The organism is Lentzea chajnantorensis (genome assembly GCF_054300775.1).
In genome coordinates, this window is sequence record NZ_JBSDZT010000002.1 from 3,894,172 (window position 1) to 3,951,591 (window position 57,420).

General features: G+C 71.6%; 53 protein-coding genes and 1 pseudogene (2 of these 54 cut by a window edge). 27 read left to right on the forward strand and 27 right to left on the reverse strand.

Going from position 1 to position 57,420, the window contains the following annotated elements; all coding sequences use genetic code 11:
• The 5 genes and pseudogenes from ACVDFE_RS19835 to ACVDFE_RS19855 all read left to right on the forward strand — a co-directional run.
• Nucleotides 1-34 carry the 3' portion of a cellulose binding domain-containing protein gene (locus tag ACVDFE_RS19835; RefSeq protein ID WP_360396446.1) on the forward strand. The gene continues 1,316 nt to the left of window position 1, outside the view, so 34 of the gene's 1,350 nt are visible here — the last part of the coding sequence; its start codon lies off the left edge, out of view; its stop codon occupies nt 32-34.
• Between the two features lie 174 nt (nt 35-208).
• Nucleotides 209-1,225 (forward strand): MFS transporter, encoded by a 1,017-nt coding sequence (locus ACVDFE_RS19840; protein WP_360396448.1) that lies wholly within the window; start codon nt 209-211, stop codon nt 1,223-1,225.
• 160 nt (nt 1,226-1,385) lie between these two features.
• The gene (locus ACVDFE_RS19845) at nt 1,386-2,243 is read left to right on the forward strand and encodes a bile acid:sodium symporter family protein (RefSeq protein WP_360396449.1); all 858 of its coding nucleotides are present in this window, start codon (nt 1,386-1,388) and stop codon (nt 2,241-2,243) included.
• 256 nt (nt 2,244-2,499) lie between these two features.
• Nucleotides 2,500-2,814, forward strand: a pseudogene (locus ACVDFE_RS19850) (carboxylesterase family protein); the annotation flags it as partial.
• Between the two features lie 9 nt (nt 2,815-2,823).
• Nucleotides 2,824-3,174, forward strand: a complete 351-nt coding sequence (locus tag ACVDFE_RS19855; protein WP_458434365.1) for a carboxylesterase family protein — start codon at nt 2,824-2,826, stop codon at nt 3,172-3,174.
• A 119-nt stretch (nt 3,175-3,293) separates the two neighbouring features.
• Here the strand turns inward: ACVDFE_RS19855 and ACVDFE_RS19860 are convergent, their stop codons facing one another.
• A complete protein-coding gene (locus ACVDFE_RS19860; RefSeq protein WP_458431362.1) occupies nt 3,294-4,082 on the reverse strand; it encodes an ABC transporter permease in 789 nt (262 codons plus the stop codon).
• Entirely contained in the window at nt 4,079-5,017 is a 939-nt protein-coding gene (locus ACVDFE_RS19865) for an ATP-binding cassette domain-containing protein (RefSeq protein WP_458431363.1), read from the reverse strand. Before ACVDFE_RS19865 ends, ACVDFE_RS19860 begins: the two co-directional genes overlap by 4 nt.
• A 101-nt stretch (nt 5,018-5,118) precedes the next feature.
• Between ACVDFE_RS19865 and ACVDFE_RS19870 the strand changes: the two genes are divergently transcribed.
• Nucleotides 5,119-5,871 (forward strand): TetR/AcrR family transcriptional regulator, encoded by a 753-nt coding sequence (locus ACVDFE_RS19870; protein WP_360396455.1) that lies wholly within the window; start codon nt 5,119-5,121, stop codon nt 5,869-5,871.
• 216 nt (nt 5,872-6,087) lie between these two features.
• Complete coding sequence (locus ACVDFE_RS19875) at nt 6,088-6,843, forward strand: anti-sigma factor family protein (RefSeq protein ID WP_458431364.1); 756 nt, start codon at nt 6,088-6,090, stop codon at nt 6,841-6,843.
• A gap of 62 nt (nt 6,844-6,905) precedes the next feature.
• Here ACVDFE_RS19875 and ACVDFE_RS19880 read toward each other — a convergent pair whose 3' ends face one another.
• From ACVDFE_RS19880 to ACVDFE_RS19890, 3 genes are read right to left on the reverse strand one after another with little or no spacing between them, the layout of a single operon-like run.
• On the reverse strand, nt 6,906-9,518 hold the full coding sequence (locus ACVDFE_RS19880; RefSeq protein ID WP_458431365.1) for a tetratricopeptide repeat protein: 2,613 nt from the start codon (nt 9,516-9,518) through the stop codon (nt 6,906-6,908).
• A gap of 26 nt (nt 9,519-9,544) precedes the next feature.
• Nucleotides 9,545-11,143: a DUF4331 domain-containing protein gene (locus ACVDFE_RS19885; protein WP_458431366.1), complete on the reverse strand. Its 1,599-nt coding sequence runs from the start codon at nt 11,141-11,143 to the stop codon at nt 9,545-9,547.
• A gap of 23 nt (nt 11,144-11,166) precedes the next feature.
• Complete coding sequence (locus ACVDFE_RS19890) at nt 11,167-11,532, reverse strand: hypothetical protein (protein ID WP_458431367.1); 366 nt, start codon at nt 11,530-11,532, stop codon at nt 11,167-11,169.
• A 451-nt stretch (nt 11,533-11,983) separates the two neighbouring features.
• Between ACVDFE_RS19890 and ACVDFE_RS19895 the strand changes: the two genes are divergently transcribed.
• From ACVDFE_RS19895 to ACVDFE_RS19905, 3 genes are read left to right on the forward strand one after another with little or no spacing between them, the layout of a single operon-like run.
• Complete coding sequence (locus tag ACVDFE_RS19895) at nt 11,984-15,490, forward strand: ATP-binding protein (protein ID WP_458431368.1); 3,507 nt, start codon at nt 11,984-11,986, stop codon at nt 15,488-15,490.
• A gap of 34 nt (nt 15,491-15,524) precedes the next feature.
• Complete coding sequence (locus tag ACVDFE_RS19900; protein ID WP_360396469.1) at nt 15,525-18,005, forward strand: DNA gyrase/topoisomerase IV subunit A; 2,481 nt, start codon at nt 15,525-15,527, stop codon at nt 18,003-18,005.
• Nucleotides 18,006-18,530 (forward strand): GNAT family N-acetyltransferase, encoded by a 525-nt coding sequence (locus ACVDFE_RS19905; protein WP_360396470.1) that lies wholly within the window; start codon nt 18,006-18,008, stop codon nt 18,528-18,530.
• Nucleotides 18,531-18,557: 27 nt separating this feature from the next.
• On the opposite strand, the gene ACVDFE_RS19910 is transcribed toward ACVDFE_RS19905, so the two are convergent.
• On the reverse strand, nt 18,558-19,118 hold the full coding sequence (locus tag ACVDFE_RS19910; RefSeq protein WP_360396472.1) for a DivIVA domain-containing protein: 561 nt from the start codon (nt 19,116-19,118) through the stop codon (nt 18,558-18,560).
• Nucleotides 19,119-19,214: 96 nt separating this feature from the next.
• Here ACVDFE_RS19910 and ACVDFE_RS19915 point away from each other — a divergent pair, with 96 nt between their 5' ends.
• The 4 genes from ACVDFE_RS19915 to ACVDFE_RS19930 all read left to right on the forward strand — a co-directional run bounded on the left by ACVDFE_RS19915 (nt 19,215) and on the right by ACVDFE_RS19930 (nt 23,474).
• Complete coding sequence (locus ACVDFE_RS19915; protein WP_360396473.1) at nt 19,215-19,586, forward strand: YchJ family protein; 372 nt, start codon at nt 19,215-19,217, stop codon at nt 19,584-19,586.
• The gene (locus ACVDFE_RS19920) at nt 19,583-20,260 is read left to right on the forward strand and encodes a hypothetical protein (RefSeq protein WP_360396475.1); all 678 of its coding nucleotides are present in this window, start codon (nt 19,583-19,585) and stop codon (nt 20,258-20,260) included. The genes ACVDFE_RS19915 and ACVDFE_RS19920 overlap by 4 nt, the downstream gene beginning before the upstream one ends.
• Nucleotides 20,261-20,433: 173 nt before the next feature.
• A complete protein-coding gene (locus tag ACVDFE_RS19925; RefSeq protein WP_458431369.1) occupies nt 20,434-23,208 on the forward strand; it encodes a hypothetical protein in 2,775 nt (924 codons plus the stop codon).
• Between the two features lie 62 nt (nt 23,209-23,270).
• Nucleotides 23,271-23,474: a hypothetical protein gene (locus ACVDFE_RS19930; protein WP_458431370.1), complete on the forward strand. Its 204-nt coding sequence runs from the start codon at nt 23,271-23,273 to the stop codon at nt 23,472-23,474.
• Here the strand turns inward: ACVDFE_RS19930 and ACVDFE_RS19935 are convergent.
• A complete protein-coding gene (locus ACVDFE_RS19935; protein ID WP_458431371.1) occupies nt 23,458-24,462 on the reverse strand; it encodes a GDSL-type esterase/lipase family protein in 1,005 nt (334 codons plus the stop codon). The genes ACVDFE_RS19930 and ACVDFE_RS19935 overlap by 17 nt on opposite strands.
• Before the next feature lie 260 nt (nt 24,463-24,722).
• Between ACVDFE_RS19935 and ACVDFE_RS19940 the strand changes: the two genes are divergently transcribed.
• Complete coding sequence (locus ACVDFE_RS19940) at nt 24,723-25,661, forward strand: GlxA family transcriptional regulator (protein WP_458431372.1); 939 nt, start codon at nt 24,723-24,725, stop codon at nt 25,659-25,661.
• Entirely contained in the window at nt 25,661-26,281 is a 621-nt protein-coding gene (locus ACVDFE_RS19945; protein WP_458431373.1) for a DJ-1/PfpI family protein, read from the forward strand. Before ACVDFE_RS19940 ends, ACVDFE_RS19945 begins: the two co-directional genes overlap by 1 nt.
• Here ACVDFE_RS19945 and ACVDFE_RS19950 read toward each other — a convergent pair.
• From ACVDFE_RS19950 to ACVDFE_RS19995, 10 genes are all read right to left on the reverse strand, one after another.
• On the reverse strand, nt 26,250-26,870 hold the full coding sequence (locus ACVDFE_RS19950; RefSeq protein WP_458431374.1) for an ABC transporter ATP-binding protein: 621 nt from the start codon (nt 26,868-26,870) through the stop codon (nt 26,250-26,252). The two genes, ACVDFE_RS19945 and ACVDFE_RS19950, sit on opposite strands and share 32 nt — an antisense overlap.
• The gene (locus ACVDFE_RS19955) at nt 26,867-27,466 is read right to left on the reverse strand and encodes an ABC transporter ATP-binding protein (RefSeq protein WP_458431375.1); all 600 of its coding nucleotides are present in this window, start codon (nt 27,464-27,466) and stop codon (nt 26,867-26,869) included. Before ACVDFE_RS19955 ends, ACVDFE_RS19950 begins: the two co-directional genes overlap by 4 nt.
• Entirely contained in the window at nt 27,463-29,847 is a 2,385-nt protein-coding gene (locus tag ACVDFE_RS19960; protein ID WP_458431376.1) for an ABC transporter permease, read from the reverse strand. The genes ACVDFE_RS19955 and ACVDFE_RS19960 overlap by 4 nt, the downstream gene beginning before the upstream one ends.
• Nucleotides 29,848-29,968: 121 nt before the next feature.
• The gene (locus tag ACVDFE_RS19965; RefSeq protein WP_458431377.1) at nt 29,969-30,820 is read right to left on the reverse strand and encodes a hypothetical protein; all 852 of its coding nucleotides are present in this window, start codon (nt 30,818-30,820) and stop codon (nt 29,969-29,971) included.
• 35 nt (nt 30,821-30,855) lie between these two features.
• Entirely contained in the window at nt 30,856-31,848 is a 993-nt protein-coding gene (locus tag ACVDFE_RS19970; protein ID WP_458431378.1) for a proline racemase family protein, read from the reverse strand.
• Nucleotides 31,845-32,738, reverse strand: coding sequence for a dihydrodipicolinate synthase family protein (locus ACVDFE_RS19975; protein ID WP_458431379.1), 894 nt, complete (start codon nt 32,736-32,738; stop codon nt 31,845-31,847). The genes ACVDFE_RS19970 and ACVDFE_RS19975 overlap by 4 nt, the downstream gene beginning before the upstream one ends.
• Nucleotides 32,735-33,931, reverse strand: a complete 1,197-nt coding sequence (locus tag ACVDFE_RS19980) for an FAD-dependent oxidoreductase (protein WP_458431380.1) — start codon at nt 33,929-33,931, stop codon at nt 32,735-32,737. Before ACVDFE_RS19980 ends, ACVDFE_RS19975 begins: the two co-directional genes overlap by 4 nt.
• Complete coding sequence (locus tag ACVDFE_RS19985; protein WP_458431381.1) at nt 33,928-34,110, reverse strand: 2Fe-2S iron-sulfur cluster-binding protein; 183 nt, start codon at nt 34,108-34,110, stop codon at nt 33,928-33,930. Before ACVDFE_RS19985 ends, ACVDFE_RS19980 begins: the two co-directional genes overlap by 4 nt.
• The gene (locus ACVDFE_RS19990; protein WP_458431382.1) at nt 34,107-35,186 is read right to left on the reverse strand and encodes an NAD(P)/FAD-dependent oxidoreductase; all 1,080 of its coding nucleotides are present in this window, start codon (nt 35,184-35,186) and stop codon (nt 34,107-34,109) included. The genes ACVDFE_RS19985 and ACVDFE_RS19990 overlap by 4 nt, the downstream gene beginning before the upstream one ends.
• Nucleotides 35,187-35,215: 29 nt before the next feature.
• Nucleotides 35,216-35,761, reverse strand: a complete 546-nt coding sequence (locus ACVDFE_RS19995) for a helix-turn-helix domain-containing protein (RefSeq protein WP_360392744.1) — start codon at nt 35,759-35,761, stop codon at nt 35,216-35,218.
• Nucleotides 35,762-35,790: 29 nt separating this feature from the next.
• On the opposite strand from ACVDFE_RS19995, the gene ACVDFE_RS20000 reads away from it, so the two are divergent.
• Entirely contained in the window at nt 35,791-36,180 is a 390-nt protein-coding gene (locus ACVDFE_RS20000) for a hypothetical protein (RefSeq protein WP_458431384.1), read from the forward strand.
• Between the two features lie 161 nt (nt 36,181-36,341).
• On the opposite strand, the gene ACVDFE_RS20005 is transcribed toward ACVDFE_RS20000, so the two are convergent.
• Nucleotides 36,342-37,202 (reverse strand): DUF4231 domain-containing protein, encoded by an 861-nt coding sequence (locus tag ACVDFE_RS20005; RefSeq protein WP_360392750.1) that lies wholly within the window; start codon nt 37,200-37,202, stop codon nt 36,342-36,344.
• A 208-nt stretch (nt 37,203-37,410) separates the two neighbouring features.
• Here ACVDFE_RS20005 and ACVDFE_RS20010 point away from each other — a divergent pair, with 208 nt between their 5' ends.
• Entirely contained in the window at nt 37,411-38,241 is an 831-nt protein-coding gene (locus ACVDFE_RS20010) for an oxygenase MpaB family protein (RefSeq protein ID WP_458431385.1), read from the forward strand.
• On the opposite strand, the gene ACVDFE_RS20015 is transcribed toward ACVDFE_RS20010, so the two are convergent.
• Nucleotides 38,160-38,993: an alpha/beta fold hydrolase gene (locus ACVDFE_RS20015; protein WP_458431386.1), complete on the reverse strand. Its 834-nt coding sequence runs from the start codon at nt 38,991-38,993 to the stop codon at nt 38,160-38,162. The genes ACVDFE_RS20010 and ACVDFE_RS20015 overlap by 82 nt on opposite strands.
• A gap of 97 nt (nt 38,994-39,090) precedes the next feature.
• On the opposite strand from ACVDFE_RS20015, the gene ACVDFE_RS20020 reads away from it, so the two are divergent.
• Nucleotides 39,091-40,587 carry a chitinase gene (locus tag ACVDFE_RS20020; protein ID WP_458431387.1) on the forward strand — a complete coding sequence of 499 codons (1,497 nt, stop codon included), beginning with the start codon at nt 39,091-39,093 and terminating at the stop codon, nt 40,585-40,587.
• A gap of 46 nt (nt 40,588-40,633) precedes the next feature.
• Here ACVDFE_RS20020 and ACVDFE_RS20025 read toward each other — a convergent pair whose 3' ends face one another.
• Nucleotides 40,634-42,058: a 5'-methylthioadenosine/S-adenosylhomocysteine nucleosidase family protein gene (locus ACVDFE_RS20025; protein WP_458431388.1), complete on the reverse strand. Its 1,425-nt coding sequence runs from the start codon at nt 42,056-42,058 to the stop codon at nt 40,634-40,636.
• A 205-nt stretch (nt 42,059-42,263) separates the two neighbouring features.
• On the opposite strand from ACVDFE_RS20025, the gene ACVDFE_RS20030 reads away from it, so the two are divergent.
• Entirely contained in the window at nt 42,264-42,749 is a 486-nt protein-coding gene (locus ACVDFE_RS20030; protein ID WP_458431389.1) for an N-acetyltransferase family protein, read from the forward strand.
• Between the two features lie 105 nt (nt 42,750-42,854).
• On the opposite strand, the gene ACVDFE_RS20035 is transcribed toward ACVDFE_RS20030, so the two are convergent.
• Both ACVDFE_RS20035 and ACVDFE_RS20040 read right to left on the reverse strand, forming a co-directional pair.
• A complete protein-coding gene (locus ACVDFE_RS20035; protein ID WP_458431390.1) occupies nt 42,855-43,988 on the reverse strand; it encodes a hypothetical protein in 1,134 nt (377 codons plus the stop codon).
• A 4-nt stretch (nt 43,989-43,992) separates the two neighbouring features.
• A complete protein-coding gene (locus tag ACVDFE_RS20040; protein WP_458431391.1) occupies nt 43,993-45,063 on the reverse strand; it encodes a helix-turn-helix domain-containing protein in 1,071 nt (356 codons plus the stop codon).
• Nucleotides 45,064-45,387: 324 nt separating this feature from the next.
• On the opposite strand from ACVDFE_RS20040, the gene ACVDFE_RS20045 reads away from it, so the two are divergent.
• Nucleotides 45,388-45,915 carry a hypothetical protein gene (locus ACVDFE_RS20045; protein ID WP_360392774.1) on the forward strand — a complete coding sequence of 176 codons (528 nt, stop codon included), beginning with the start codon at nt 45,388-45,390 and terminating at the stop codon, nt 45,913-45,915.
• A 49-nt stretch (nt 45,916-45,964) separates the two neighbouring features.
• Here the strand turns inward: ACVDFE_RS20045 and ACVDFE_RS20050 are convergent, their stop codons facing one another.
• Nucleotides 45,965-46,606: a thiaminase II/PqqC family protein gene (locus ACVDFE_RS20050; RefSeq protein WP_360392777.1), complete on the reverse strand. Its 642-nt coding sequence runs from the start codon at nt 46,604-46,606 to the stop codon at nt 45,965-45,967.
• A gap of 70 nt (nt 46,607-46,676) precedes the next feature.
• Between ACVDFE_RS20050 and ACVDFE_RS20055 the strand changes: the two genes are divergently transcribed.
• Complete coding sequence (locus ACVDFE_RS20055; RefSeq protein ID WP_360392780.1) at nt 46,677-47,003, forward strand: DUF6204 family protein; 327 nt, start codon at nt 46,677-46,679, stop codon at nt 47,001-47,003.
• A 67-nt stretch (nt 47,004-47,070) separates the two neighbouring features.
• Here the strand turns inward: ACVDFE_RS20055 and ACVDFE_RS20060 are convergent, their stop codons facing one another.
• A complete protein-coding gene (locus ACVDFE_RS20060) occupies nt 47,071-49,200 on the reverse strand; it encodes an RICIN domain-containing protein (protein ID WP_458431392.1) in 2,130 nt (709 codons plus the stop codon).
• A 121-nt stretch (nt 49,201-49,321) separates the two neighbouring features.
• Here ACVDFE_RS20060 and ACVDFE_RS20065 point away from each other — a divergent pair, with 121 nt between their 5' ends.
• Nucleotides 49,322-49,807, forward strand: a complete 486-nt coding sequence (locus tag ACVDFE_RS20065) for a helix-turn-helix domain-containing protein (RefSeq protein WP_458431393.1) — start codon at nt 49,322-49,324, stop codon at nt 49,805-49,807.
• Nucleotides 49,797-50,372: an SRPBCC family protein gene (locus ACVDFE_RS20070; protein ID WP_360392787.1), complete on the forward strand. Its 576-nt coding sequence runs from the start codon at nt 49,797-49,799 to the stop codon at nt 50,370-50,372. Before ACVDFE_RS20065 ends, ACVDFE_RS20070 begins: the two co-directional genes overlap by 11 nt.
• A gap of 98 nt (nt 50,373-50,470) precedes the next feature.
• On the opposite strand, the gene ACVDFE_RS20075 is transcribed toward ACVDFE_RS20070, so the two are convergent.
• Nucleotides 50,471-51,673, reverse strand: coding sequence for an FAD-binding protein (locus tag ACVDFE_RS20075; RefSeq protein ID WP_458431394.1), 1,203 nt, complete (start codon nt 51,671-51,673; stop codon nt 50,471-50,473).
• 94 nt (nt 51,674-51,767) lie between these two features.
• On the opposite strand from ACVDFE_RS20075, the gene ACVDFE_RS20080 reads away from it, so the two are divergent.
• Nucleotides 51,768-52,754: a methyltransferase gene (locus tag ACVDFE_RS20080; protein ID WP_458431395.1), complete on the forward strand. Its 987-nt coding sequence runs from the start codon at nt 51,768-51,770 to the stop codon at nt 52,752-52,754.
• Here the strand turns inward: ACVDFE_RS20080 and ACVDFE_RS20085 are convergent.
• Nucleotides 52,744-53,526 carry a siderophore-interacting protein gene (locus ACVDFE_RS20085; RefSeq protein ID WP_458431396.1) on the reverse strand — a complete coding sequence of 261 codons (783 nt, stop codon included), beginning with the start codon at nt 53,524-53,526 and terminating at the stop codon, nt 52,744-52,746. The genes ACVDFE_RS20080 and ACVDFE_RS20085 overlap by 11 nt on opposite strands.
• Nucleotides 53,523-55,778 carry an ATP-binding cassette domain-containing protein gene (locus ACVDFE_RS20090; RefSeq protein ID WP_458431397.1) on the reverse strand — a complete coding sequence of 752 codons (2,256 nt, stop codon included), beginning with the start codon at nt 55,776-55,778 and terminating at the stop codon, nt 53,523-53,525. The genes ACVDFE_RS20085 and ACVDFE_RS20090 overlap by 4 nt, the downstream gene beginning before the upstream one ends.
• A gap of 82 nt (nt 55,779-55,860) precedes the next feature.
• On the opposite strand from ACVDFE_RS20090, the gene ACVDFE_RS20095 reads away from it, so the two are divergent.
• Nucleotides 55,861-56,640 carry a TetR/AcrR family transcriptional regulator gene (locus ACVDFE_RS20095; protein WP_360392802.1) on the forward strand — a complete coding sequence of 260 codons (780 nt, stop codon included), beginning with the start codon at nt 55,861-55,863 and terminating at the stop codon, nt 56,638-56,640.
• A gap of 133 nt (nt 56,641-56,773) precedes the next feature.
• Nucleotides 56,774-57,420, forward strand: the start of a protein-coding gene (locus tag ACVDFE_RS20100; protein WP_360392805.1) for an outer membrane protein assembly factor BamB family protein. Its footprint extends 901 nt past the window's final position; only the first 647 of its 1,548 coding nucleotides appear in the window; its start codon is at nt 56,774-56,776; the stop codon falls past the right edge of the window.

The following is a 57,420-nucleotide window of genomic DNA, read 5'->3' on the forward strand; positions in this document are numbered from 1 at the left end:
CCTGGCGTTCACGAAGATCACCGCCGGTTTCTAGGCGACACGGCCGGTTCCCGGTCGAGCACGAGCCGTCAGCGCCGTTTATTCGGTGGCGCTGACGGCTTACGCTTGTGCCATGCGTCGACGACATTGATCTTCAACTGATCTGACCAGGACCGCGACGGCGTGGGCGTGGTGTTCGCACCTCCTCCCGATCTACGCGCTGTACGCGTTGCTCTTCGCCGACAGCGGGCTGTCGGACGCCCACATCTCGGTGCTGCTCGCCATCTGGTCGACCACCGCGGTGGTCTTCGAGGTGCCCTCGGGCGCGATCGCCGACCGGTTCTCCCGGCGCGGCTCGCTGGTCGCCGCCGGGGTGCTGCAGGCACTCGCGCACGCGGCGTGGGTGGTGTTCCCGTCGTTCTGGGGCTTCGCGGCCGGGTTCGTGCTGTGGGGGCTCGGCGGCACGCTCACCTCCGGTGCGTTCGAGGCGCTGCTGTACGACGGTCTGGCGGCGAACGGGGACGAGGAGTCGTACGGGCGGCTCAACGCCCGTGTCGACACCGTCGAGCTGATCGCCCAGGTGCCGGTCGCCGTGGTGGCCACGGTGCTGTTCTCGCTCGGCGGCTACTCGCTGGCCGGGTGGGTGAGCGTGGCGATGTGCCTGCTGTCGGCCGTGATCGCGCTGCGGTTCCCCGAACCGGACAGGGAGCCGGCGCCCGGCGAGGACGGGTACCTCGCGACCCTGCGCACCGGTCTGCGCGAGGCGGTGCCGGTCAGGCGGGCCGTCATCGCGGTCGCGCTGGTGTACGCGATCGACGCCTTCGAGGAGTACTTCACGCTCCTGGCCCACGACTGGCACGTGCCCACGGTGTGGGTGCCGCTGGCCACGATCGGGGTGCCGCTGATGGGTGCGGCCGGTGCGTCGCTCGCGGGCAGGCTGCCGTGGCGCGGCTGGGTGCTGTTCGCCGCGGGTGGCGTGCTGGTGCTCGCGGCCGTGCTGGCGGTACCGGCGGCGATCGTCCTGCTGGGACTGTTCTACGGGCTCTACCGGTTCGTGCTCGTGCACGTGGAGACCGAGTTGCAGCACCGCATCGACACCGACGCGCGGGCCACCGTGACGTCGGTGGCCGGGATCGGGTCGGAGTTCGTGGCGTACGCGGTGTACGCGGCGTGGGTGCTCGGATCGGCCGTGGCGGTCGGGGTGCTGGTGCTGGTGGTCGCGGTGGTGGTCTCGCTGCGGAGGTGACCGGGCGGAGAGGGACGGGCGGGCCGAGCACGCTGCCGAGGCCGGCCGTTCGACGTCCGCGGGGAGCTGATGTGGACGAGGAGCCGGTCGGGGCGGACGTAACGCCAGGACCGTCCGAACAGATCGAACCTCACAAGCCGGACAATCCGCGGAGGCCGCCGTGTTCGTCGTCCAGATCTTCCTGCCGCTGGCGTTGGCCCTGGTCATGTTCGGCCTCGGTCTCACGCTCACCACCGGGGACTTCGCCAGGGTCGCGAGATATCCCAGGGCGGCCGTCATCGCGCTCGTCTGCCAGGTGGTGGTGCTGCCCGCGATCTGCCTCGGCCTGGTGCTCGCGTTCGGGCTCCAGGGCGTGCTCGCGGTCGGCATGATGCTGCTCGTCGCGTCGCCGGGCGGCACGTCGGCGAACCTGTTCAGCCACCTCGCGGGCGGCGACGTCGCGCTCAACATCACGCTGACGGCGATCAACTCCGTGCTGGCGGTGTTCACGCTGCCGCTGGTGGTCGGGCTGAGCATGGCGCACTTCATGGCGGACAGCGCCGAGGTCGGGCTGCAGCCGGCGAAGTTCGTGCAGGTCTTCGCGATCGTGCTGGTGCCGGTTGCGATCGGCATGCTGGTGCGGCGCAGGTTCGAGGCGTGGGCGCTGCGGATGAACGACCCGGTGCGCGTCGCGTCGGTGGTGGTGCTGGTGCTCGTCATCATCGCGGCGATCGCGCAGGCCCACCGGCAGCTGCTCGACAACATCACCACGCTCGGCCCGGTGGCGTTGCTGCTGAGCGTCTTCAGCCTGCTGATCGGCTACTACGCGCCCAAGGCGTTCAACGTCGACCGCGGGCAGGCCGTCGCCAGCGCCATGGAGATCGGCATCCACAACGCCACGATCGCGATCACCCTCGCCCTCACCGTGCTGAACGACGAGACCATGGCGATCCCGCCCGCGGTGTACGGCGTGCTGATGTACCTGCCGGCGGCGATCGCGGCGAAGTTGCTGGCGCGGAACAGGACCGCGGTCGGCTGAAGCGGTTGCGGCTGTGGCTGGGTTGAGCGTGACATGCGTTCAACCACAACCACAACCACATTGCTCGCGGCCGTTCTCCTCGCCCCGTCGGGGAGAACCGCTGGCGCGACCCGCAGCCCGCCCGCCCTGGCAGGGCGTCCTGAAGGCGGACCGGCCAGGTCCGCGGTGCGACCAGGCAGAGGACTGCCTGTACCTCAACGTCACCAGGCCGCCGCGGGCCGCGCACCGGCCGGTGCTGGTCTAGGTCCACGGCGGCAGCTTCACCACCGGCGCCGGAGCCGACTACGGCGTCGAACGACTGGTGCGCCGGGGTTCCGTCGTCGTCACCGTCAACTACCGCCTGGGTGCCTTCGGGTACTTCGGCTTCCCCGGGCTCGCCGGCTCCGGCGCGTTCGGGCTGCGCGACCAGCAGGCCGCGCTGGAGTGGGTCCAGCGCAACATCCGGGGCTTCGGCGGTGACCCGCACAACGTCACGCTGTTCGGGGCGTTGGCGGGCGGGCTCTCCACGTGCGCCCAGCCGACGTCGCCCCGGACGCGCGGGCTGTTCCACCGGGCGATCATCCGGAGTGGACGGGTGCCGATGTCCGCGGCGCTGTCGGACATGACCTCGGTGTGCCCGACGGCCGAGTTGCGCGCGCAGACGCACGCGTTCGGCTACGAGTTCGCCGAACCGGACCCGCCGATGACCTTCCAGGGGATGCCGGAGTTCCCGTACGGCGCCTACCACGGCTCGGAGCTGCCGTCCCTGTTCGGCTACGGCGGCGGCGTCGAGCTCACCGCGCGGCAACGGGCGCTGGCGGACGAGATGGCCGGTGTGTGGACGCGGTTCGCGCGCACCGGACGTCCCGGCTGGGCCCGCCAGGACGTCCGGGTCTTCGCGACCGGGCAGGTCGGACCGGCCGACCACCGGTGTGACCTCTGGACCGGCTGAGCGATCCGAGCGGCGCGCGTCCGTGCGACCTGCCGGACGCGCGCAAAGCCGTGCCGCGGCAACCACGCCCGGCCCGGCGCCGGCTCGCCGACCACTTCCGCACCGGCTACCGCGCGGCGCTAACGGTTGAGGTCGCGGTACTTCAGCACCGACAGCGGCCAGAAGACCGCCACGAACACGGCGGGCCACAGCACGGCCAGCAGCACCGAGTGCTGCGCCGCCCAGGAGTCACCGCCGACACCGGGGTTGCCGAACAGCTCCCGCGCCGCGGCCACCGTGGACGACAGCGGGTTCCACTCCGCGACCACGCGCAGCCAGCCCGGCATCAGCTCCGGCGAGACGAACGTGTTCGCGAACATCGTCAACGGGAACAGGAACATCCACGACGCCTGCGCCGCCGCCGGCTTCACCAGCAGGCCGACGTAGATGCCGACCCAGACCAGCGCGAACCGCAGCCACAGCAGCAGCGCGAACGCCAGCAGCGCGTTGACCAGCCCGTCGTGGAACGACCAGCCGATCACCAGCCCGCACAGCGCGAGCACGAGCAGCTCCAGCGAGGAGTTGACCAGGTCGGCGATGCTGCGCCCGGCCACCACCCCGGTCTGCGACATCGGCGAGGCGCGGAACCGGTCCGTCACGCCCCGGTCGGCGTCCATCGACACCATCAGCAGCGTGCTGCCGACGCCGAACGCGACGGTCTGGCCGAACATGCCCGGCAGCAGGAACTCGATGTAGTCGCCGCCGCCGAAGACGTTCATGGCGCTGCCGAACACCAGCCCGAAGATCAGCACCGAGATGACCGGGTAGGCGAGGTTCGCGAACACCCTGACCGGTTCGCGCACCCAGTGGACGAGCTCCCTCTTGGCGACGACCCACGAGTCGACCGCCGCGTACCCGGCCGCGTTCACGCCCGCACCTCCGCACGGTGGCCGGTGATCGCCAGGAAGACCTCGTCGAGCGTCGGCCGCCGCAGGGCGATGTCCTCCGCCTCCACCCCGCGGGCCGCCAGCGCGGAGGTCACCCGCGTCAGCGCCGCCACCCGGTCCGCGACCGCCGCGCTCACGCGGAACGCGTCGTGGTCGACCTCGGCGTCCGGTCCGAGCACACCGGCCACGACCGGCAGCTCCTCCGCGGTGCGGACCACGACCTCGATCCGGTCGCCGCCGAGCGTGGACTTGAGCTGGTCGGGCGTGCCCTGGGCGGCGACCCGGCCGGTGTCGAGCACCACGACCTGGTCGGCGAGCTGGTCGGCCTCGTCCAGGTACTGCGTGGTCAGCAGGACCGTCGTGCCCTCGGCGACGACCCGCTTCACCTCCCGCCACACCTCACCGCGGTTGCGCGGGTCGAGCCCGGTCGTCGGTTCGTCCAGGAACAGCACCGACGGCCGCGTGATGAAGCTCGACGCGAGGTCCAGGCGCCGCCGCATGCCGCCCGAGTAGGCCTTCACGCGCGTGTCGGCGGCATCGGTCAGACCGAACTGCGCCAGCAGCTCCTCCGCGCGGGCGTGGGCCTCCTTCCTGGACAGGTGGTAGAGCCGCCCCCACATGACCAGGTTCTCCCGGCCGGTCAGCACGTCGTCCACCGTGGACTGCTGACCGTTCAGCGCCACCTGCCGCCGCACCCGCGGCGCCTCCCGCGCGACGTCGTGGCCCGCCACCTCGGCCCGGCCGCCGTCCAGCCGCAGCAGCGTGGCCAGGATGCGCACAGCCGTCGTCTTGCCGGCGCCGTTGGGCCCGAGCAGGCCGCACACCGTTCCCGCCGGCACCGCCAGGTCGAACCCGTCGAGCGCAGCCTTCCCGCCGAACCCCTTGCGCAGGCCTTCCGCGAGCACCGCGTGTCCCACGTCCTCACCCCCGTGACTGAACTGTGTACAACGTATACGAGGTGTACGTTGTACACGGTTTTAGGATTCACCGGCAAGTGCGGTGTGGACGAGGGGGCTGGGTGAAGCAGAGCGACCGGGACCGCAGCGTGCGCCTGCTGTGGGCGCCGCCGGCGGAGCCGACCAGGGGACCGAAGGCGGCGCTGAGCCAGTCGCGGGTGGTCGGGGCGGCGATGGAGGTGGCCGACGCCGAGGGGGTCGACGCGCTCACCATGCGCCGGGTCGCCGAGGCGCTGGGCAGCACGGCCATGGCGCTGTACCGGCACGTGCCGGGCAAGTCGGAGCTGCTCGACCTGATGGTCGACGCGGCCTGGGGCGAGACCGAGCGCACCCCGCCCGGACCGTGGCGGGAGGGCCTGGAGTTCTTCGCGCGCCAGATGTGGGCGATGTACCGCGCGCACCCGTGGATGCTGCAGCTCACCACCTCGCGGGTCATGCCGGGACCGCACGCCATGACCCGCCGGGACGCGGCCTACGCCGCCGTCTCGCAGCTGGGGCTGCGGCCGGAGGAGATCGTGGCCGTGGTGACGGCGGTCGCCCACCACGTCGACGGGGTCGGCCGCGCGATGGCCGACCGCGTGCGGACCGAACGCGAGACCGGGGTGTCCGAGGAGGACTGGTGGACCGGTAGGGAGGCGCTCTGGGAGCACTTCACGCCGGACCGGCTGCCGATGATGACCCACATCTGGAACACGGGCGGTTTCGAACGGCCGCTGGACGAGTTCGAGTTCGGTCTCGCACGTCTTCTCGACGGTCTCGCGGTGTTCCTGGAATCCGGAGAACGACCGGTGGTTCGTCGAGAGACGTGCCAGTAGTCCTGTGTGCCCGGTGAGGTGGACTTGAGTCGGCCGTTCGAGTGAAATGCGCTGTTCAGCGCACCGGTGAACCGGAGTCGAGCGGTTGCGTAATGCCATTGTTATGCGCAATCGGATTCAACTCGTTCACGGGCTGAACCGAGCACTCCCGTCCGCCCGTTTTCCTTGTGACACCGTTTCGCCGCGGGGGTCGATTCGGGACGACGAGGAGGTCGCATGACAGCTGGCGCGCACGATGCGGTCACACTTGGCTGCTACGCGCTCGGCGTTCTGGACGCGCAGGAGAGCCATGGCGTGGAGCAGCACCTGAGGGGCTGCCCCTCCTGCCGTGCGCAGGTCGCCGACTTCCACCGGATCCGCAGGGCGCTCGACGAGGTGCCCCGCGAGGTGTTCCTGCACGAGCTCGAAGACGACCTGCCCACGCCGTCGGACCTGGTGCTGCAGCGGGCGCTGCGACAGATCAGGCAGGAGTCGGTCATCCCGCAGCCGCGGGTGGCCGACCCGCAGCCCAGAGCCAGTCCGCGGCAGGTGGAGGAGCTCGCGGAGCCGCAGCACGCCAAGGCCCGGCGCTGGCCGAACTACCTCGCCGCCGCGGCCGTCGCCGCGGTGGTGGCGTTCGGCGGTGGTGCGGTCTTCATGCAGAACCGGGCACCGGACACGTCCATCTCCGCGTCGCGCAGCGGCGAGGGGACCTCGGGCGGGATCAGGCTGGTCGCGGAGGTCGCTCCGTCCTCGCAGGACCGCTACGAGGTCACCGCGAGGATCGAGGGCCTGCCCGCCGCCCAGAGGTGCAGGCTCGTCGTCATCGGCGCCGACGGGACGAGGACGGAGGCCCACGTGTGGACCTCCAGCGAGAAGGGGCGGCTCGAGGGGGTGACCGTGCGGGGCATGGTCAGCGTTCCCCTCGACGAGGTGAAGTCGGTGGCGGTCGAGAACGGGGACGGCAAGCCGTTCGTCGTGGCCACCATGTAGGAACGGACGAAGAAGGGCCCGCATTCTGTTCGGAATGCGGGCCCTTCTCGCATTGATGTCATTTATGCGGACTGCAATGCGAGCCACCCGCCGACCACGATGACCAACGCGGCTGTGCCCATGGGTGCGCAATGCGAGAGCAGTTTTGTGGCACGGCCGTCCAGCAGCCGTTCGACCCGGTCGCGGGCCTTCACCAGCAGCAGGCCGACGCCGGTCAGCGTCGCGGCCATGCCGAAGCCGTAGCCGAGGACCAGCAGCACGCCGAACCAGGTGCGCCCGAGCGCGACGGCGCCGAGCAGGACGACGAGCGCGGAGGGTGACGGGACCAGGCCGTTGGCCGCGCCCATGCCGATCAGGCTCGCCCGGCTGTACCCGTGACCGTGCCCGGTTCCGTGCCCATCTCCGCGCCCGTGCCCGTGTCCGGCTCCCGTGAGCGCGGGTTCGCGGGTCAGCGCGGAGCGCAGCAGCAGGACGCCGATGCCGGTGATCAGCAGGCCGCTGACCAGCCCGAGCCAGCGCAGCACCTGCTCGCCGGCCAGCGCGCTGGAGGCGCTGATGACCAGGCCGAGCAGCAGCACGCCACCGGTGTGCGTGACCGTGACCGAGGCACCGACGACGAACGCGTCGCGCGGCGTGCCCTGACGGCCCGCGAGGTAGGCGGCGATGAGCGTCTTGCCGTGACCGGGCAGCGCGGCGTGCGAGGCACCGAGGACGAGCGAGAGCAGCAGCGCGAGGAAACCGAGCCACGGCGTGAGCTCGTCGCTGCCCAGGATGTCGTTGAGGGCGGCGGCCGTCGTGCTGAACGACCGGATCGGGGAACCGGTGGCCTGCTTGGGCTCCGACCCGGAACCGGGCTGCGCGGTGAACGCGACCGAGCGGACGTCGAGCGGGCTGCTGAGCAGGTCCTCCGGGTAGGTCCGCAGCTCGCCGCTGATGCTCTCGGTGGGCACGGGCGAGCCGGTGAGCCGCACCCCGGTGCCGGCGGCGGTGATCTCCCGCCAGCCGACCCGGTCGGTGTTCGACTCGTCGTGGAACTCCAGGCGGGCCGGCCGGGCGAGGTCGACCTTCGCGGTGAGCTCGCAGACCAGCCGGGTGGTGACCAGGTCGGCCTGCCCGGCCGGGTGCTCCTTGGTGGCGCCGGCGACGGTCCAGGTGATCCGCCGGCCGTCCACGGTGGACCGGTCGGTGCCGGCCAGCTCGTCGCACCAGCGCCCGGCGTCGCGGTCCCGCAGGTTCTCCTGCAGCGTCGGGATCTCCGCGACGTCGACCACCGACCTGAGGTCGATCCGGTCGGGGTGCAGGTGCAGGCCGTGGTAGTGGTTGACGCTGAAGTTGCCCAGCGGGTGCCCGAAGGCCTCGCCCTGCAGGCCGAAGAACCCGGCCAGCAGCAGGGCGCCGATGACGGCGTACCTCACCGCCCGCCCCCGCAGCTCGGCGAGCTTGCGGCCCGCCTTCAGCGCGTGCAGCGGGGAGAAGTTCGCGTTCAGCCGCAGCGCCCGCACCAGCGCCTCCTGCGCCTCGGCCACCCGGCCGAGCGCGGCGAGGATCATGCCGCGGTGGTAGGAGAACGTCGCGTTCTGCCAGCCCAGCGCGGCGGCGCGGTCGGCGTGGGCCAGCGCCTCGGCGTCCCGCCCGTTCACGTGCAGCGCCCACGCCATCGCGTCGGCGACGAACACGCTCTGCCGCTTGCCCCACTCCGACTCGGCCCGGCGCAGCGCCCGCACCCCGTCACCGCGGTCGGCCGCCACGAGCGCCGCGGCGAGGTCGTCGGAGGCACCCTGCGACTCCATCAGCCGCTGCTGCTCGGACAGCACGTCGTACTGCCGGGCCGCCTCCTGCGCCCTGCCGTCGGCCGCGAGCAGCTCCGCGTACTCCTGCAGGTACTGCGGCAGGGGAGCGCGGGCCACGAGCCTGCGGTACTCCTCGATCGCGACCGGGACGTCACCGCGTGCCGCCGCGACCTTCGCCTTGCCCTGGGTGAGGGTCATGTCGTCTCCTCTCGCCGCCAGACCCCGCTCGTAGTGCTGAGCGGCTTCGTCGAGCCGGTTGTGGTCGAACGCGAGCTCGCCCAGCCGGTACCGGCAGAAGGCGATCTCCTCGGGCGTCGCGGCCGCGTTCAGCGCGCGGGTCATCGCGGCGCGGGCGCCGTCGACGTCGCCGTGGAGCTCCAGGTGGAAGGAGGCGCGGGCGAACGAGGCCGTGTTCGGCTTGAGGTCGAGCATCCGCTGCACCGCGTCCTGTGCACCCGCGTCGTCGCCGAGCTGCGTCAGCGCGTCGGCCAGCACGCCGTAGCCCTCCGCGGAGGACGGCAGGGCGGCGACCGCCCGCAACCCCCACTCGCGTGCGGCGTGGAAGTCGTGCCGGGCGTTGGCCAGCGTGCCCATGCCGACGGCGGCCAGACCGGTGTCGCCCGCGTTCTTCAGCGCACCCTCGGCCTTCGCGTAGTACGCCGGGTCGGCCGTGACCCGCGCGAGCTCCACGTAGGAAGCGCCGAGCCGCGCCCACGACGTCGGGTCGTCGGGCACCCGGTGCAGCCGCTGCTGGAGCTGGTGCACCACCCGGTGCAGCTGGTTCTGCTGCGCCACCACGGGAACAGGGGGCTCGCCCCCGGCCCTGCTGCCGGCAGGACCGGAGGCGACCAGGTGGACAAGCGCCGCGGTGACCAGGAGACCCACCGCGACGGCCTGTCGCTGCTGATACCTCACTTCGAGTGCGACCCGTACTCGCGGATGTGGGTCTGGCGCTTGCGCCACAGGAAGAAACCCGCGCCGAACACCAGCGCCGAGCCGACCGCGGTGGTCATCGCCATCGGGTCGAGGTTGCCGATCCGGCCGACCGGGTTCACCGCGACCTCGGCGGTGGTGCCCGAGGTGTTCACGGCCGTGCCGTTGCGGGGCAGCGCCACGTACGGGAACGCCGCCTCGAACGGCTGGTCGTTCTGGTCGACCTTGTCACCGGCGGCCAGCGCCTCGACGAGCTTGCCCGTCACCGCCGCGCCCTCGAACGCCTGCAGGCCGATGTCCACGACGTCGTCGGTGAGGCGGCGGCCGTTCGGGAAGCCCTGCGTGTCACCGGCGAGCAGCCCCAGGCGGTTCGGGTTCGGGTTGGGGTTGATCGACATGTTCAGCCGCAGCATCTCCGCGGGCCGGAACCGGTGCTTGTCGACGTCGGCGTTGTTGATCTGCGAGTTCAGGTCGGCGTTGATCTGCGCGCCGATCTTCGTGCTGATGCCGGTCAGGAAGATCTCGGCCAGGTCGTCGCGCTGGCCCTTCGGCGCCGGGATCTTGTAGATGGCCTCGACCAGCTTCGGCAGCTCCGGGTTCACCACCCGGTCCACCAGCTCCTTCACCCCGGCGTCCTGGTCGGGGCGCAGGCCGTTGAACGCGTCCTTGAGGCCCGCGGGCGCCACGACCTCGTTCACCAGCGGGTTGCCCAGCCGGGAGACCTGCACGAAGTCACCGACCGCCTCCGCCTTGCCCGGCGACAGCTTCATGGTGCGGCGCTGCGTGGTGCTCCAGATGCCGATGTTCGGGTTGCGGTTCGCGTCGTTCTTCAGCGCCAGCGCGTGCTTGGGCAGCTGGATCGCGATCGTGTTGACGTTGTAGCCGCGCAGGGTGTCCTGGCCGACCTCGCTCAGGTTCCCGCCGTAGAGCAGGTCGAACACCCGCAGGTCCAGGAAGAACGGGTCCTCGGCCGGCCCGACGTACACCTTGCCGCCACCGGGCAGCTGCACCGTCGCCTGGTCGCGCAGCTTCTTGAAGTCCGGCATCGACGCGGGGCCGTTCGGCGACGGCGCGACCGGGGCGTTGTCGACGAGCTTGACCTTCTGGCCGTTCTCGTAGATCGCCTCGATGTCGTAGCGCTGGCGGAACAGCAGGTTCTCGTCGTCGAGCGAGTCCACCTGGCCGTTGGTGTAGAGGAACGTGTTGTTCTTGCGGCGGTCGTCGTCGTGGAACTGCCAGCGCAGCACCACGTCGGCCTTGGCGTCGCCGTCGTTGTCGATGTTGAAGTCGTACTGCGCGTCCGTGGCCCACGGGAAGAAGTTCGGGCCCCCGTTGGGCTCCTGGAACGGGAACCAGTTGCCGACCAGGGTGACCGTGTCCCCGTGGTCGGGGCTGACGAACGCGTACAGGTCCGTGTTGTCCACGGCCGGGTCACCGGCGATGAGCGGTGCCTCGCGGTGGGAGGACGCGGTGGCGCCGGATCCGCCGAACAGGGCGGCGTTGAGCAGGGTGGCTGCCACCAGCGCGGCCGCGGCCACCTGGCCGCGCCGACCGCTGAGGACGTGCGGTGACGACATCTCTGGTCTGCCTTTCGAGGGGGTCAGGCGCTGTGCATGAGCAGCGGGGGTTCGCCGGGGTGGGCTGAGTGCGCTGAGGTCCACCTCGCCCTGGTGAAGTCGCGGATGCCTTCGACGAGCCGCTCGACGTCGGACTCCGGCCGGACCACCAGGCGCGCGAAGACCCTGCTCATGCCGAGCTCGGTGCCGCACTCGCGGATGAGGACCCGGTGCCGGGACAGCAGCCGCAGGCTCTCCGCCGGCTCCTCGAACGTCTGCGGGGTCGAGAAGTGCGGGTTGCGCGGGATGCGGAAGCCCACCGGCTCACCCGCGCCCGTCCTGGCCGGCTCGAAGCAGGACGGGCTGTGCGCGGTCTGCTGGAAGGGACCCGGGTCCACACCGTGCCGCACGCGATCACCCCGTCCCGGTCGTCGATCTGACACCGGGGCATACGTGCCGCCGTTCACAGCGGTTCACGGACCAGTGTCGGGAAGGTCTCGGCTGGGTCACGCGCGCAACCTCGGCCCCCGCCGCCGACCGGGAGCACCCGCCGGTTTCCGGTCCACAGTGGACGATCACAACCGCCTGATCCGGTCCCTCGCCCGACCCCGCACGTGCTCGGGCACCCGGCCTCGGGGCGCGCTCGGGCCCGTGACGTTCGACAACCGCCCGATCGCCGTGGTCGTTTGGGTCGGTGAACCGCGTCTTGCCAGGTCAGCAGGCTTTCTCGGGACCGCCCGACCGGCGCGCGAGGTCGACGTCACCCGCCCTGCGGGTCGAAGGGCACCACCGTTGCGGAAAATTGTCGGTCCAGGCGGATACCCTGCTGGCAGTCCGCACACAATCCAGGGAGCACCACCCGTGACCGCTGAGACCCTGTACGGGGCCGACGACCTGACGCACCTCGAAGGTCTCGAGGCCGTCCGCAAGCGGCCAGGCATGTACATCGGGTCGACCGACAGCCGGGGCATCAACCACCTCTTCAGCGAGATCGTCGACAACTCGACCGACGAGGGCGTGGCCGGCCACGCCACCAAGATCGTCGTCACCCTGCACGCCGACGGCAGCGTCCAGGTCGACGACGACGGCCGCGGCATCCCCACCGACGTGCACGCCAAGTCCGGTCTGTCCGGTGTGGAACTGGTCCTCACCAAGCTGCACGCGGGCGGCAAGTTCGGCGGCTCCGGCTACAAGACCTCCGGCGGCCTGCACGGCGTCGGCGCCTCCGCCGTCAACGCCCTCTCCCACCGCTTCGACGTCACCGTCCGCCGCGGCGGCAAGGTCCACGAGATGTCGTTCGCCCACGGCGTCCCCGGCGTCTTCGACGGCCCCGGCCCCAAGGCCGCGTTCACCCGCCAGAACGGCCTCAACGTCGTCGGCAAGATGAAGCGCGGCGAGTCGACCGGCACCTCCATCCGCTACTGGTACGACGCCCGCTACTTCGAGAACGGCGCCTCCCTGGACGTCGAGACCGTGCGCATGAAGCTGCGCAACACGGCGTTCCTCGTGCCCGGCGTCACCTACGTGCTCAAGTCGGCGCTGGAAGACGCGATCTCCGAAGAGGTCTTCCACTACCCCAACGGCCTGACCGACATGGTCGACTTCCTGGCCCCCTCCGGCGACCGCGCCGTCTCCGGCACCCTCGTCATCACCGGCACCGGCACCTACTTCGAGAACGCCGCAGACGAGAACGGCGTCATGCGGTCCAAAGTGGAGCGACAGGCCGAGGTCGAGGTCGCCCTGCGCTGGGGCACCGGCTACGACCGCACCGTCGAGTGCTTCACCAACACCATCCGCAACGTGCACGGCGGCACCCACCGCCGCGGCTTCGACCGCGCCGTGCTGAAGGCGGTCCAGGACGCCATCTCCAAGACCCGCGGCCTGCTGAAGCCCAAGGAGGACCCGCCCACGCTGGACGACGTGCTGGAGGGCATGACCGCCGTCGTCCACGTCCGCATCCCCGAACCCCAGTTCACCTCGCAGACCAAGGACGAGCTGTCCACCGCCGGCATCACCAAGGTGCTGCAGGGCATCGTCGACCAGCAGGTGCGCGCCTGGACCGAGGACCGCAGGACCAAGGTCGAGGCCAAGACCGTGCTCCAGAAGGTCGTCGACGCCTCCCGCGTCCGGCTGACCCAGAAGCAGCAGAAGGACGCGGCCCGGCGCAAGACGGCGCTCGAAGGCGCGGCGATGCCGGCGAAGCTGGTGGACTGCCGGACCACGGGTGTGTCGCGGTCTGAGCTCTTCCTCGTGGAGGGCGACAGCGCCCTCGGGTGTTTCACTGCTGAGACGCAGGTCGCGCTGGCGTCGGGCAAGTCGCTGTCGTTCCTGGAACTGGTCGAGGACTGGCAGCGCGGTGTGACGCACTTCGGCTACGCGACGAACAAGGCCGGCCGCGTGGTCGTCGTGCCGCTGGTCGAGCCGCGGCTGACGAAGAAAGATGCCCCGCTGGTCCGCGTCACCCTGGACAACGGCGCGTCGGTCCGCTGCACCCCCGACCACCTGTTCCGCCTGCGCGACGGCTCGTACCGCCGCGCTGACGCGCTGCTGCCCGGCGACTCGCTGATGCCGCTCTACCGGTCGGTGTCGTCGAAGGCCGAGGGCCACAACCTCGACGGCTACGAGCGGGTGTGGATGAACGACCGGCAGGAATGGGTCTACACCCACTACCTGGCCGATGCCCACAACCTGCGCCACGGCCTCGACAGCGCCGCGAACGGCAACGTCCGCCACCACGTGGACGTGGACAAGCGCAACAACGACCCGCGCAACCTCAAGCGGATGACGTGGGAAGACCACGCCGCGCTGCACGCCGCGATGATGGGCGAGCACGTGCACGAGGGCTACCGGGCGTGGCTCGCGGCCGGCGGCACCGAGATCAAGTCGGCGATGCTGTCCGAACAGTGGAAGGACCAGGAGTTCCGCGCGGCGTGCCTGGCCAGGCTCGCCGCCCGCAACCAGGACCCGGCGTTCCGCGCTCGCATCGAGCAGGGCTTCCAGGACTGGTACGCCGAGCTGAGCGACGCCGACAAGGCCGCCTACGTCGAGCGCATGCGTGCGCTGCAGGCCGAGTACTGGGCCGAGCCGGAGCACCGCGTGGCGGCCGCCGCGCGGGTGCGCGCGTTCTTCGCCCAGCCCGGTAGGCGGGAGGAGTGGAGCGAGCGCTCGCTGGCCCAGTGGCAGGACGAAGAGCTGCTCGCCTGGCGCTCCCGCACCACGGTCGATCAGTTCGCCGACCCGGCCGAGCGGCAGCGCCAGCGTGAGGCCGTCATCGCGTGGCACGAGAGCCACCCCGAGTTCGGCCGCGAGCACTCCGCACGCATGAAGCAGCGGATGGCCGACGCGTCGACCGGCCACCTGGAGGCGGTTCAGGCCGGTCGCCGCCGCTACGTCGAGTCGACGTCCCGTGCCGAGCGGGTGGCCAAGCAGGTCGAGGGGCGCCGGATCGCGGCGCTCAAGCGGCTCGCCCCGATGCTGGACACGCCGTCGAACTTCGAGCTGGCGCTGTCCTACGAGCTCGACCGCAAGGCGAACGCCAAGACGGGCCTGAAGTTCCTGAAGGTGCTGGCGCACTACGACGACGACTTCATCCGACTGCGGGAAGCGGCGACGCTGGTCAACCACGCGGTCGCCGCTGTCGAGGCGTTGCCGGAGCGCGAGGACGTCTACGACCTGACCGTGGACGGCTACCACAACTTCGCGCTCGAAGCCGGTGTGTTCGTGCACAACAGCGCGCGCATGGCCCGCGTGTCCGAGTACCAGGCGCTCCTCCCGTTGCGCGGCAAGATCCTCAACGTCCAGAAGGCGTCCCTCGCCGACACGCTGCGCAACGCCGAGATCGCCTCCATCGTCCAGGTCCTCGGCGCCGGCACCGGCCGCACGTTCGACATCTCCCAGATGCGCTACGGCCGGGTGATCCTGATGGCCGACGCGGACGTGGACGGCAGCCACATCCGCACGTTGCTGATCACGCTGTTCGCGAAGTACATGCGCCCGGTGATCGAGGACGGCCGCCTCTACGCGGCCATGCCCCCGTTGCACAAGGTCATGACCCGCGGCCGCAACGCCGAGACGCACTTCACCTTCACCCAGCGGCAGATGGAGCAGACCGTCGCGCGGCTGGAGAAGGCCGGCAAGCAGGTAGTGACGCCGGTGCCGCGGTTCAAGGGCCTGGGTGAGATGGACGCGGACGAGCTGTGGGAGACCACGATGAACCCCGCGACCCGCAGCGTCCGCCGCATCACGATGGACGACGTCGAGGCCGCGGAGGTCGCGCTGGAGCTGCTGATGGGCGAGAAGGTCGAGCCGCGCCGCAACTGGCTCGTCGAGTCCGCCGCACGGGTCGACCAGTCGGCCATCGACCTCTAAGCCTTCTCGAGAGAACAGACGGAGTTACGAAGTCATGGCACGCCGTAAGGGACCCACGACCAAGGTCGATCCGGCCGCGTTCGACCGGGCCGGTGCCCGTGTGCTCGACAACTCGCTGAAGACGGAGATCGAGGACTCGTACCTGGAGTACGCGTACTCGGTCATCCACTCGCGGGCTCTGCCGGACGCGCGGGACGGCCTCAAGCCGGTGCACCGCCGCATCCTGTTCTCGATGAACCAGAACGGGCAGCGGCCGAACACCCCGTACGTGAAGTCGTCGCGCGTCGTCGGCGACACCATGGGCCGGTACCACCCGCACGGTGACACGGCGATCTACGACGCGCTGGTCCGTCTCGCTCAGGACTTCAGCCTCAACGAGCCGCTGATCGACGGCCACGGCAACTTCGGCAGCCCCGATGACGGTCCCGCGGCGAGCAGGTACACCGAGTGCCGCATGTCGCCGGTCGCCATGCAGCTGGTCGGCGAGCTCAACGAGGAGACGGTCGACTTCCGTCCGAACTACGACGGTTCGCTGGACGAGCCGAGCGTGCTGCCGGCGGCGTTCCCGAACCTGCTGGTCAACGGCACGTCCGGCATCGCGGTCGGCATGGCGACGAACATGATCCCGCACAACCTGCGCGAGGTGGTGGGTGCGGCGCGGTGGCTCATCACGCACCCGAACGCCGACCTCGACAAGCTCATGGAGTTCGTCCCGGGGCCGGACCTGCCCACCGGTGGCATCCTGCTCGGCCTCGACGAGGTGAGGAAGGCCTACGAGACCGGTCGCGGTGTCGTGCGGATGCGCGCGAAGATCGAGATCGGCCCGCTGGAGGGGTCGCGCGGGCGGCAGGCCATCACCGTCACGGAGCTGCCGTACGGCGTGGGTGCGGAGCGGATCGTCGAGAAGATCACCGACGAGGTGAACAAGTCGAAGCGGCTGACCGGCATCGCGGACGTCAAGGACCTGACCGACCGCGAGAACGGCATCCGGCTCGTCATCGAGTGCAAGGTCGGGGTGAACCCGCAGGCGCTGCTCGCGGACCTGTACCGGTTGACGCCGATGGAGCAGTCGTTCGGCATCAACAACCTGGTGCTGGTGGACGGGCAGCCGCGGACGCTCGGGCTCAAGGGGCTGCTGGAGGTCTTCCTGCGGCACCGCTACGACGTCGTCACGCGCAGGACGAAGTTCCGCAGGCGCAAGCGCGAGGAGCGGTTGCACCTGGTCGAGGGGCTGCTCAGGGCGCTGCTCGACATCGACAAGGTCATCAAGCTGATCCGGGGCAGCGAGAACGCCGCCGCCGCGAAGGACGGCCTGATGAAGCAGTTCACGCTCTCGGAGATCCAGGCGTCCTACATCCTCGACACGCCGCTGCGGCGCCTCACCAGGTACGACAAGATCGAGCTGGAGGGCGAGCAGGACAAGCTCACCAGGGAGATCGCGGAGCTGACGGCGATCCTGGAGGACGAGGGCGTCCTGAAGAAGCTCGTGTCGAGCGAGCTGGCCGCGGTGGCGAAGGAGCTGGGTGGGGACCGCAGGACGAGCCTCATCGACGGTGACCTCAAGGAGGTGCTGGCGGCGTCGAAGCCGGCCGGGCCGCTGGAGGTCGCGGACGACCCGTGCCAGGTGATCCTGAGCGCCACCGGGCTCGTCGCGCGCACGGCGGCGGAGTCGGAGGAGGCGTCGGAGGGCAAGCGGCGGGCCGGGCGGGTCAAGCACGACGCGGTGGCCGCGCTGGTGCACTCCACGGCGCGCGGTCAGGTCGTGCTGGTCACGAACCGGGGGCGGGCGTTCAAGACGGACGTGCTGCCGTTGCCGGTGCTGCCGGAGCAGAGCGGGACGGTGAGCCTGCGCGGCGGCATGGCGGCCAGTGAGCTGGTGCCGCTGGAGAAGGGCGAGAAGGTCGTCGGCATCGCGCCGCTCGACCCGGGGTCCTCGCCGGGCATCGCGCTGGGCACGAAGCTGGGCACGGTCAAGGTGTGCTCGCCGGAGTGGCCGGTGCGGTCGGACGAGTTCGAGGTCATCACGCTCAAGGACGGCGACGAGGTCGTCGGTGCGACCTGGCTGGACGACGGCACGGAGGCGCTGGCGTTCGTCAGCTCCGACTCGTCGTTGCTGCGCTACGACGCGAAGCTGGTGCGGCCGCAGGGCCTCAAGGGCGGCGGCATGGCGGGCATCAACCTCAGCGGTGACGCGCACGTGCTGTTCTTCGGCGCGGTCAAGACGGGTGACGGCCAGCACGGCGAGCCGATGGTGGTCACGTCGAGCGGGCAGAGCGTCAAGGTCACGCCGTTCGCCGAGTACCCGGCGAAGGGGCGCGCAACCGGCGGTGTGCGGTCGCAGCGGTTCCTGAAGGGCGAGACGCACCTGGTGGTGGCGTGGATCGGGTCGCGACCGGCCGGGTCCGACGTGAAGGGCACGCCGGTGGAGCTGCCGGAGATCGACCCGCGCCGCGACGGGTCCGGGCACGCGCACCCCGGTCCGGACGTGGTGGGCCACCTGATCGAGAGGGACTAGGTGTTCCGGCGGTTCGAGGCCGGCGAGGCGGAGGCGTTGGCCGACTTCCTCGCCGGCGAGCCGTGGCCGTTCCACGCGAACGCCACCGTCGACCGCGCGGACGTGCTCGACCGCGTCCGGTCCGGGTACTACGACGAGACGTACTGGATCGAGGTTGCGGGGGAGCGGGCCGGGATCGTGCGGCTGTTCGACCTCGGGGACGAGACGCCGATGTTCGACCTGCGGGTGGGCGCACGGCACCGCGGCCGCGGCCTGGGCAGGGCCGCGGTCCGCTGGCTCACCGACAAGCTCTTCACCGAGCTGGCGCACGTGCAGCGGATCGAGGCCACGACCCGGCAGGACAACCTGGCGATGCGCCGCGTGTTCGCGCAGTGCGGCTACGTCAAGGAGGCGCACTACCGCCGGGCGTGGCCGGACGGCGAGGGCCGCCGGTTCGACTCGGTGGGGTACGCGGTGCTCCGGCACGACTGGCGCACGGGGACGACGACCGTGCCGGACTTCCACGACCTCGACCAGGAGCCGTAGCTCCCGTCCGCGCGGGGCGGGGCCGCGTCATCCGCCGTGCTCGATCCCCGCGCGCCGCACCCTCGCCTCCGCGACGATCCGGTCCGCCTCGTCGAGTGCGACGTCGCGCAGCTCCGCGAGGGCCCGCATCGCCTCGGCGCGGCGGGCGGACATGGCGAGCCGGAAGTCCTCGCGGACCTCCTCGCGCTGGGCCGCGGCCTGTTCTTCGAGGCCGCGGGCGCGCGACTCGGCCTCCCCGACGATCATCAGCGCCTGGAGCTGCGCGTCCCTGATGACCTCGCGGCGTTCCTCCTCGGCCAGCGCGACCATGCGCGCGAGCCGTTCGGGCAGGCCCCTGAGGTCGATCGGGGTCAGGCAGATGCGGTGCAGGCCGTCCTGCAGCGCCGTGTTCTCCTCCTGCACCGACATCAACCTGCTGGCCAGCGCGTCGGCGCGGGCCTCGGAGGCGTCGCGGTCGGCGGTGACCAGGCGCAGCTCGGCCTCCAGCTCGGCGACGTAGTCGTCCACCTCGTCCCGGTCGTAGCCGCGCCAGCGCAGCCCGAACCACGTGCGCAGCGGAACCAGGTCCGCCCTGCTCTCGACGGTCACGTGCGGCCTCCCATGCCTCCCGCGAGTCAGTCCTGACAGGGGGTACGTACGCGGTGCGGCATCGGTTCTACCGAGTTCACCGGGCACAATGTGGACGTGACCACCAAACTGTGCCCCTGCGGCACCGGCCAGTCCTATGTGGACTGCTGCGGTGCGCTCCACTCCGGCGTCCGCACGGCGGCGACCGCTGAGCAGCTGATGCGCTCCCGGTACAGCGCTTTCGCACTGTCCGATGAGGACTACCTGCTGCGCACCTGGCACTCGCGGCACCGGCCGTCGGACGCGGGGACCGGCGACAACGACCGCTGGCTGAAGCTCGAGGTGCTGGCGACCGAGAACGGCGGACTGCTCCAGAACGAGGGCGTCGTCGAGTTCCGGGCGCACTACGTGGGCGGTGTCGTGCACGAGCGCAGCCGCTTCATCAGGGAGAACGGCCAGTGGGTGTACCTGGAGGGTGACCAGAAGTGACGACCGTGACGATCGGGAGCCGGTTCAACGGCCCGCCGGGGACGGGCAACGGCGGCTACGTCTCCGGCCGCCTCGCCGCGCACGTCGGCGCCGGTCCGGTGAGCGTGCGGCTGCGCAAGCCGGTGCCGCTGGACCGGGAGATGCGGGTCCGCGACGGTGAGCTGCTCGACGGTGACGTGGTGATCGCCTCGGCCGCACCGGCGGCGCTCGACCTGGCGGTCCCTGCCGTCCCCACGCTGGCGGAGGCCCGCGCGGCGGCGGCGCAGGTGCCGTGGCGCGACCGGCACCCGTTCCCGACCTGCTTCGGCTGCGGCCCCGACCGCGAGGACGGCATCGGCGCGCTGCTCGGGCCGCTCGCGGGCCGGGAGGAGTGGGCCGGGGTCTGGCGCCCGACCGCGGTCCTGCCCCACGAGGGCGGGCACGTGCTGCCCGAGGTCGTGTGGGCGGCGCTGGACTGCCCGTCGGCCCAGCCGGTGGCCCCCGACGGCGGTCCGGCGTTCGTGCTCGGCACGTTCGTGGCGCAGGTGGAGCGGCCGGTCGAGCTGGACGTGGACCACGTGCTGCTCGCGTGGGAGCTCGGCCGCGAGGGGCGCAAGGCGTACTCCGCGTCGGCCATCATCGGCCCGGACGGTGTGTGCGGCCGGGCGACCGCGGTGTGGGTCTCGATCGGATGACACCAAATAACCCGACTGGGTGACGGAGCGCTGACGCGTGTTGATAGCGTGCACGACCGTTGCCCGGTTCCACCGAAAGGGCGAGTGAACGGGATGGCACGGAGGTGATCAGGCGCTTGATGGGCCGACGTGCCGCCGCCCGCGGCGACCAACAGACGCAACAGGTGCAGCCGATGCACGCACAGGCCCAGGAACAGGCCCTGCAACCGGCCGAGCAGCCGACGCCCACCTACGAGGTGCCGGCGTCCTACGAGGCCCCGTCGTCGTACGAGTACGAACCGGAGCCGCCGAAGCCGCCGCAGCCGCAGCGGACGCCGTACGCGGCGAACTTCGTCGGTGCCACGCTCGTCGTCTCCGCACCGGAGGGACCGGGTCAGGGCGCGACCGGGCTGGCGCGCGCACTGCCGGCCGACCGCGGTCGCACCGTGGTCGTCGTCGACTTCCCCAGCGGGGACCAGAGCACGTTCTGGCCGCACGTCGTGACGGCGCTGAACGGGCGCGGGCCGGTCCGGCTCGCCGTCTCGCACGCCGGCACGATGCGCCCCACCGCGCCCGCGCAGTGGCTGGCCGAGCAGCTGCAGACCGAGGTCGTGGCCCCGGACGGCGTGCTGACGACCGTGCCGGGTGCCGCGTTCGTGGTCGGCTCCCAGGGCTACGGCAGCTGGGTGCGGTTCCAGCCGAACGCCTCGCCGATGCCGTTCGGCCGCCGCTTCCCGGTGCCGCAGTGGGAGGCAATGGACCCGAACTCGCCGTGGCCCACCGGCGAGGTCGGCGTCTCCGAACCCATCCCGTCGGGGCTGTGGCTGCGCGCGCAGCAGCCGCCGTTCGACCCGTCCGCCCCGGACGCCCGCCCGATCGTGGCGCTGCCGTGTCGCGACAACGTGCTGACCGTGGTCGTCGGCGGGCCTGGCCAGCCGGCCATCCCGACCGACGAGGTCTGCCGGCTCCTCACCGCGCTGCCCCAGGCCGCCCGGTCGCGGGTGCGGCTCGTGCCCTACGGCGTCGACGCCGAGCTGGGCAAGCTGGTCGCCGACGAACTCGGCGAGCCGATCGCCGCGTTCACCGGCCTGCCGGTCGGCAACCTGCGCGGCGGCGGTCCCGCGGTCATCGCGGTCGACCCGCGCGGGCAGCAGACGTGGCGGCCGTTCGTGACCGAGGTGCAGTGCGTCCCGCACGAGAGCGTGCCGGTCGTGACCGGCTACCGCACGCCGGTACCGGGCCTGAGCGAGGTCTCGCCGGGCGTGTTCTCGCTCGGCGACGGCGTGGTGCTCGAAGTCGTGCCCTCGGGTCTGTGGGTGCGCGAGCACGACGAGCCGTACAACGCCGCCGAGGTCCGCTCTCAGGCCGTGGACCCGGAATGGGCGCGTCTGACCGTGGGCACGCCTGGGCGCACGACGCCCGGTGCGGTCGCGGTGCACGGCGCTGCTCTCGTGGAACGCCTTGAGCCCGAGGTCCGCAAGCTGCTTCGAGTCGTCTTCTGCGACTCGAAGGTGTCACCGCCGCCTCCGCCGCCCCCCTCGGTCCCGCAGCACGCCGCCCCGGCCCACGCCGCGGTGGACGGCGGGTTCGCCGAGCCCGCCGAGGCGCCACCGGTGGCGAAGACCGGATCGTCCGCCACCATCGCCGCGGCGCTCGGTGCGGCCGCGCACGCGTTGTCGCAGCGCGACTCCGCGGACAACGGCACCGGCTTCTTCGCGGCCGTGACGCCCGCAGATGCGGAGCGGCCCACGTTCGGTGCCGGGGTGACGCCCGCGGGATCGGAGCGACCGGCGTACGCGGAGCCCGACCACCCGGCGCGGCCCAGTTTCGGTGCCGGGGTGACGGCCGACTACGAGCCGCGACCCGCCTACGAACCCGAGGCACCGCGCGCCACGTTCGCCGGCATCCCGGTCGACACCGACCAGCCTGCCCGGTCCGCGTTCGCCGAGCCCGAGTCGCCCCGCCCGGTGTTCGCCGGTGTGCCGGTCGACCAGGAGGCGACGGTCCGGGTCGCGTTCGCCGCGGTGGGCGCTGATCCGGAACAGCCGGCCCGGCCCGCCTTCGGTGCCGCGGCCGTCGAGGGCGGTCCGGCCATGGCGGCCGTGACGTCGCACGCGCTGGCCGACCCCGACGACGCCGCCTACCCGTCGTCCGACCCGGACGCCGCCGCAGTGCGGTTCCGCGTCGACGGGCCGCTGCCCGCCCAGCCGCTGGCCTTGTGGGAGCAGCCCGCGCAGGGCACCGGCGACCGCGAGACCGTGGCACCCGACCACAGCAGCTCGGAGGTCGAACGCGACGCCGTGCGCCGTGCGCTGGGCGAACGGTACGGCGCGCACGCGGCGACCGTGTGCCGGCTGCTGGCGCAACGACCCGACGCCGAGGAGGACCCGGCGGCGTTCGAGGCGATGGTCACCGACCTGACGGCGTTGCTCGCGTGCGTGTCACAGGACGAGGAGATGGTCGTCGAGACGCTGCGCATGGGCCGCCTGGGCCGGTTGCGCCCGTACGTCGCGTGCATCGTCTCGGGCCTGAACCGGCTGCCGGTGCACAACGGCGTGGCGACCGTGTGGGGTGTCACCGGCCCGACCGGGCCGCGGCGCTACCGCAGCGGTGACGTCCTGGTCGAGCACGGCCTGCTGGACGCCGTCGCGAACCCCGTCCAGCGCGTCGAGGGCGCGGTCGAGTACCTGCTGTGGTCGGTCACCGGCCGCAGGGTCGAGGTCGCCGACCGCGTCGCCGTGGCCACCGAGGAACGCGTCGTCTTCCCGCCCGGCACCACGTTCCGGGTGCTCGCGGTCTCCGAGGCCGAGGGCGAGCACCCGATGCAGGTGCTGCTGCAGGAGGTCGCGGGCCCCGCGGCCGACCAGGAGATCGCGAACCTGCGGCCCAGCGTGCTGTCCCGGCTGGAACGCGCGGCCGCGAACCTGCGCGTGCTGCCGTCGGTGCCGGCCGCCGCGGTGCAGGCCTGACCGCCCACCCGGGCATCCGGTACGCCGAACCGGCGGTCGGCCCGCTGCGCCTGCGTCCGCCCGTGGACTGCGACGGCGAGCCGACCGGCGCGTTCGGCGACCGGCACCCGCCTCGCCGAGCAGGCCAGCGGCTACCGCTCGGTCTGCGCGCGCACCCCGGCGCGGACGTGCCCGCCGTGTTCCGCGGCGACATCGCACGGGCGTGGGCCGCGTTCGCGCACACCGGCAACCCCGGCTGGCCGCGCGAGGTCAGCTTTCGGTGGTGAGCCCGAGCGTGCCGTCGAGCTTCGGCACGCAGGCCCCGTCGCGCTCGTCGGCGGCCAGGAACTCGCTCAGGCAGTTCGCGAGCTGCTCGTGCCCGCGGGCGTTGGGGTGGAACGACTCCTGCCACGCGTGCGCCGACCGCCGGTCGTCCTTCAGGCCGTCCCAGTCCAGCGTCAGCCGGGTGAACCACTCCTCCTCCGGTGACGAGCCGCCCGCGCACGCCTCGTGGCCCTCACCGGCCCGTGCCAGGTCGAGGAACCGGGCGTTGACCTTCCCGGCCGCCACGCGCAACCCGTTCGACAGCTCCGGCACGCCCTCCTCGACGACCCACTCCAGGTCACCGGTGCGCAGCGGGCAGCCGGACAGGTTCTGCAGCGACTTCGGCACGTTCGGCGCGACCGGCGCCGCGTAGGACTGCACGACGAGCTGGTAGGACGAGTCGAGGTAGCCCGAGTCGCGCATGGTCTGGCGGATCGCGTTCAGCGTGTTCTCGACCTTCGGCACCATCTTCGCGACCCGCTTGGTCCACTCCGGCGCCACCCTCGCCGTGCAGTCGCTGCGCGCACCCCACGCCTGCACGCACGTGTTGAGGATGTCCGCGAACTTGGGGTCGTCGTTGGCCCCGACGGCCACCACGAGCGCGACGACCCGGTGCGAGCCGGCGATCCTGCGCAGCTCCGGCAGCTGCTGGGTGCGCAGCCGGTCCGAGTTCGCGCCCGAACAGGCCAGGTTGAACCGCTCGTCGGCCTCGAACCGCGCCTTCATGATCGACGCCTCGCTGGAGCGGTGGCACCAGTTGCCGCCCTCCTCGCCGTTCGTGCCCGGCTCGTAGGAGCCCGCGCCCTCACCGGACAGGGTGCTGTCGCCGAGCGCCACCACCGCCGTCCTGGACTCGCGGTCGGGGTCGGACGGCGGCGGGAACGGGTGGTCGCTCACGACCAGCACGATCGCCAGCACGACGATCGCCATCAGCGGAAGAACTCTGCGCATCGCACACCAGCCTACCGACCCCCTTCCCGCCCGCCCGCTTGCCGCACGCGGGGACCTCCCGTGCGCCAGGAGAGTACGAAAGCTCCCCGCGTGCACTCCGCTGGCTTGCTTGCTGCGCGTGGGGGCCTTTCGTGCGCCAGGAGAGTACGAAAGCTCCCCGCGTGCACCTGAGCGGTGGCCGAATGAGAGGGCGGAATGGCGTTGCCGCCACCGCGGGTGATGAGGAAAGTGGAGTTGTGGGGAACTTGAGGGAAGTAGTCGTGGTCGGTTACGACCGCACGGCGCTGCTGGACCTGGCGGGGCCGATAGAGGTGTTCCAGGCGGCGAACCACGGGGGTCAGCGCTACCGCGTCACCGTGGCCACGCTCGGGGGAGAACCGTTCACCGCCACCGCGGGGGTGCGGATCGGGGCAGGTGCGGACCTGCGCACGCTCGACCGGCCCATCGACACGCTGCTCGTCGTGGGCGGCTGGGGGTACGACGAGGCCGCGACCGACCCGGTGCTCACGACGCACCTGCGGCGGCTCGCGCTGAAGTCGCGGCGGATCGCGGGCGTCTGCACCGGTGCGGTGGTCCTGGCGGGGGCCGGGCTGCTGCACGGGAAGAAGGCGACGACGCACTGGGCGTTCACGGGCGAGCTCGCGGCGCGCGGGGTCGACGTGGAACCGGACGCGATCTTCGTGTGCGACGGTCAGGTGTCCACTTCGGCCGGTGTGACGGCGGGCATCGACCTGTCGCTCGCGATGGTCGAGCAGGACCACGGCCCGGCGCTGGCCCGCCGGATCGCGCAGTACCTGGTGGTCTTCCTGCAGCGCAGCGGTGGCCAGTCGCAGTTCAGCGTGCACACCCGCACGCCACCGGTGTCCGACGACGCGCTGAGGGCGTTGCTGGACGCGATCCACGCCGACCCGACGCGTGAGTGGACCGTGCCCGTCATGGCGCGCAGGGCGATGATGAGCGTCCGCCACTTCGCCCGCGTCTTCTCGCGCAGCGTCGGCATCTCACCCGCGCAGTACGTCGAACGGGCCCGCGTCGAGGCAGCGGCCGACCGCCTGGCCAGCACCGGTGACGGGCTGGACCTGGTGGCGCGGCAGAGCGGTTTCGGCTCGGCCGAGACGTTGCGCCGGGCCTTCCTGCGCGTGCTCGGCGTGTCGCCGGGCAGCTACCGCGCCCGCTTCCGGACGACGGGGGTCGCCTGATGGACGTCGCGTACGTGCTCTACCCGAACCTGACCGCGCTCGACCTGGTCGGGCCGTTCGAGGTGCTCGGCTGCGTGCCGGTGGTGACACCGCGCTTCGTCGCGCGGACGCTCGACCCGGTGCGCTCCGACAACGGCCTGACCATGGTGCCCACCGACACGTTCGACACGCTCAAGTCGGCGGACGTGGTCGTGGTGCCGGGGTCGGGCCGCTGGAGGGAGGTGCTGCGCGAGTCCGCCGAGCTGGTGGCGTGGCTGCGGGAGGTGCACTCGACGACGAAGTGGACGACGTCGGTGTGCACGGGCTCGACGCTGCTCGCGGAGGCCGGGGTGGTCACGAGGGCCACCACGCACTGGGCCGCCCGCGACGACCTGACCGCGCGCGGGGTGCAGGCGTGCACCGAGCGGGTCGTGTTCGACGGCAAGGTCGTGACCGGTGCGGGCGTGTCGGCCGGCATCGACATGGCGTTGCAGCTGGTGGAACGCGAGTTCGGCACGGCGGTCGCGCAGACCGTGCAGGTCGGCATCGAGTACGACCCGCAGCCGCCGCACGCCTACGCGCAGATCCCGGCGGAGATCGAGCAGAACCTCAGGGCGCTGTTCGCCGCGAGCCCGAGCTGATCCGGCCGCCGGCCAGCTCCAACACCCGGTCGGCGGCGGCGTGCACGGCGTCGTGGTGCGTGGCGATCAGCACCGCGGCGCCGTCGTCGGCGACCCGGCGCAGCAGCCCGATCGTGGCGTCGGCGCTGACGGCGTCCAGGTGCGCGGTCGGTTCGTCCGCCAGCAACGCCGACGGCTTCGCGACCACCGCACGCGCCAGCGCCGCCCGTTGCTGCTGCCCGAACGACACCTGCGCCGGGTACCGCCGGGCCAGGTCCGCGATCCCCAGCTCGGCGAGCACGTCCGCCACCGGGCCGACCGGCAGCCCGCGCAACCGCAGTGGCAGCGCGACGTTCTCCTCCAGCGTCAGCTCGGTCGCGAGTCCCAGCGACTGCGGCAGCACCGCGCACGCCGACCACGCCGCCGGCCCCGGCGTGACGGTGCCGGAGTCGGGGAAGTCGAAGCCGCACAGGACGGACAGCAGCGCCGTCTTGCCCGACCCCGACGGCCCGCTCAGCGTCACCAGCTCGCCCGGTGCCACGGACAGGTCGACCCCGCGCAGCACCTCGACGCCGCCGAACGACCGCCGCACCCCCGTCGCGCTGATCACGACGCCACCAGCGGCACGCAGAGGTCGGCCAGCTCGACCAGCCGCGGGTCGTGCGAGGCCACCAGTGCGGGCACCGGCAACGACGTCAGCATCTCCAGCACCAGGTCCGCCGACCGCGCGTCGAGCTGCGAGGTCGGCTCGTCCGCCACCACGACCGAGGCACCGCGCGCCAGCGCGCAGCCGAACGCGAGCCGTTGCTGCTGCCCGCCCGACAACGCCCCGATCCGCCACGTCTCCGACCCGCCCAGCCCGAGCCGGTCCAGCAGCGACAGGTCCGTCGCGCCCGCCGCCCGCAGGTTGTCGCCGACCGTGAGGTGCCCGATGAGGTTGTCGGCCGGGTTCTGGAACACGACTGCGATCTCCTTGCGCCGCAATGACCTCAGCTCGCGCCACGACAGCTGCGAGGTCGGCCGGTCGTGCACGAAGACCTCGCCGGCGGACGGCCGTTCGACCAGCGACAGCACCCGCAGCAACGTCGACTTGCCCGACCCGGACGGTCCCGACAGCACGGTCAGGCCGGGCGCGGTGCGCAGCGACATGTCCGCCACCGCCCGCACCCCGCCGTAGGACACCCCGACGCCACAAGCGCGAATCACCTGAGCAGCTCTCCCATCCGCGCGGTGCGCACGCCGCGCAACGCGAGCCACGCCGCCGCCGCGACCACCGCCGCACCGCACACCACCATCAGCCCCAGCAACGGCACCAGGTCCGGCAGCACCGGTGCCGGGTTCAGCCACGGCGCCGGGTCCAGCCGCGGCACCGCGGCCCCCGCGCTCACGAACGACGCCACCGCACCGACCGCCACCGCCGCCACCGCGATCGCGCCCACCTCCAGCAGGTGGCTCGACCACAGCAGTGCGGGCTTCATCCCCATCCGCGTGGACAGCGCGCCCGACACGGCGTTCTGCCGCCGTCGCACCTCGATCGCCAGCAGCAGCGCCACCGCCGCCACCACCGCGAGCACCACGCCGATCGCCGCCACGAACCCGAACGTCCACTGCACGGTCAGGAACGGCAGCCCGTCGAGCACCTTCGCGCGGTCGGCGACGTTCGTGTAGTGGATGCCCGCCTTCTGCAGCTCCGCGGTCAGCGCGCTCACCGGCAGCGACGACCACAGGTGCCACGACCCGACCTGTTCGGGCGCGGGCACCGCGGACCGCGTGATGACGTACCCGCGGGTGCCGAGCTTCGGGAACGACGGCAGCGACTCGGACGGCTTCAGCAGCGGCAGGCCGGGGACCTGCATCTCCTGGTTCGCCGCGCGCCCGATCCGCACCGCGGAGGCGACCGCGCCGGTCTTGCGCAGGCCCGCCAGCACCGCCCGCACCCGGTCCGGGTCGCCGACGATGGCCGCGTCGGTGAACGTCGCCGGGTCCACGACGAGCGCGCCGGAGCTCACGCCGACGAGCGTTGTGGTGCCGCGCAACGACTCCGGCAGCGCCACCTTGCCGGTGGCGAGGTCCTGCGACACCTGCGCCGTGCTGTTGGCGCCCACGTGCACGGCGGACTTCGAGTCCAGCGCCGACCGCTGGGCACCGGCGACCGAGCTGCCGACCGCGATCGTGCCGACCGCCAGCACCCCCACGAGCACCACGCCGGTGACCGGTCCGGCGGCCGCGGCGAGCCGGCGCACCGCCAGCTGCGCGGCCGGCACCCGCCAGAACTGCACGCGGTGCGACCAGGTCAGCGTCCAGCGCAGCACCCGCGTGGCGAGCAACGCCGCCGCGAGCACCACCAGCAGCGGGAACGTCAGCGCCGCCGCGTCGATGCGCGGCAGCTCACCGGCCCCGGGCCGGGTGCCCAGCCCGTTCTCCGCGAGCCGCAGCCACGCGAGCACCGCGAGCCCGCCGACCGCGAGCTCCCACGGCAGCACGGCGAGCCGCCACCGCCGGGGCCGTCCCTGGAACGTCCGGTGCGTCTTCCAGCAGGCGGTCAGCACGGTCACCGCGAGGCTCAGCACCACCACGGCCAGCACCGCACCGAGCGCGGTCCACAGCGTTCCCGGCGCCGGCGCCGTGCCCGGCCCGTAGAGGGGCAGCAGCACCCGCGCGGCCACCAGTCCCAGCACACCGCCGAGCACCAGCGGCAGCCCCAGCTCCAGCACCCCGCGCAGGCCCAGCGCGAGCGGGCCCGCACCGCGCACCCACAGCAGCCGCAGCTCGGAGTGCCTGCGCTGGGCCCACTGCACGGTCACCGTGCCGACACCGGCGAGCCCGACGAGCACGCTCACGACCACCAGCGGCAGCAACGCCGACCCGACGTTGTCCCGCGCGGTGGCCGACGCGGTGATCGCGGCGCTGACGAGGTCGGTCCTGGTCAGCGGGAGGCCGAGCTTCGCCAGCAGCGCGTTCCCGTTGTCGCGCAGCGCTTCCGCCTCGGCGATGGTGGTCACCGGCTCGGCCGGGAACCGGATCGACACCGTGGCGCTGGAGAAGTCCGCCGGCAGCAGTGCGAGGTCGGCGGCCTGGTGCACCCAGATCACCGACGTGCTGGCGCCCTCACCGGCCAGCGGGTTCGGCACGACGGTCTTCGCCTCGGAACACCACCAGTCCGCCACCGGGTGCGCGAGGTCCGCGTAGATCGCGCTGACCACGAGCGTCGACCCGACGAGCCGGTCGCCGATCTTCACCTTCGCGGCGGACGCGACCGTCTGCGGCACCCACAACCCGGTGCCGCCGCCCTGCAGCACCCGCAGGTGCTCGGTGGCACCCGGCCGGTACCCGAACCGCGCGTAGGTCGCGAGCCCGGTGAAGTCCGGCCGCGCGATGTTGGTGTAGACGGCACCCAGGCCGCCGTTGGTCGTGGCCGTGCGGATGGCCTGCGCCAGCGGGATTCCGTCGCCGTCGAGGGAGGGGTGCATCGACTGTGGACAGACGCGGCCCTGCTGGTAGGCGAGCGCCGCGCTGCCGGCCGCCGAGGAGTGCAGGACCGCCGCGGCCACCACGAAGCCGAGCAGCAACGTCGTCACGATGCTCACGACGAGCGTGAGCGGGCTCGACAGCGCTGCCCGGGGGGCGGCTCTCCACGGCAACTGCACCAGCGCACGCTAACCGGCGAGCCGCGTTTTCGGGAGCCCTTGGCGGTTCTCGTCGCCGGACCTACGCCCAGCTCCACCGGATGCCGACCCAGTTCACCGACACGTTGGACTCGAAGTGGTGCACCGAGTGCGTGTGGTCGAGCGACAGGTCGATCGTGCGGTGCGGCTCGGTCTCCTCCCAGTCCTGCAGGTAGACGTGCGGGTCGACGGGCAGCGCGGCCGGGTCGAAGTGGACCTCGATCAGGCTCTGCGCGAGGAAGCACCGCACGCCGTGCGCGTACTCGACGCTGTCCACGCGCGTCGGGTCGTGGATCGAGTACTCGAACACCCACGTCTCGCCCAGCCGCAGCGGCCGGTCGAACAGCAGCTCCTCCACGGTCGTCCGGTCCTCCAGCACGGTCTGGCCGAGCCGGCAGTTGCGCAGCGGTTCGTGCGCCACGCGGACCAGGTCGTCGCCGTAGTAGTGCGCGTTGTAGCGGTCCACGCCGTCGGTGTGCGCGCGGACCACCATCTTCACCAGGGCGCGGGAAGCGTGCCGGTCGGCGTCGACGAACACCCGGTCGTGCCGGGCGACGACCTCCAGGTCGTTGGCGTCGAAGCCGGGCATCATGCCGGGCACGACGTCCGGCCAGCCGCTCGGACCGGTCTGCTCCAGCAGGTCCAGCAGCGAGCGGTGCGGGACGTCGAGCAGCTCCTCCAGCACCGCGACCGCGCGCAGCGACTTCGGCGAGACCGGCCGGACCCGGCCCTGCTGCCAGTCGCTCAGCGTCGACAGCGCGACCGGGACGTCCTGCTGGGCCAGCCGCGAGCGCAGCCGCTCCAGGGTGAGCCCACGCCGGCGGATCGCGGCTCTCAGCGCCGCGTGGAACGGCCCGATGCGCAGCAGTGCCTCGAGACTGGGCGTGGTGCTCACCCCCGTGAGCCTAACGACTCCGCGGAGCCCACCGGTTACAGCGAGAAGCCCTCCGGGAACGGGTCTGCCGGGTCGAGCAGGTACTGGCCCATCCCGGTGATCCACGCCCGGCCGGCCACCGTCGGCAGCACGGCGGTGCGGTCGCCGAGCGCGACCTCCTCCAGCAGCGTCCCGATGAAGCGGGTGCCGATGAACGACTCGTTCACGAACTCCGCGCCCAGCGCGAGCTCGCCGCGGGCGTGCAGCTGCGCCATCCGGGCGCAGGTGCCGGTGCCGCAGGGGGAGCGGTCGAACCAGCCGGGGTGGATGGCCATCGCGTTGCGCGAGTGGGCGCCGTCGTGACCGGGCGCGGTGAACTGGACGTGCTTGCAGCCGCCGATCGCCGGGTCGGTCGGGTGCACCGGCCGGTTGGTGCGGTTGATCTCGTCCATGATGGACAGTCCGGCGGCGAGGATGCGGTCCTTCTCCATGCGGTCGAACGGGATGCCGAGGTCCGCGAGCGGCAGGATGGCGTAGAAGTTGCCGCCGTAGGCCATGTCGTAGCGGACCTCGCCGAGACCCGGCACGGTGACCGCCGCGTCGAGCTCGTGGGCGTAGGCCGGGACGTTGCGGATCGTCACGAGCCTCGTGCGGGTGTCGTAGTCGGCGAGCACCAGGCCGGCCGGGGTGTCCAGCCGGACCGTCGTCACCGGCTCGGTCACCGCGACCATGCCCGTCTCGACCAGGACCGTGGCCACGCCGATGGTGCCGTGGCCGCACATCGGCAGGCAGCCGGACACCTCGATGTAGAGCACGCCCCAGTCGGCGTCCTGACGGGTGGGCGGCTGGAGGATCGCACCGCTCATCGCCGCGTGGCCGCGCGGTTCGTTGACGAGCAGCTTGCGGACGTGGTCGTGGTCTTTGATGAAGTTGAGCCGCTTGTCGGCCATCGTCTCGCCGGGGATGACGCCGACGCCGCCGGTGATGACGCGCGTGGGCATGCCCTCGGTGTGCGAGTCGACCGCGCTGAAGTACCGGGCGAACCTCATGAGGTGGCCAGCTCCATGTCGGCCTCGATCCGGGTGCGCTGCGCGTCGGACAGCGGGCCGCGCGGGGGACGGCACGGTCCGCCGAAGCGGCCGACGAGGTCCATGCAGTACTTGATGGCCTGCACGAACTCGGTGCGCGAGTCCCAGCGGAAGGCGGGCACCAGACGTTCGTACAGCGACCGGGCCTCGTCGAGCTTGCCGGCCCGCGCGAGGTCGAACAGCTCGGCCGACTCGGCCGGGAACACGTTGGGGTAGCCCGCGAACCAGCCGGTGGCGCCCATCAGCAGGCTCTCCAGCACCACGTCGTCGGCACCGGCCACGACGGTCAGGTGCGGTGCGGCGGCCCGGATCTCCAGCACCCTGCGCACGTCGCCGGAGAACTCCTTCACGGCCACGACGTGCTCGATCTGGCCGAGCTCCGCGATCAGGTCCGGGGTGAGGTCGACCTTGGTGTCGATCGGGTTGTTGTAGACCATGATCGGCAGACCGGCCTTGGCGACCTCGCGGAAGTGGTGCACGACCTCGCCGCGGTTGGCCCGGTACATCGTGGGCGGCAGGCAGAGCACGCCGTCCGCACCGTCCTCGGCGGCCAGTTCGGCCCAGTGGCGGGCCTGGTGCGCGCCGACGCCGTGCACGCCGACCACCGCGATGCCCTTGCCCTTGACCGCGGCGATGGCGGTCTGCGCGACCTCCCGGCGTTCGGCGTCGGTCAGCGACGAGTACTCGCCGAGCGAGCCGTTCGGGCCGACGCCGCGGCAGCCGGACTCGACAACCCAGCGGCAGTGCTCGGCGAACCGGTCCAGGTCGGGCCGCAGCCCGGCGGGAGCACTGGCGTCCTCCTTGTACGGCAACGCGGTGGCGACGATGACGCCGTCGAGACGTTCGGTCATGAGTCCTCCTCGGGGAGCGCGGCGAGTTCGCCGAGCGGGATCGGGACCGCGATCACGCGGCGCTGGTCGTCGAACGGGATGCCGGTGAGCTCGGCGGCGTTGCGGGCGCAGATGCGGCCCTGGCAGCGGCCCAGCGCGACCCGGCTGGTCAGCTTGAGCTCGCGCATGGTCGTGGCGGCGGCGGTGTCGAGCGCCGCGCGGGTCACCTTCTCGCAGCGGCAGACCGTGGTTTCCGGTGTGAGCCAGGTCCGCCAGCCGGGCCGGACGGCGTGCACCCGCGCCAGTGCCGCGGCGAACAGGCGGCCGTCGCGCACGGCCCTGAGCGCAGCCGCCGGTGGTTGCCGCCCGGCGGCCGCGGCCCCGGCGACGACGCCCTCGGCCTCGGACAGGTCGGCGCCGCCGATGCCGGTGACCTCACCGGCCGCGTACACGCCGGGCACCGAGGTCCGCTGGTGGTCGTCCACGTCGTAGAACCCGCCGGTCCTGGCGGCGTGCGGGACGAGGTCGGCGCGCGGCAGGAAGCCGTAGCCGACGCACACGAGGTCTGCCCGCACGGTGCGGTGGCCGACCGGGCGCCAGGCGCTGTCGAGCTTCGCGACGGTGACGCGGTCGCCGTGCTTGGCGACGACGGCGGTGCGGGTCTCCAGGCGCGGCAACACCTTCCGGTACCGCGCGAGCTCGGCGACCTTGTGCCGGTTCGCGGCGACCGCCCTGGCCTCCTTCGCCCACGCCAGCGGCGAGTTCGCCTCGTAGACGCCGACGAGGGTGGCGCCGAGGTCCTGCAACGCGGTCGCGACCGGCAGCAGGAACGGGCCGGTGCCCGCGACCACCACGCGTTCGGCGAGCGTGACGCCCTGCTTGGCCAGCGCCTGGGCGGCACCGGCGGTGATCACGCCGGGCCCGTCCCAGCCGGGGAAGGGCAGCGGGCGGTCGTAGGCGCCGGTGGCGACGACCAGTGCGTCGAAGGGGAGCTGCCGCGGGCCGCGCAGGTGCAGGACGCCGTCCTCGACGAGCCACGCCTCGGTATCGCGGAGGTGGGTGACGCCGGGGTGCGCGAACGTGGTCCTGCCGCGCAGGAACTGGCCGCCCGCCTCGGGTTCGGAGTCGACCATGACGACGTCCGCGCCCGCGTCGGCGGCGGTCCTGGCGGCGGCCATGCCGGCCGGTCCGGCACCCACCACCACGACCCTCACGACGTGGTCCTGATGGTGTCGCCGTCCGCGAGCCGGTGCCGGCAGGCGCGGACCTCCGGGGTCCCGTTGATCTCGGCGACGCAGCCGAAGCAGACGCCGATGCCGCAGAAGAACCGGCCGGGCAGCAGCTCCGCGACGTGGTCGGCCTCGCGGGGGAGGCCGTTGAACGTGACCTTCACACCAGCACCTCCGGCCGGTCGACGCGGAACGGGTGGGGATCGACGTGCGGCGCGGCACCGGTGAGAAGCTCGGCGAGCAGCCGCCCGGTTGCCGGTGCGAGCCCGACACCGGCGCCCTCGTGCCCCGTGGCGTGCCACAGGCCCGGTGTGCGCGGGTCCTCGCCGATGATCGGCAGGTGGTCCGGCGCGTACGGGCGGAAGCCGCCGTACGCGCGCATGACCGGCACTCCGGCGAGCATGGGGAACATCGCGATCGCTCTCCGCGCCAACGCCTTCAGGACCTTCGACTCGATCGTGTCGTCGAACCCCTTGCGCTGCCGGCTCGACCCGATCAGGACCGTGCCGGCCTGCGTCGACTCGACCACGCCGGAGGTCTGCAGGTCGGCCTCGCCGCTCGCGACCGCGCCGACGTAGTCCGCGTCGTAGACCTTGTGCCGGATGGTGCCGGGGATCGGCGTGGTGACGAGGACGACGCCGCGCCGGGGCAGGACGTTCACGCCGAACCGGCGCGCCCACGGCCCGGTCGCGTTGACGACGGCACCGCAGTGCAGGACGCCCCGGTCGGTGGTGACGGACCTGCCGTCCACCGCGGACGTCTCCGCCTGGAGGACCCGGATGCCGCGCAGCAGGGTCCTCGTCGCCTTGACCGGGTTGAGCTGGGCGTCCTGGGGGTAGTGGACCGCGGCGGTGACACCGGGGTTGAGGTGCGGTTCGCACGAGAGGGCTTCCTGCGCGGTGAGCTCGCACGCGTCGATGCCCGCGGCGCGCTGCCCGGCGGCGAAGGCCCTGAGCGGTTCGACGGCCTGCTCGGTCGTGGCGACGACGAGCCCGCCCTTCTCCTCCCACTCCGCGTCCTGCGCCAGCTCCGGCCACAGCTCCCGGCTGGCTCGGGCGAGCTCCAGCTCCGGTCCCGGTCCCTTGTCGCTGACCAGCACGTTCCCCTCGCCGGCCGCGCTGGTGCCCGCCGCCGGCCCGTGGCGGTCGACGACCAGGACGTCGAGCCCGCGCGCCGTCAGCGCCTGCGCGCACGCGGCCCCGACGATCCCCGCTCCCACCACCACGACGTCCGGGTGCATCACTCCACCTCCGTTCAATAGAATGAACGTTAGTGCTTCGGGTACTCCAGCACCAGTACCGAGCTGACCTCACCGCCGACGGTCTCGTACAGGTGCGGCACCGAGCCGGGGAAGCACACGTAGTCGCCGGGCCCGAGCTCGAACGGCGAGTCCGTCGGCCCCACCCGCAGCGTCCCGCCGGTGACCAGCACGTGCTCCTTGCCGGGATGACCTTCGCTGGTCTGCGTCGCACCCGGCCGCACACGCTGGTCGTAGATCTCGATGACGGTGTCCGCGACGTCCATCCGGCGCATCAGCCGCAGGTCGACCGCGTTGCTGCTGAGCTGCTCCACGTCCCTGGCCCGCACCAGGATGACCTCCGGCGCCGTCCGCTCCGACAGCAGCTCCGAGACCGGCACGTTCAAAGCGTTCGACAAACTGAACACTGTCTCGATGGTCGGGTTCCCCGACCCGCTCTCCAGCTGCGACAGCGTGCCCTTCGCGATCGACGACCGCCGCGCGAGCTCCGACAACGACAACCCGCGCTGCTCGCGAAACGCCCTGATGTTGGCGCCGAGCACCCGACCCGCACTCATACCGCGAGATCGTTGCATAGGCTGACCGCATGACTGCCTACACGGAGGCGGAGGGCCAGACGCTCCGCACCGCCGTCTTCGGTGCCATGGTCCTGGTCTCCACCGCGGACCCCGGCGCCGTGGACGAGGAGAGCCACGCCGGCATCCGCGCCATGACCCTGCTCTCCGACAACCTGCGCGAAGTGATCGCCGCGGCCCCACCGTCCCTGCCCCGCGGCTCGTCGGCCGACGTGGAGGAGGGCGTCCTGACCGCGCTGCGCTCCGCCGTGGACATCATCGCCGCGCACGAGCCGCGCGACGTGCCCATCTTCCGCGCGGCGGTGGCGGAGATGTGCCGGTCGGTGGCCGGGGCCGACGGGGCGGTGGCGGTGGCCGAGAAGGCGGTGGTGGAACGGGTGGTGGCGGCGCTGGGCTCCTGACGGGCCTTCCCGCGCTGCTGCACGAGCCCGCATGATGGTGGCTCGTGCAGCAGCCTGCCCACCTCAGTGAGTGTCGTGTGGTGGCGCTGTTCCTCGGCCTGCCCGTCCAGGACGGCCGACGACCCGGCCCGGCGGCGCGACGAAGGTCCTCAGCCGTTCCGTCACGTCGTGCTCGGCCGCGACGCCAGCCACGCGCTGTGCTCCTTGCTGATCGCCCCCTCGGCCTCCGCCACCGCGGCGGGCCAGTCGGCCTCCTCCACGTCGGCGAGCCGTTCGTAGATCAGCGCCAGGTCGCTCGCGGCCGCGGAGTAGCCGAGGGACAGGTTCTCGTGCTGCTTGAGCCCCAGCCACGCCGCGCCGCCGGCGACCGCCGCCGCCATGACGCCGGACATGTCGACGTCCCAGGCGCCCATGACGCGGGCGCCGGCGAACAGGATCGCGACGAACTCGCCGGCGATCAGCAGCATGCGCCACAGGTTCGCGCGGAACTCGTTGGTCGCGGCGCGGGCCTGGTACCACTCCAGCTGATCCTTCACCCGGCCCTCGCGGTAGGCGGTGCGGCGGTCGGCGAAGGGCTTGCGGCGCAGTTCCTCGCGGCGCTCGGCGCCGGAGGGGTTCGTGCTGGCCAGGCGGAGCTTCTTGCCGTGTTCGGCCACGACCTCGGCGATCCTGAGCTGCAGCAGCTGCTTGGCGCCGGCTCCGGTGAACGGGTCGGCGCCCACGGCGTAGCGCCACACCAGCGACTTGATCTGCTCGGCGACGGCGCGGCCGGCGTTCCACTTCTGCTCGGGGTGCTGCGCCCACAGCAGGATCTCCGTGAACAGCGCGACGAAGAAACCGGCCAGGGCGACGAACGCCCACAGGTCGTAGGTGCCGCCGATCTTCCACTTGAACGCGCCGCCGATCGCGGCGACCACGGCGCTCACCAGCCGCACGCGGCTGAGCAGCAACGTCTTCCGCTGCCCTTGGCGGGACGCCTCGTCCGCGTCGTGGAAAAAGCCGGGCAAGTCCGCGTCGGTCATGTGCTCCCTCTCCGCCAACGCTGATCGTCTGCCTCCGAACGTTGTGGTATCACGTCCCGCTCCAGCGTGGAGGAGGTACCGCGGACGAGCCGGGGTGTTCACCCGGACAGCCGAGAGGCGGCTGCTGCTTTCGCGGCGCGAGACGCCCCGCCCGCCTTCCTGAGCGGAGGAGGTCCCGTTCTCAGCTACCGCCGCGCATCATGGGGTCATGCTGGAAGCCCTGCGGCGGCAGCTGAGCAACGGCCTGTTCGAGAAGGTCGTGGGCCCGGACCGCGAAGACCAGGTCCGCACCATCCACGAGGCACCCGGCCCCCGCATGTTCGCCGACGACCGCCCGATCCGGCAGGTGCACGCCGACCACGCCATGTTCATCGGCGGGTTGCGGGCACTGCTGCTGCAGTCGCTGCACCCGCTGGCGATGGCGGCGGTGGCCGAGCACTCCGACTACCGCACGGACCCGTGGGGGCGTCTTCAGCGCACGAGCCTCTTCGTGGGCGTGACCACGTACGGCACGAAGGAGGACGCGCACAAGGCGATCGACAAGCTGGCGCGCATCCACACGCACATCCACGGCACGGCGTCCGACGGGCGCCACTACCGCGCCGATGACCCGCACCTGCTGGAGTGGGTGCACGTGGCCGAGGTGGACAGCTTCCTGCGCTGCCACCAGCGCTACGGCGAGCAGCCGCTCGACGACTACGACGGGTACGTGCGGGACATGGCGGTGATCGCGCGGGCCATGGGCATCGCGGACCCGCCGGAGACCACGCGGGAGCTCGCGGACCGGCTCGACGCCTACCGGCCCGAGCTCAAGGGCACGCCGGAGGCCCGGGAGGCGGCGCGGTTCCTGCTCCTCAAGGCACCGCTTCCGCTGGTCGCGAAGGGGCCGTACGCGGTGCTGGGCGCCACGGCCGTGGCCACGTTGCCGGTGTGGGCGCGGATGCCGCTGCGGCTGCCCTACCTGCCGATCTCCGAGGCCACCGGGGTCAAGCTCGCCGGCCACGCGTTGATGCGCGGGCTGCGGTGGGTCACGAGCTGAGGAAGTCCACCACCAGCGGTGACGCGACCGCGCGGAACTCCTCGAAGTAGCCGTGCCGTGCGCCCTCGATCAGCTCCACGCGCGCGGGGAATCCGTTCGGCGATCAGCGGTGCGTTCGCGGTGGGGTTGAAGATGTCGTCGGTGCCGTGCACGACCAGGGTCGGGCAGGAGATCGACGGCAGGGCGTCCCACGCGTCGTGTTCCGCGCTGGCCATGAGGTGCAGCTTGCGCGCGTAGGGCGGCATCGCGGGATCGCCGAGCGTGTTGAACGGGCCGCGGTACGCCGGTGTGTACATCAGGTCGACGAGCGCCTTGCGCGCCTTCATCTGGTCGACCTGGGCCAGCGACCTCCTGACCTCGGCACTGCGTTCCACGGCGTGCGGGCCGCCGGGGGAGGTGCAGCCCAGCACGAGCTGGGAGACCCGCTCCGGGTGGGCCGCCGCGATCCACTGCGCGATCCGCCCGCCCATCGACGTGCCGTACACCAGGGCCTGGTCCAGGCCGAGGTCGTCGAGCACCGCGACGCAGTCCGAGGCGAACAGCCGCGTGCTGTACGGGGACTCCGGCTTGTCGCTGGAACCGGTGCCGCGGTTGTCCATCACGATCGTCGTGAAGTGCGGCGTGAAGTCCGGCAGGACCTGCCGCCACCACCGCGACGAGTTCGCCTGGCCCGCGATGAGCAGCAGCGGAGGGCCAGAGCCCTCGACCGAGTAGAAGAGCGCGGTTCCGTCCGTCGCACGAGCGTGGGGCACGGGTGCGCAGTCTACGACCTTGACGCGGTGGTAGATGGTCTAGTCCAATTCACGGTGGACCCCCTGCCGGCCGCCACGCGTGAGGGATGGATCAGCCATGACGTTGTTCGCTCGAATAGCCGCGGTGGCCGCACTGGTGCTCGGCACCGTGCTCGTGAGCCTCGCCCCCGCCAGCGCCGCCGGAGTCACGGCGACGGTCACCAAGCAGTCCTGGGCCACCGGGTACACCGCCACGGTCACGGTCAAGAACGAGACCAGCGCGGCCATCGGCTCCTGGAAGGTCGAGTTCGACCTCCCCGCGGGCACGAGCGCCGGTGCCTACTGGGACGCGCTGCTCACCAAGAGCGGCAACCACCACGTGTTCACCAACCGCGAGTACAACGGCTCGGTCGCGCCCGGCGCCAGCGTCTCCTTCGGGTTCAACGCCACCGGCACCGCCGACCCGCAGAACTGCACCGTCAACGGCGCGGCGTGCGCGGGCGGCGGCACCCCGCCGACCTCCACGACCACGACCAGCACCACCACAACGACCACAACCACCACCACGACGACGACCACGAGCGGACCGCCGCCCACGGGTTCGTTGCCGCACAAGGTCCTCGTCGGCTACCTGCACGCGAGCTTCGCCAACGGCTCCGGCTACCTCCGGATGCGCGACGTGCCGGACGAGTGGGACGTGATCAACCTGTCGTTCGCGGAACCCACCAGCGCCACCAGCGGTGAGCTGCGGTTCGCGCAGTGCCCGGTCGCGGAGTGCCCGAACGTCGAGTCCGAGGCCGACTTCATCGCCGGCATCCGCGCCCAGCAGCAGAAGGGCAAGAAGGTCCTGATCTCCATCGGCGGCCAGAACGGCCAGGTGCGCCTGGAGACCACCGCCGCGCGCGACGCGTTCGTGCGCTCGGCGTCGGCGATCATCGACAGGTACGGCCTGAACGGCCTCGACGTCGACTTCGAGGGCCACTCGCTGTCGCTCAACGCCGGTGACGTCGACTTCAAGAACCCGACCACGCCGGTCATCGTGAACCTGATCTCCGCGCTGAAGTCGCTGAAGTCCCGCTACGGCGCCGACTTCGTGCTCACGATGGCGCCGGAGACGTTCTTCGTGCAGGTCGGCTACCAGTTCTACGGCGGCACGGGCGGCGCGGACAGCCGCACCGGCGCGTACCTGCCGGTGATCGAGGCGATGCGCAACGACCTGACGCTGCTGCACGTCCAGCACTACAACTCCGGCCCGATCATGGGCCTGGACAACCAGTACCACTCGATGGGCGGCGCGGACTTCCACGTGTCCATGGCCGACATGGTGCTCGCCGGGTTCCCGGTGCGCGGCGACGCGACGAAGTTCTTCGCGCCGCTGCGCCAAGAGCAGGTGGCGATCGGCCTGCCCGCGTCCGTCAACGCCGGCAACGGCTTCACGTCGGTCGCGGACGTCCACACCGCGCTGAACTGCCTCACCAAGGGCACGAACTGCGGCAGCTACAAGCCGAAGGGCGTGTACCCGAACCTGCGCGGCCTCATGACGTGGTCGATCAACTGGGACAAGTTCAACGGCTCCGAGTTCTCCAAGCAGCACCGGGCCTACCTGCCGAGGTAGCGCCACCGCGGGCGGTTCCGCTGTCGTCCCCCGGCGGCGGAACCGCTCAGCACGCCTGCCGGAACGCCAGGTGCAGCCGGGCCGTGATCTCCTGCGCCGCCTCCTGCGGGTGCGCCAGCAGGGCGTGGAACGGCACCGCGGCACCGGACTGCACCCTGATCCGCGCGGCCGTGCAGAACCCGCCGGCACCCGGCAGGTGGCCCGCACCGTGCTCGGTCAGCCCCGCGGCCGGTTCCAGCCCCGCGGTGACGGCGACCGCGGCCGGCGCGGGCACACCGGAGAGCCCGGACAGCTCGGTGAGCAGCCGCAGCGACCGTTCGACCTGCTGCCCCAGCGCGGTGCGGTCGACCACCGAGCCGTGCGCGTCGTACCGCAGGGGAGACCACGCGCACCGCTGGCCGGAGCGGCGGACGGCGAGCCCGCGGTGACCGTCCGGGCTCGGCGCCGACCGCACCCACACCGCGTCCGCCGTGACGTCGGAGGTCAGCCGCTCGGAGCCGGTGAACAGGCCGTGCCCACGCCCGTGCGCGGCCAGGAGCTCCCGTAGGCGCTCCAGCGCGGGCACCTCCAGCCGTCCGTACTCGTCCATCGGCACGAGGTGGACCTCGACGGCACACCGCTCGACCACCGAACCGGTGCCGATGAGGTCGGTGCGCCAGCTCAGCTCCACCGGCCGCTGCCACGTGATCGCGGCGGCGCTGTGGCCCGGGACCGGCGCGGGCAGGCGGGGCGCCGAGGCGAACAGCTCGGCGGCGACCGCGAGGGTGAAGGCGGCGGCGTTGCCCGCCGCGATCGACTGCCACCCGGCGCGGTCGGTGTCCAGCTTGCGCCCGTCGGCCTTGTCGCTGATGCCGCGCACCGTCAGGAACGGCGCCCGGTTCAGGTGCGCCGCCTTCGCCGTGCCCGCGCTCTCCAGCTCGACGGCGGCCGCGTCCGAGTAGTGCCGCCGCAGGTGCTCCGCCGACGGCGTGAGCCGGGAGTCGAGCACGACCTCACCGGCGGCGATCGGCCGGAACACCACCCTGGGCGCGGTCGGCAGCCGCCACCGCCCGTCCCGGCTGACCGCACGCGCGATCTGCTCCAGCTCGTGGTCGGCGTCCCACGCCTGCGGCCGCGCGCCGAACCCGTTCTCGCCCTCGACACCGCCGTGGTGGCCGTAGACCTTGGTCGCGACGACGACGGCGCCCAGGTCGAGGTCGTCGTGCAGCGCCCCCGCGATCCCGGCGAAGAACACGGCCCGCGGCCGGAACTCCGCGATCGCCCGTTCGGCCAGTACCGCGGCCGGCTGGTTGCCCGCACCCGCCGACGCCAGCGCCACCCGCCCGGTGCCGCCCCGGATCCGGCCGACCTCGAACCGCGTGCCGGCGGCGTGGCGGAGTACCGCAGGCTCCTCGACGAGGTCCCTGACCGCGGTGTACTCGCTCTCCAAGGCCGTCAGCACGACAACGATGTCGGACGCTTCGCTCGTCACGGTGATCCTGTCCTGGCAGCGCACTCCTGCGGGCAAGCTACCTGCCGCGATGCGGTTCCTCCCCGTGCTGTCCGGTTTTTGTCAATGAACCGTCGACTTCACACGTCCGGTCGCCGCGTCCCGCGTCCACTGTGGACAGACGAGTCGGTGTGCTGGAACGAACTGGTTCGGTTCGGAATGTGGTACACGGGGTGGCATGGGCGACGTGACCATCAGGCCGGCGCGACCCGAAGACCTCGGGTCGCTGGCCGAACGACTCGGGCAGGAGCGCTACTTCGCCGACCGCCTGCGCCGGCAGTCGGACCGCAGGGGAGTGCTGCTCACGGCGTGGCTCGACGACGTGCTGATCGGCGACGTCTACCTCTGGCTGGAACCGGCGGAGGAACCGGAGATCCGCCGGTACCTGCCGAGAACGCCGCTGGTCACACACCTGGAGGTGCACCGCGACCACCGCAGGCAGGGCACCGGGACGAAGCTGATCGGCAGGGCGGAGCGGCTGCTGGCCGAACGCGGGCACGGCGTGGTGGCCCTGGCCGTCGAGGTGACCAACACGGCAGCGGCGAAGCTCTACGACGGGCTGGGCTACCGCGGCTGGGGCCATTCGGCCGTCGAGTGCTACGCGCCGCCCGACGAGAACGGGCACCGCGAGGTGGAGGTCTGCGACGTGCTGGTGAAGGAGCTGGTCCGCTGAGCACCTGGCCAGAAGTCTTGCCCGCTCCCTTCCCCTCCTTGCAGACGCCGGCGAAGCCAGGGGCGGGGACTCGGGGCGTCACAGGCACAACATCTGGCAACCTGCTCAGAGGTACGTGGTCACGTGCGCCAGACCCAGGTGGGCGATGACCTTGCCCAGGTCGCTGTCACGCGGCGCGTGCTGCTCGTGGTGGTCGAGGTGCCGCTGCCAGACCGCCCGGTCCCTGCGCCAGGCCTCGACGTACTCCTCGCACGACTTCGGCGAGATGGACCGGCAGCGGCGCAAGGCGGCGTCCAGCGACCTGAGCTTCTTCGCCTTCCGGCCGGGATCCACCTCGGTGTCCCTCGTCATGTCCATCGTCTGCGCGATGAACTTCTGCCGCTTCGACAGGTAGCCGGCCCAGTGGCCGGTGTTCGCGCCGGTCAGCGGCAGGCCTTCGTCCAGCAGCCAGAAGAGCCCCTCCGCGAGGACGTCGCCGAACTCCTCCGCCTCGGCCCGCTCGTGGACGCTGAACGGGTCGTACTCCTCCTGCACGGCGATCCCGGTGACCGTGGTCCGGCGCAGCTTCTCGTCACCGAGCAGGAAGAACCAGTCCTCGTTGTAGATGTCGGGGAAGAAGGACGACGTCGTGCCGGCGTGCACCGCCATCGCGCCCCCGCCGACGAACGTCTCCTGGGCGCCGCCCGCCTCCCGGTAGGCGTGGCACACGACGGAGTTGTCGGGGTAGCCCGTGATCTTCAGGCCGACTCCGGCGTAGTCGTCGGTGAGCGCCGCCGCCCGGCCGAGGTCGAGGTGGTCCGGCACCTCGATGTCGTCGTCCAGGAAGACGATCCGGTCCCACTTCGCCACCCGCGCCAGCAGGAGGCCCAGGTTGCGCTTCAGGGCGAGGTCGCTGCGGTGGGTGAACTCGGTGTCGCGCAGCAGGGTCGACGTCCTGAACGCGGGCAGGAGCCGCGGGGGGAGGTCTTCCACGTCGATCGCGACGACCTCGACCCCGGCCCGGGAGGCGCGCAAGGCCACTCGGAACGCCGACGTGTCGTTCCGGCTGCACAGCGCCACCAGGACGCAGCCGAGCCGCACCGCCAGGTCGATCGCGTGCTGCATCGCGTGCGACGAGCGGATGGTCGGCACGACGATCGCCCGCAGCGCGGCGGTGGACGTGGTTCTCGGCGCTTCGTCGAGCAGCCCGCGGTGGTTGCCGTGGTGGTGCTCGGAGCGGACCTGGGTGGCGTTCTTCACGGGATCACGCTTGCCATTCGTGCAGGAGGTGGTCGTCGCTGGTCCAGTCCGGCGTGATGACGGTTCCCTGCAGGACCGGCACGCGGCTGAGGATGCTGAACGAGTCCAGGCCCGCGAACCGGGTCCGGGCGTGAGCGGTGTTGCGGTCGCGGAACCGGGCGTCGGTCAGGGTGCGGACCGCGCCGAGCACGCCACGGGAGTAGGCGCCGTTGCAGATGGTGACGGTGCGCTTCTGGTTGAAGGGGTTGCGCGACCGGTAGAAGTGCGCGACGTCCTCCACGAGCACCTGCCTGTCGCCGATCCTGCGCAACTTCGGGAGGAACGTCTCGACCACCTCCCCGTCCGCGACGACCTCGAACCCGCTCGTGTCGGTGTCGTCCGGCCGTTCCTGCTGGCGGATCGGCAGGTCGATGCGGTGCAGGAGCTCGGCGGTGATCTCGTTCCAGTCGACGCCCCCCAGCAGCACGAGGTGGCTGGAGCTCTCGTCGGCCGTGAGGACCCCCGCTCCAGGGCGTACGCGCACGGTGTTCGTCGGGTTCATCGCGCGGATGTGGCCGTGCAGCTCGAACAGCGAGTCCAGGTCCGAGTACTGGTACAGCTCGACGTAGTCGGGATCGTCCGGTCCCGCTCCCGGGAGCTGCCTGCGGAGGCGTTCCGGCAGCTTGGAGCACACGATCGTGATGTCCTCGTTGGGCGGAAGCCGCCACAGGTTGTCGACGAGGACGGGCGTGTCCTCGGCGGGCGACTCGCCCAGCGCGCGGTCGCGCAGCGCGATGAGCTCACCGAGCAGGGCGTCCTCGGCCACCTGTTCCTCGGCGGTCAGCTGGGACAGCACCCGGTACGGCTCGCGGTCGGCCGAGCGGCTCGTGGCGAAGAAGGTGGCGTAGGCCCGCAGGCGCTGTTCCGGCGGCAGCACCGGTTTCTGCCTGCGCTCCCAGGACGAGATCAGCGGAACGCTGACGTCGAACGCCCGGGCCAGCTGGTCCTGGGTGATGCGCTTGCCGGGCCAGCCCTTCCTGCGCAGCTCGCGGAGCCGCTGCGCGAGCCGGAGCGCCGGGTCCACTGCGGAGGTCACGCCATCACTTCCTTCAGCTGAACTTCAGTGAAAGGATCGGCAGTACTCGCTCATCGTCGGAGGTCAACCGGTCATTACACCCGGGTTCAGTCACCTGGTGGAGTGCATGGGGCAATTTTTCCGGCTATTGCTCGGACTTCAGTTGAGCCTTACTCTTAACTATAGACATAAAAAGTAGATCAACTGAAGTTAACTGAAGTTTACTGCCCAAACGGGTGAACCACCGCCAGTGCCCGTACCTCCGCACGTTCGAAGGTCAGGAGGCGGGGAGCCATGAGTACCCCCTCGATACAACCGTGTCAGCGCACGATCCTCGCTGTGGCCATGACACCACCGACGGCCTGCAGCAACCTCGTGATGGCCTTGCTGCGCAGGGCCGTGATCGACCTCGTCGAGCACGCGCTCGTGGACAGCGGCGTGACCCCCGACCTGCGGGACCGGTTCGTCGACCGCGGCGACTGGCTGATCGTGCTGGTCCACCCGACGGACCGGATTCCGAAGACCTGGCTGCTCACCAGGCTCGTACCGCGGTTGAAGGCGCTGCTCGACGAGCGCAACGCCGGGCAGGACCACCCGTTGCGGCTGCGGCTCGTCATCCACCCCGGTGACGTGGCGTGCGACGACTTCGGCTGGTTCGGCGAGGACATCGACATCGCGACCAGGCTGCTCACCGCGTCGACGCACGAGCAGGCCACCGCCCCGCTCGTGCTGGTGGTGTCCGAGCCGATCCACCGCTCGGTGATCCGGCACGGCTACGACGGCGTCGACGACTGGGTGTTCGTGCCGCTGCCCAGGGTCGAGGTGGCGGGCGAGGAGTGCAAGGGGTGGGTGCACGTCCCCGACGAGGTGTGAAGCGCGGCTCCCGCCCTCCCGGCCGGACGACGGGAACCACGCTCTGGCCTCAGGCCAGCGTCGACCAGAACTGGAGCTCGTAGGCCTGCAGCAGGCGTCCGTAGCGCCACGCGTGCTTCGGCTGCCACCCGGCGTCGAGCGCCGCCTGGATCGCCGCCAGCGCCCGCTCCTCCACCTGCGGGGCCGGCTGGGCGAAGAAGTCGACGAACCCGCACGCCTCGTCGCCGAAGTCGTAGTGCTCGCGCAGGCCCTTGGCCATCCGGGCGCAGTAGCCGCCCCACGCCGTGAAGTTCGCCAGGATCGCCAGGACGACGTCCGTGGGCTCGCCGTTCAGCGCCATCCACGACTGGTAGGCCGGGTAGGCCTGGCAGCCGGGGAACGGCTCGTGCGCGTGGAAGTCCTTCGCGGTCATGCCGGCCGCGCGGGCCAGCGGCTCCAGCATCGGCAGCACCAGCTCCTCGCCACCGGCGAGCAGGGTGAAGAACGCCCGTGCGTTCGGCTCCTCTGCCTTCGCGGCGAGGGTGAGGAATGTTCGCCAGTCGGAGGAGACGATGTGGTGCTCCTCGGCGGCGAACGTGGCGATCACGGCGCGCGGGGCTTGTCCGGTTTCGATCAGTTTGACCACGAGGTTGTCGTGTTCACCGGGGTGCAGCTCCGTCCGGATGCGCGTGACCAGGTCCTTTGCGTTCATGGATCATGATTCTTGCGCACCGCGGAAATCGTTCGCCAGAGTGCGGGGCGTTCCTGCACGATGTTTTCTCGTGGCTGAACACACCTACCGAGTACTCGTCCGCGGTCGCTTCGCCGACCTCACCGACGACCAGCGCACCGCGCTGCGGGAACGCCTGGAGGGCTTCGACTTCCTGCGCGACGCCGGTTTCAGCGAGGAGGGCGCGCTGACGTTCGACGAGAAGCTCGACTTCTTCAGCTACCGGGTGATCCTCACGGCGGCGGAGAAGCCGGACGACGCGGGCCTGCGGCGTGCGAGCGCCGCCCTCGACGAGCTGGGCGTCGACTTCCGCGGCCTCAAGGCCAAGGTCACCGACATGGACGAGATGAAGATCAACCGCCCGAAGCGGCTGGGCTGACCGGGACGGACCGGTCCCGTGCTCCAGGGCGGAGCACGGGACCGGTTCCTCCGGGTTCAGCGCGTCATCACGGGTAGTTCGCCAGGTAGGCCTCGGTCGACCCCGCGGTCGCCGTGCCACCCGAGCTGTTGATGATCCGCTGGATGGTTCCCTTGCCGCCCAACGACACCGTCACCATGCTGTGGAACTTCACGCCAGGGGTGTTCGGCGCCTCGAACGCCCGGTCGGCGACCACGGACGGGTTCGCGTTCATGAAGGCGTAGCTGCCCAGGCCCCACGCCTCGTGCGTCGTGACGTTGTTCGAGACCTTGTAGGCCGCGTAGCCGCGGGTGGACCCGTTCATCCACGCCGCCTGGTCGGGCACCTCGTACGGCATCTCGTTCTGGTAGAAGTACGTCCGGCCGCCCTGGCCGTTCCAGATGGTCTGGTACTTCTGGTAGTGCTCGACGAACAGGCCGTACATCGTCACGTTGTTGCCGTTGACGACCAGCCCGGTGTCCGCGGTGTTGAGGTCCCAGCCGACGCCGTAGGAGTGGTCGCCGCGCCACAGCCACAGGTGGTCGCCGATCACGTCGTGGCTGTTGACCACCAACGAGGTCGTGGCCCGCCCGACCGCCGAACCGCCGATGCGCACGTACAGGTCGTGCACCGAGGTCGGGTTGGCCTGGTGCCGCGCGCTGCCGCCAGGCGCGCCGATCTGCGCCAGCAGCGGCGAGTTGGTCGGAGCCGCGTCGAGCAGCAGACCGGCGATCTTCACACCGTCCACATCGGCCACGTCCAGGGCCATGTTCCCGTTGGTGGGCATGACGGTCGCGAGACCGAGGCCCATGACCACCGTGTCCGGCCGCGTGACGCGGATGGGCTCGGAGACCTGGTGGACGCCCGGCGTCAGCAGCAGGTGCTTGCCGGCCGCCAGCTGCTGGTTGATCGTCGCCGCGCTCGTGCCGGGCTTGGCGATGAAGAACTGCGACAGCGGGATGTTGGTGCCCTGCTGCTGCCCGCTCGCCCACGTGGTGCCGCTGGAGTTGCTGCGCAGCGCCGGGACGAACACGTTGTAGCCGCCGCCGGCGTCGACGTTCAGGAACGGCTTCTCCCGCACGACCGGCGTCTGCGCGACCGTGGTGTACGGCGGCTCCGGGAACGAGGTCTGCGGCGCGTTGCGCGCACCGACGAACACCATGTTCCAGTTCTCCCCGGTCCACGAGCCCCACTCGGTGTTGCGCGACAGCCACTGCTGCTGCGAACCGGAACGGACCTGGCCGGTGACCACGGAGTCGGCGAGGAAGCCGCCGCTGGACCAACCGTTGTCGTCGAGCTGCATGTTGCCGTAGGTCTTGGTGCGGCGCATCGCGGAGGCCTGCGAGACGGCCCACGTGTTGGTGCCGCTCGGCGGCCGGATCGCGAGGTTCTCCGCGCCGCGCCAGAAGTTGTGCGTCGCGTTGCCCTGGAACCAGTCGGCCTCGACGTGCACCTGACCGTTGATCGTCACGCCGTCGGGCAGCAGGCCCAGGCCGAGGACCTGGGTGAAGAAGCCGATGTTGACGTCGACGTTGTAGTTGCCGGGCTTGAACATGATCGCGAACCGGCGGGCGTCGTACTGCCCGGTCTCCTGCTGCCGGAACACGTCGTTCAGGCGCGCCTGGATGGTGCTCGCGGGCGTCGACGGGTCGAAGACCAGCACGTTCGGCCCGAAGTCGGGCTGGCCGGGGTTCGGGGTGCCGGAGGTGAGGCGGAAGAGCTGCGCGTTGGTCCCGTTGCAGGTGTACTGGACCAGCTGGACATCGCCCGTGGTGGCGCCGGGCACGTCGAGGCACTTCCCGCTGTGGCGGCTCACGAACCGGTAGGTGTCCGTGCCCACCTGCTCGGCGCGCCACTGCTGGTTGTTCGCGGTGAAGGACTGCCACATGTGGATCGCCGCGTTGTCCGCGGTGGACACGTTCGAGACGTCCCAGACGGCACCTTCGCCGACCGTGTGGTAGCCGTCGCTCGTGGGCGTGAACTTCCACGTCTGCCCAGAGCAGGCCTGTTGCCGGAGCTGTGCGCCGTTCGCCGATCCCAGCGACTCCACGCATTTCCCGCTACCGACGTTCGTCACTTGATAAGCGGTTCCTGGCACGACGTCGGCCTGCGCGGCGACCGTCCACACGGGAACGATCGCTGCTGCTGCCAACGCTGCCACCAGCAGGGGGGTTCTCACGGTCCTAGGGTGGAGGCGGTTTGTTGCAACCGTCAACGAACTTACCTGTTTCCGGTCGCGTTCCGGTATTGACAAATGATTTTGTCAAATGGCACCGTGACGGCCGTGGAGCTTCTCCCCGTTGCGCCGCTCGCTGCTGGAGCTGCTGGCCTCGCCCGCGTCGGCGACCCAGCTGGCGGCGGCGCTCGACCTGCCCCGGCAGCGGGTCAACTACCACGTGCGCGCCCTGGAGCAGGCCGGCCTCGTCGAGCTCGTCGAGGAACGCCGGCGCCGCGGCTGCGTCGAGCGCGTGCTGCGCGCCCGCCCCGGCCGGTCGGTGGCAGCCGGCGTGCAGGACCAGTTCGCCGCCACCCACCTCGTGTCGGTCGCCGCGGACACCGCACGCGAGGTCGGGCGGATGGCCGGCTCGGCCGCCGACGCCGGAAAGCGCTTGCTCACGTTCACGGTGGAGACCACCGTCCGCTTCGGCGAGCCCGGCGCCGTCCACGAGTTCACCAGCGACCTGGCCGAAGCGGTGCGGCAGCTCGCGTTGCGCTACGACACCGAATCCGGCCGCCCGTACCGGGTGGTCGCACTGGGGCACCCTGGAGTTTCCGATGAGCGATGACGGCGTCCGGATCGAGATCACCGTGGCCGCACCCGTCGAGCAGGTGTGGCGGTCGTTCCGCGACAGGGAGAAGATCCGCCACTGGCACGGCTGGGACCTCCCCGGGCTCGACGCGGAGATCGACCAGATCTACTTCGAGAACGCGCGGGAGGACGGCACCACCCTGGTCGTCCACGGCCACGACACGTTCGCGCTGTCCCCGGTCCCCGAGGGCACGCGGGTCGTGTGCACCCGCGCACCCAAGGGCACGTCGCCGGAGTGGGACGACTACTACGACGACGTCACCGAGGGCTGGGTCACGTTCCTGCACCAGCTGAAGTTCGCGCACGAGTTCCACCCCGGCCAGGCGCGGCGAACCCTGTTCTGGCCGGCCGAGGTGGCGTTCGCGGTCGACGGGAGGCCGTTCTTCACCGCCGAGCACCAGCGCGGGGTGGTGGTGGACGCGTGGGGGCCGGGGCTGCTGGTGACGAGCGCGAAGATGACGGTGGTGACGACGTACGGGTTCTCGGACGAGCAGCTGGAGGAGCTGCGCCGGGAAGGGGACGCGGTGGTCGAGGGTGGATGACCGGCCCGCAGGGCATCCTGCGGCTCGACAGCGGTGACGTCGACCCCGCGGTGGCCGCTGACGCGGGTGCGGGGGTCGGAGGCGGACCTGCCGCGGCGTCAGCCGGACGCCGTCGACCCGAGGTAGCGGGTCAGGAAGTCGTTGCGGAACACGCCCTTCGGGTCGTGCTCGCGCAGCAACGCCCGGAAGGCGTCCCACTGCGGGTAGCGGGCGGCCAGCAACGGCGCCGGCACCGTGAAGAGCTTGCCCCAGTGCGGCCGCGGCGCGATGGCCTCCTCCATGCGCGGCAGCACCTCCAGCACCCGGCGGGTGTCGGGCACCCAGGTGAAGTGGATCGCGACGCTGTCCCGGTCGTGCGCGGGGCTCAGCCACTGCGGCTCGGCGGAGATCGTGCGGATCTCGCAGGTCTGCACCAGCGGTGAGATCACCGTCGACATCTCCGCCAGCGCGCGCAACGCCGTCACCGCGCGGGTGCGCGGCACGAAGTACTCGGTCTGCAGCTCGGCTCCGACCGACGGGGTGAACTCGGCGCGGAAGTGCGGCAGCCGCTCGTGCCACGGTCCCGCCACCCCGCCCTGCACGGTGCACCGCGACGGTGGCTGGCCGGGCACCGGGTGCCGCGGGCCGTCCGCCGGCCGGCCGGGGAAGGCGTGCGGGTGGTCGCCCACCCGGTGCTTCACCCACAGCGTCGCGCTGCCCTGCCAGTCGATGAACGCGCTCACGCTGTACGCGCCGTCGAAGACCTGCTCCAGCGACCCGAGCAGCGCCGTCCACGCCACGTCGTCGTACACCGTCTGCTCCACCTGGAACGACGGCACCACGTCCAGCTCGACCGCCGTGACCACGCCCAGCCCGCCCAGCGACACGACCGCGCCCGGTAAGGTCAGCGACACCACGGACCCGTCGCCGCGCATCACCTCCACCGCGCGCACGGCACCGGCCAGCGACCGGGAACCCGAGCCGTGGGTGGCCGTAGTGACCGCGCCCGCGACCGTGATGTGCGGCAACGACGGCAGGGTGTGCAGGGCCAGCCCCTCGGCCTCCAGCCGCGGTGCCAGCTGTGCGAGCGTCATGCCCGCGCTCACCCGTGCCGTGGTCCCGGAGACCTCGAACTCCTCCGGCATCGCCGCCAGCGACACCAGCGTCCCGGTCGTGTCGGCGACCGTGCTGAACGAGTGCCCGCTCCCGACGACGTGCACGGCCGAGGCGCCCCGCACCACGGCTCGCAGGTCGTCGGCCGACTCGGGCGTGACGACCGAGGCCGCGGAGAAGGTGACGTTGCCGGCCCAGTTGGTCCTCATATGCACACGGTAGGCGCCGAACGTCGACTTGTTCCACACTATCTCTTCAGTGTTGAGTGAAAACAAGTTGACGCCGGTGGGACGGTGGACCGTCGTGGACCACAAGAACGAAGTGCAGACGCTGCGAAAGATGGCCGGCCTCGTCACGCCGATGGCACTGCGGGTCGCGGTGACCCTCGGCCTGCCGGAGCTGCTGGCCGAACCGGGCACCGCGCACCAGCTCGCCGCCGACCTCGACGTCTCGCCGCTGGGTCTGGACCTGCTGCTGGGGCACCTGGTCACGCTCGGCGTGCTGGAACGCGCGGGTGAGGGCTACCGCACCACGCCGTTCGGCGCCCATCTGCGGTGGGACGCGGACAACGGCCTGGCGAACCTGCTGGACGCGAGCACCGCCGCTGGCCGCGCCGACCTGGCGTTCGTCGACCTGCGGCACAGCGTCACGACCGGCGAGGCGGCCTACCCGCTGCGCTACGGCCAGGACTTCTGGTCCGACCTGGCCGACCACCCGCACCTGCGCAGGGCGTTCGACGCGCAGATGGCGTTCCGCATCCGCGAGCAGCTCCCGCAGGTCGTCAACGGCTTCGACTGGGCCAGGTTCGGCACGGTCGTCGACGTCGGCGGTGGTCCCGGCCGGCAGCTCGCCGCGGTCCTGGCCGCGCACCCCGGGATCACCGGGCACCTGGTCGACCTCGACGTGACCGAGGCGCAGAAGGCGTTCGAGCCGTTCGGCGACCGCGCGAAGGCCACGGCGGGCAGCTTCTTCGACCCGTTGCCGCCGGGGGCCGACGCCTACCTGTTGTTCGACGTCCTGCACGACTGGGACGACGAGCACGCCCGGCGGATCCTGCGGCGCTGCGCGGAGGCGGCGCCGCGGGACGGCCGGGTGCTGGTGGTGGAGGCGGTCGGCGGGCTGCGGGCGAGCACCGAGATGGACCTGGTGATGCTGGTGCACTTCGGTGGCCGGGAACGCCGGGTCGACGAGCTGGAGCGGGTGGCGGCGGACAGCGGGCTGGTGCTCGACCAGGTCGTGGAGCTGACGCCGCAGCGCTACCTGCTGGAGTTCCGCGGGGTCACTCGGTGAGCGCGGCGATCCGTTCCCGGGCCTCGGCGAGGTCGTCCTCGGTCGGGGCGTCGTCCTGGGTGAGCGCGCGCCGCCAGTAGCCGGTGAACTCGATGTCCTCCCTGGACACACCGAGGCTCACGAAGTGCCTGCGCAGCAGGCGAACGGCGGAGGCCTCGCCGGCGAGCCACACCCAGACGGAGGCGGGCACCTCCACGGCGCTGACCGCGGACACCAGGTCCGCCCCGGCGCTGCGGTGCACCCACCGCACGCCGGGCAGGTCCTGTTCCTCCGCGGGGTCGGCGACCTCGACGAAGGCCAGGAACCGCTGGTGCGCGGGCAGGACCTCCAGCAGCGAGCCGATCGCGGGCAACGCGGTCTCGTCGCCCGCGAACACCAGCAGCTCGGCGGTTCCGAGCGGCCGGGCGTAGTCGCGGGACGGCCCGAACCGCCCGAGCACGTCACCGGGTTTCGCGGTGGCGGCCCATCGGGCGGCTGGGCCGTGGTCGCCGTGCAGCACGAAGTCGACCGTCAGCACGCCGTCGGCCAGCGCGCGCACGGTGAAGCTGCGCATCCACGGCCGCGTCTCCTCTGGGAGGGCGAGGTAGGCCTGGTACCAGGTGCCGGTGTCGGTGGCGTCCGAGACGTGGGCGGAGCCGCCCTGCTTGGGGAACAACAGCTTCAGCTGCTGGTCGGGCCACGTGCCGAGGTCGGCGAGGCCGTCGCCGGTGAACGTCACGCGGGTCATCCGCGGGGTCAGCGCCCGCACCCCGGTGACCGTCAGCAGGCTCATGCCAGGTACTCCTTCAGGTGGTGCGCGGTGAGCGTGTCGGAGTGTGCGACGAGGTCGCCGGGGGTGCCGGTGAAGACGACGCGGCCGCCGTCGTGGCCTGCTCCCGGTCCCATGTCGACGATCCAGTCGGCGTGCGCCATGACGGCGAGGTGGTGCTCGATGACGACGACCGTGTTGCCGGCGTCGATGAGCTGGTCGAGCAGGCCGAGGAGCTGGTCGACGTCGGCGAGGTGCAGGCCGGAGGTGGGTTCGTCGAGCACGTAGGTGGCGGCTTTCTCGGCCATGTGGATGGCGAGCTTGAGGCGTTGCCGTTCGCCGCCGGACAGGGTGGTGAGCGGCTGGCCGAGGGACAGGTAGGACAGGCCGACGTCGTGCAGCCGGGAGAGCACGGCGTGGGCCTGGCCGGTGGGGAAGAACTCGCGGGCCTCGGCGACCGGCATGGCCAGGACATCGCTGATGTTCTTGCCCCGCAACGTGTAGCGCAGCACCTCGGGGGTGAACCGCTTGCCTTCGCACTTCTCGCACACGGTGGCGACGCCGGCCATCATCGCGAGGTCGGTGTAGACGAGGCCGATGCCCTTGCAGTGGGTGCAGGCGCCTTCGGAGTTGGCGCTGAACAACGCGGCCTTCACGCCGTTGGCCTTGGCGAACGCGGTGCGGACGGAGTCGAGCAGCCCGGTGTAGGTGGCCGGGTTGGAGCGGCGCGACCCGCGGATCGGGGACTGGTCGACGGTGACGACGCCGGGGCGGCCCCGCAGCGAGCCGTGGACGAGCGAGGACTTGCCGGAGCCGGCCACGCCGGTGACGACGGTGAGCACGCCGAGCGGGAGGTCGACGGAGACGTCGCGCAGGTTGTTGTGCGACGCGCCGGTGATGCTCAGAAAGCCCTTGGGGGAGCGGAACTCGGAGCGCAGCTTGGCACGGTGGTCGAGGTGCCGGCCGGTGAGGGTGCCGGAGGAGCGCAGGCCGCTGACGTCGCCGGAGTAGCAGAGGTGGCCGCCGTTGACGCCGGCGCCGGGGCCGAGGTCGACGACGTGGTCGGCGATCGCGATGGTCTCCGGCTTGTGCTCGACGACGAGGACGGTGTTGCCCTTGTCCCGCAGGCGCAGCAGGAGGTCGTTCATGCGCCGGATGTCGTGCGGGTGCAGGCCGACGGTCGGTTCGTCGAAGACGTAGGTGATGTCGGTGAGCGAGGAACCCAGGTGCCGCACCATCTTCACGCGTTGCGACTCGCCGCCGGACAGCGTGGCGGACTCGCGGTCGAGCGAGAGGTAGCCGAGGCCGATCTCGACCAGCGAGTCCAGCGTGCCGCGCAGTGTCGCGAGCAGTGGTGCGACGGACGGGTCGTCGAGCGAGCGCACGAACTGCGCGAGGTCGCTGATCTGCATGGCGCAGCAGTCGGCGATGTTCACGCCGTTGATCCGCGAGCCGAGTGCGGCCTCGTTGAGCCGGGCGCCGCGGCAGGCGGGGCAGGTGGTGAATGTGACCGCGCGGTCGACGAACGCCCGCACGTGCGGCTGCATGGACTCGCGGTCCTTGGCGAGGATCGTGCGCTGCAGCTTCACGACGAGACCCTCGTAGGTGACGTTGGTGCCGCCGATGGCGATCTTCGTCGTCGGTTTGTGCAGGAGGTCGTGGAGCTCCTGCTCGGTGAACTCGGCGATCGGCTTGTCGGGGGAGTAGAGGCCCGAGTGCGCGAGGACCCGCCAGTACCAGGTGTCGACGCCGTAGTTGGGTGCGTCGATCGCGCCCTCGTTGAGCGACTTCGTGCGGTCCACGAACGCGTCGACGTCGATCGCGGTGACCTTGCCCAGGCCCTCGCAGGTGGGGCACATGCCCTCGGGCAGGTTGAAGCTGAACGCGCCGGACGTGCCGGCGTGCGGCTGCCCGAGGCGGCTGAACACGATCCGCAGCATCGTGTGGGCGTCGGTGGCGGTGCCGACGGTGGAGCGGGCGTTCGCCCCCATCCGCTCCTGGTCGACGATGATCGCCGCGCTGAGGTTGCGCAGCGCGTCCACGTCCGGGCGGCCGATCGAGGGCATGAACGACTGCAGGAACGCGGTGTAGGTCTCGTTGATCATGCGCTGGGACTCGGCGGCGATGGTGCCGAAGACCAGCGAGGACTTACCGGACCCGGACACGCCGGTGAAGACGGTCAGGCGGCGTTTGGGGAGGTCGAGCGAGATGTCCGCGAGGTTGTTCTCCCTGGCCCCGCGGACCTCGATGACGTCGTGGCTGTCGGCAGCGGTCATTGCGAGTGCTTTCCCCCGGTGTATTGCTTATGCCGTAAAGTGTGGACTGACGAGGTTACTTTACGCTGTAAGGAGTCGCAAGGTGGTCGTCTACGCCGGGCAGGGCGATCCCCGCCGTTCGATCGAGCTGCTCTGGCGTGCCGGGGCCGTACCGGAACGGCGCCCCGGCCCGCGACCCGCGCTGAGCGTCGACGCGATCGTGGACGCGGGCATCGCGGTCGCCGACGAGGCCGGCATGGCGGCGTTGTCGATGCGCGCGGTGGGGGAGCGGCTCGGGCGCACGGCCATGGCGCTCTACACCTACGTGCCGGGCAAGAACGAGCTGGTCGACCTCATGTACGACCGCGCGATGGCCGAGCTGCCCACCTCCTACGACCTCGGTGACGGGTGGCGCGCGGCCGCCACGGCGTGGGCGAACGCCATGTGGGAGTTCTACGGCCGCCACCCGTGGGTGCTGCAGGTGTCGCAGGCCCGGCCGGTGCTCGGCCCGCACGAGTTCGCCGTCATCGAGTCGCTGGCCGCCGTCGTGGTCACGACCGGGCTGCCCGCCCGGCGGCTGCGCGGCATCGTCGGCGCGATCAACTACTTCGTGCGCGGCGCCGCCCAGGCGCTGGCCGAGGCGCGGGCGGCCCGCACCGCGACCGGTGAGGGCGACGAGGAGTGGTGGTACGCGCGGTCGGCGGTGCTGCTGGAGGTCGAACCGGACCTCGCGCGGCGGTTCCCGGTGCTGCACCTGCTCGAAGGCGACCGCGAGCCCGTCGACCCGGAGCTGCCGTACCTGGAGAACGACGCGGTGGAGAACTTCCGCGGCGGCCTGGAGGTGCTGCTCGACGGGGTGGCGGCGGCCGTGGCTCGCCGGTAACGCGTTCGCAAGCCGGACCACATCAACCGTTCGGCTGGTCCTGGGCCCGACTTCCGTCGGCCGGGTCGATGCCTTCGGACGATCGCGCCGCCTTTCCGCCGCTGCCAGGGTGGTGGTGGAAGGGGGAGGTTCCATGTTGAGGAGAACAGCGCTGCTGACGACAGCGCTCGTCGTGCTGACCGCCGTGCCCGCCGACGCGCACCGGTCCGGTGACTGGGCGGGGTGGACGAAGGACCTGGCCGGCTCCCGGCACAACGCCGCGGAGTGGCGGATCAACGCCGGCACCGTCGGCAGGCTCAAGGTGAAGTGGGCGTTCGCCTACGAGCGGGGTGACTACAACACGCCGCGCAGCCAGCCCGCCGTCGTCGGCGACACCATCTACTTCGGTGGCCCCGACGGGAAGTTCTACGCCCGTGACGCCCGCACCGGTCGCGCCCGGTGGGAGTTCGCGCTGCCGCCGGCACCCCGGTACGCGTTCAACTCCGACGGCCCGACGGTGGCGAACGGCAAGGTGTTCTTCGGCGACAGCGCGGGCCGGCTGTTCGCGCTCGACCAGCGCACCGGCCGCGAGGTGTGGCGGGCGCAGACCGACGACAACGCCGCCGCGCTGATCACCAGTTCACCGACCGTCCACAACGGACTCGTCTACGTCGGCACGTCCAGCGGGGAGAACACGTTGCCGCGCGACTACCCGTGCTGCACGTTCCGCGGTCACGTCGACGCCTACGACATCACCAACGGGGCGCTGGTGTGGCGCCACTACACCGTGCCGGAGCCGGT

Coding starts and splice junctions, on each gene's coding strand:
- ACVDFE_RS19990 (WP_458431382.1), bottom strand. CDS start 35,186: ATGCACCCGGACGTCGTGGTGGTGGGAGCGGGGATCGTCGGGGCCGCG.
- ACVDFE_RS20075 (WP_458431394.1), bottom strand. CDS start 51,673: ATGAGGACCAACTGGGCCGGCAACGTCACCTTCTCCGCGGCCTCGGTC.
- ACVDFE_RS19885 (WP_458431366.1), bottom strand. CDS start 11,143: ATGTCGTCACCGCACGTCCTCAGCGGTCGGCGCGGCCAGGTGGCCGCG.
- ACVDFE_RS20000 (WP_458431384.1), top strand. CDS start 35,791: ATGACTGCCTACACGGAGGCGGAGGGCCAGACGCTCCGCACCGCCGTC.
- ACVDFE_RS19975 (WP_458431379.1), bottom strand. CDS start 32,738: ATGACCGAACGTCTCGACGGCGTCATCGTCGCCACCGCGTTGCCGTAC.
- ACVDFE_RS19945 (WP_458431373.1), top strand. CDS start 25,661: ATGGACGTCGCGTACGTGCTCTACCCGAACCTGACCGCGCTCGACCTG.
- ACVDFE_RS19970 (WP_458431378.1), bottom strand. CDS start 31,848: ATGAGGTTCGCCCGGTACTTCAGCGCGGTCGACTCGCACACCGAGGGC.
- ACVDFE_RS20090 (WP_458431397.1), bottom strand. CDS start 55,778: ATGACCGCTGCCGACAGCCACGACGTCATCGAGGTCCGCGGGGCCAGG.
- ACVDFE_RS19875 (WP_458431364.1), top strand. CDS start 6,088: ATGACAGCTGGCGCGCACGATGCGGTCACACTTGGCTGCTACGCGCTC.
- ACVDFE_RS20005 (WP_360392750.1), bottom strand. CDS start 37,202: ATGACCGACGCGGACTTGCCCGGCTTTTTCCACGACGCGGACGAGGCG.
- ACVDFE_RS20045 (WP_360392774.1), top strand. CDS start 45,388: ATGACACCACCGACGGCCTGCAGCAACCTCGTGATGGCCTTGCTGCGC.
- ACVDFE_RS19855 (WP_458434365.1), top strand. CDS start 2,824: ATGTCCGCGGCGCTGTCGGACATGACCTCGGTGTGCCCGACGGCCGAG.
- ACVDFE_RS19900 (WP_360396469.1), top strand. CDS start 15,525: ATGGCACGCCGTAAGGGACCCACGACCAAGGTCGATCCGGCCGCGTTC.
- ACVDFE_RS19995 (WP_360392744.1), bottom strand. CDS start 35,761: ATGAGTGCGGGTCGGGTGCTCGGCGCCAACATCAGGGCGTTTCGCGAG.
- ACVDFE_RS20085 (WP_458431396.1), bottom strand. CDS start 53,526: ATGAGCCTGCTGACGGTCACCGGGGTGCGGGCGCTGACCCCGCGGATG.
- ACVDFE_RS20070 (WP_360392787.1), top strand. CDS start 49,797: ATGAGCGATGACGGCGTCCGGATCGAGATCACCGTGGCCGCACCCGTC.
- ACVDFE_RS20010 (WP_458431385.1), top strand. CDS start 37,411: ATGCTGGAAGCCCTGCGGCGGCAGCTGAGCAACGGCCTGTTCGAGAAG.
- ACVDFE_RS19925 (WP_458431369.1), top strand. CDS start 20,434: ATGCACGCACAGGCCCAGGAACAGGCCCTGCAACCGGCCGAGCAGCCG.
- ACVDFE_RS19935 (WP_458431371.1), bottom strand. CDS start 24,462: ATGCGCAGAGTTCTTCCGCTGATGGCGATCGTCGTGCTGGCGATCGTG.
- ACVDFE_RS20050 (WP_360392777.1), bottom strand. CDS start 46,606: ATGAACGCAAAGGACCTGGTCACGCGCATCCGGACGGAGCTGCACCCC.
- ACVDFE_RS20020 (WP_458431387.1), top strand. CDS start 39,091: ATGACGTTGTTCGCTCGAATAGCCGCGGTGGCCGCACTGGTGCTCGGC.